The sequence below is a fragment of the Clostridium sp. UBA1056 genome (genome assembly GCA_002316385.1).
Taxonomy (GTDB): domain Bacteria; phylum Bacillota; class Clostridia; order Clostridiales; family Clostridiaceae; genus Clostridium_J.
Map to the genome: position 1 here is coordinate 49,313 of DCDL01000001.1, position 57,671 is coordinate 106,983.

63 protein-coding genes, 1 pseudogene and 1 other annotated feature (1 of these 65 cut by a window edge) are annotated in these 57,671 nt (G+C 29.3%); of the genes and pseudogenes, 12 read left to right on the forward strand and 52 right to left on the reverse strand.

From position 1 onward, the window contains the following. Positions 1 to 254: 254 nt before the first annotated feature. From B3W71_RS00250 to B3W71_RS00275, 6 genes are all read right to left on the reverse strand, one after another. Positions 255 to 629 (reverse strand): phosphotransferase, encoded by a 375-nt coding sequence (locus tag B3W71_RS00250; protein ID WP_346886932.1) that lies wholly within the window; start codon positions 627 to 629, stop codon positions 255 to 257. 254 nt (positions 630 to 883) lie between these two features. Continuing rightward, complete coding sequence (locus tag B3W71_RS00255) at positions 884 to 1,168, reverse strand: hypothetical protein (RefSeq protein WP_346886933.1); 285 nt, start codon at positions 1,166 to 1,168, stop codon at positions 884 to 886. Positions 1,169 to 1,178: 10 nt separating this feature from the next. Beyond that, entirely contained in the window at positions 1,179 to 1,721 is a 543-nt protein-coding gene (locus tag B3W71_RS00260; protein ID WP_346886934.1) for a GNAT family protein, read from the reverse strand. 239 nt (positions 1,722 to 1,960) lie between these two features. Beyond that, positions 1,961 to 2,164 carry a hypothetical protein gene (locus B3W71_RS00265; RefSeq protein WP_346886935.1) on the reverse strand — a complete coding sequence of 68 codons (204 nt, stop codon included), beginning with the start codon at positions 2,162 to 2,164 and terminating at the stop codon, positions 1,961 to 1,963. Between the two features lie 71 nt (positions 2,165 to 2,235). Next, positions 2,236 to 2,886, reverse strand: coding sequence for a hypothetical protein (locus B3W71_RS00270; protein ID WP_346886936.1), 651 nt, complete (start codon positions 2,884 to 2,886; stop codon positions 2,236 to 2,238). A 398-nt stretch (positions 2,887 to 3,284) separates the two neighbouring features. Next, on the reverse strand, positions 3,285 to 3,470 hold the full coding sequence (locus tag B3W71_RS00275) for a carboxymuconolactone decarboxylase (protein ID WP_346886937.1): 186 nt from the start codon (positions 3,468 to 3,470) through the stop codon (positions 3,285 to 3,287). Positions 3,471 to 4,001: 531 nt separating this feature from the next. Here B3W71_RS00275 and B3W71_RS00280 point away from each other — a divergent pair. Further along, positions 4,002 to 4,628 (forward strand): flavodoxin family protein, encoded by a 627-nt coding sequence (locus tag B3W71_RS00280; protein WP_346886938.1) that lies wholly within the window; start codon positions 4,002 to 4,004, stop codon positions 4,626 to 4,628. Between the two features lie 91 nt (positions 4,629 to 4,719). Here B3W71_RS00280 and galE read toward each other — a convergent pair whose 3' ends face one another. From galE to B3W71_RS00360, 16 genes are all read right to left on the reverse strand, one after another. Continuing rightward, positions 4,720 to 5,733: a UDP-glucose 4-epimerase GalE gene (gene galE / locus B3W71_RS00285; protein ID WP_346886939.1), complete on the reverse strand. Its 1,014-nt coding sequence runs from the start codon at positions 5,731 to 5,733 to the stop codon at positions 4,720 to 4,722. A gap of 132 nt (positions 5,734 to 5,865) precedes the next feature. Then, the gene (locus B3W71_RS00290) at positions 5,866 to 6,978 is read right to left on the reverse strand and encodes an ArsR/SmtB family transcription factor (protein ID WP_346886940.1); all 1,113 of its coding nucleotides are present in this window, start codon (positions 6,976 to 6,978) and stop codon (positions 5,866 to 5,868) included. A 155-nt stretch (positions 6,979 to 7,133) separates the two neighbouring features. Continuing rightward, positions 7,134 to 8,390 carry an MFS transporter gene (locus B3W71_RS00295; RefSeq protein WP_346886941.1) on the reverse strand — a complete coding sequence of 419 codons (1,257 nt, stop codon included), beginning with the start codon at positions 8,388 to 8,390 and terminating at the stop codon, positions 7,134 to 7,136. 221 nt (positions 8,391 to 8,611) lie between these two features. Then, the gene (locus tag B3W71_RS00300; RefSeq protein ID WP_346886942.1) at positions 8,612 to 10,393 is read right to left on the reverse strand and encodes a sensor domain-containing diguanylate cyclase/phosphohydrolase; all 1,782 of its coding nucleotides are present in this window, start codon (positions 10,391 to 10,393) and stop codon (positions 8,612 to 8,614) included. A 325-nt stretch (positions 10,394 to 10,718) separates the two neighbouring features. Then, entirely contained in the window at positions 10,719 to 11,054 is a 336-nt protein-coding gene (locus B3W71_RS00305; protein WP_346886943.1) for a hypothetical protein, read from the reverse strand. Between the two features lie 80 nt (positions 11,055 to 11,134). Beyond that, entirely contained in the window at positions 11,135 to 11,911 is a 777-nt protein-coding gene (locus B3W71_RS00310) for a PHP-associated domain-containing protein (protein WP_346886944.1), read from the reverse strand. 442 nt (positions 11,912 to 12,353) lie between these two features. Beyond that, on the reverse strand, positions 12,354 to 13,184 hold the full coding sequence (locus B3W71_RS00315) for an alpha/beta hydrolase (protein WP_346886945.1): 831 nt from the start codon (positions 13,182 to 13,184) through the stop codon (positions 12,354 to 12,356). Positions 13,185 to 13,216: 32 nt separating this feature from the next. Beyond that, positions 13,217 to 13,843 (reverse strand): HD domain-containing protein, encoded by a 627-nt coding sequence (locus B3W71_RS00320; protein ID WP_346886946.1) that lies wholly within the window; start codon positions 13,841 to 13,843, stop codon positions 13,217 to 13,219. A gap of 21 nt (positions 13,844 to 13,864) precedes the next feature. Next, positions 13,865 to 15,025: a MerR family transcriptional regulator gene (locus B3W71_RS00325; RefSeq protein ID WP_346886947.1), complete on the reverse strand. Its 1,161-nt coding sequence runs from the start codon at positions 15,023 to 15,025 to the stop codon at positions 13,865 to 13,867. Between the two features lie 118 nt (positions 15,026 to 15,143). Further along, positions 15,144 to 15,392 carry a 50S ribosomal protein L7/L12 gene (locus B3W71_RS00330; protein WP_346886948.1) on the reverse strand — a complete coding sequence of 83 codons (249 nt, stop codon included), beginning with the start codon at positions 15,390 to 15,392 and terminating at the stop codon, positions 15,144 to 15,146. 127 nt (positions 15,393 to 15,519) lie between these two features. Next, a complete protein-coding gene (locus B3W71_RS00335; protein WP_346886949.1) occupies positions 15,520 to 16,041 on the reverse strand; it encodes a GNAT family N-acetyltransferase in 522 nt (173 codons plus the stop codon). A 263-nt stretch (positions 16,042 to 16,304) separates the two neighbouring features. Continuing rightward, positions 16,305 to 17,105: an NAD-dependent epimerase/dehydratase family protein gene (locus B3W71_RS00340; RefSeq protein ID WP_346886950.1), complete on the reverse strand. Its 801-nt coding sequence runs from the start codon at positions 17,103 to 17,105 to the stop codon at positions 16,305 to 16,307. Between the two features lie 147 nt (positions 17,106 to 17,252). Next, positions 17,253 to 17,876, reverse strand: a complete 624-nt coding sequence (locus B3W71_RS00345) for a lactate utilization protein (protein WP_346887004.1) — start codon at positions 17,874 to 17,876, stop codon at positions 17,253 to 17,255. Positions 17,877 to 17,947: 71 nt separating this feature from the next. Then, positions 17,948 to 18,541, reverse strand: coding sequence for a histidine phosphatase family protein (locus tag B3W71_RS00350; RefSeq protein WP_346886951.1), 594 nt, complete (start codon positions 18,539 to 18,541; stop codon positions 17,948 to 17,950). A 919-nt stretch (positions 18,542 to 19,460) separates the two neighbouring features. Beyond that, a complete protein-coding gene (locus B3W71_RS00355) occupies positions 19,461 to 20,216 on the reverse strand; it encodes an alpha/beta hydrolase (RefSeq protein ID WP_346886952.1) in 756 nt (251 codons plus the stop codon). 81 nt (positions 20,217 to 20,297) lie between these two features. Beyond that, on the reverse strand, positions 20,298 to 21,110 hold the full coding sequence (locus tag B3W71_RS00360) for an alpha/beta hydrolase (RefSeq protein ID WP_346886953.1): 813 nt from the start codon (positions 21,108 to 21,110) through the stop codon (positions 20,298 to 20,300). Between the two features lie 526 nt (positions 21,111 to 21,636). Here B3W71_RS00360 and B3W71_RS00365 point away from each other — a divergent pair. Both B3W71_RS00365 and lepB read left to right on the forward strand, forming a co-directional pair. Next, entirely contained in the window at positions 21,637 to 22,233 is a 597-nt protein-coding gene (locus B3W71_RS00365; protein ID WP_346886954.1) for a GNAT family N-acetyltransferase, read from the forward strand. A 164-nt stretch (positions 22,234 to 22,397) separates the two neighbouring features. Beyond that, a complete protein-coding gene (gene lepB, locus B3W71_RS00370) occupies positions 22,398 to 22,913 on the forward strand; it encodes a signal peptidase I (protein WP_346886955.1) in 516 nt (171 codons plus the stop codon). Between the two features lie 183 nt (positions 22,914 to 23,096). Here lepB and B3W71_RS00375 read toward each other — a convergent pair whose 3' ends face one another. Next, entirely contained in the window at positions 23,097 to 23,615 is a 519-nt protein-coding gene (locus tag B3W71_RS00375) for a GNAT family N-acetyltransferase (protein ID WP_346886956.1), read from the reverse strand. 429 nt (positions 23,616 to 24,044) lie between these two features. On the opposite strand from B3W71_RS00375, the gene B3W71_RS00380 reads away from it, so the two are divergent. Then, a complete protein-coding gene (locus tag B3W71_RS00380) occupies positions 24,045 to 25,298 on the forward strand; it encodes an aminopeptidase P family protein (protein ID WP_346886957.1) in 1,254 nt (417 codons plus the stop codon). A gap of 137 nt (positions 25,299 to 25,435) precedes the next feature. Here B3W71_RS00380 and B3W71_RS00385 read toward each other — a convergent pair whose 3' ends face one another. Beyond that, complete coding sequence (locus tag B3W71_RS00385; protein WP_346886958.1) at positions 25,436 to 26,242, reverse strand: hypothetical protein; 807 nt, start codon at positions 26,240 to 26,242, stop codon at positions 25,436 to 25,438. Between the two features lie 479 nt (positions 26,243 to 26,721). On the opposite strand from B3W71_RS00385, the gene B3W71_RS00390 reads away from it, so the two are divergent. The 3 genes from B3W71_RS00390 (at position 26,722) to B3W71_RS00400 (ending at position 29,160) form a co-directional block, all read left to right on the forward strand. Beyond that, positions 26,722 to 27,720, forward strand: coding sequence for a phosphotransferase enzyme family protein (locus B3W71_RS00390; RefSeq protein WP_346886959.1), 999 nt, complete (start codon positions 26,722 to 26,724; stop codon positions 27,718 to 27,720). Positions 27,721 to 27,778: 58 nt separating this feature from the next. Next, entirely contained in the window at positions 27,779 to 28,069 is a 291-nt protein-coding gene (locus B3W71_RS00395; protein ID WP_346886960.1) for a hypothetical protein, read from the forward strand. Between the two features lie 155 nt (positions 28,070 to 28,224). Next, positions 28,225 to 28,484: a binding site (T-box leader), on the forward strand. 121 nt (positions 28,485 to 28,605) lie between these two features. After that, positions 28,606 to 29,160 (forward strand): tryptophan transporter, encoded by a 555-nt coding sequence (locus tag B3W71_RS00400; RefSeq protein WP_346886961.1) that lies wholly within the window; start codon positions 28,606 to 28,608, stop codon positions 29,158 to 29,160. A gap of 197 nt (positions 29,161 to 29,357) precedes the next feature. Here the strand turns inward: B3W71_RS00400 and B3W71_RS00405 are convergent, their stop codons facing one another. From B3W71_RS00405 to B3W71_RS00455, 11 genes and pseudogenes are all read right to left on the reverse strand, one after another. Then, positions 29,358 to 29,936, reverse strand: a complete 579-nt coding sequence (locus tag B3W71_RS00405) for a GNAT family protein (protein WP_346886962.1) — start codon at positions 29,934 to 29,936, stop codon at positions 29,358 to 29,360. A gap of 126 nt (positions 29,937 to 30,062) precedes the next feature. Further along, positions 30,063 to 30,671, reverse strand: a complete 609-nt coding sequence (locus tag B3W71_RS00410; RefSeq protein ID WP_346886963.1) for an HD domain-containing protein — start codon at positions 30,669 to 30,671, stop codon at positions 30,063 to 30,065. A 30-nt stretch (positions 30,672 to 30,701) separates the two neighbouring features. Then, on the reverse strand, positions 30,702 to 31,217 hold the full coding sequence (locus tag B3W71_RS00415; RefSeq protein ID WP_346886964.1) for an NAD(+) diphosphatase: 516 nt from the start codon (positions 31,215 to 31,217) through the stop codon (positions 30,702 to 30,704). 14 nt (positions 31,218 to 31,231) lie between these two features. Beyond that, entirely contained in the window at positions 31,232 to 31,714 is a 483-nt protein-coding gene (locus B3W71_RS00420) for an NUDIX hydrolase (RefSeq protein WP_346886965.1), read from the reverse strand. A gap of 60 nt (positions 31,715 to 31,774) precedes the next feature. Next, positions 31,775 to 32,983: a DNA glycosylase AlkZ-like family protein gene (locus B3W71_RS00425; protein ID WP_346886966.1), complete on the reverse strand. Its 1,209-nt coding sequence runs from the start codon at positions 32,981 to 32,983 to the stop codon at positions 31,775 to 31,777. A 49-nt stretch (positions 32,984 to 33,032) separates the two neighbouring features. Next, positions 33,033 to 33,578 (reverse strand): 2'-5' RNA ligase family protein, encoded by a 546-nt coding sequence (locus B3W71_RS00430; protein WP_346886967.1) that lies wholly within the window; start codon positions 33,576 to 33,578, stop codon positions 33,033 to 33,035. A gap of 170 nt (positions 33,579 to 33,748) precedes the next feature. After that, positions 33,749 to 34,258, reverse strand: a complete 510-nt coding sequence (locus B3W71_RS00435; RefSeq protein WP_346886968.1) for an NUDIX domain-containing protein — start codon at positions 34,256 to 34,258, stop codon at positions 33,749 to 33,751. 33 nt (positions 34,259 to 34,291) lie between these two features. After that, positions 34,292 to 34,744: pseudogene (locus B3W71_RS00440) on the reverse strand (Csac_0668 family 2Fe-2S cluster-binding (seleno)protein); the annotation flags it as partial. Between the two features lie 548 nt (positions 34,745 to 35,292). Further along, positions 35,293 to 36,120 (reverse strand): GNAT family N-acetyltransferase, encoded by an 828-nt coding sequence (locus B3W71_RS00445; protein ID WP_346886970.1) that lies wholly within the window; start codon positions 36,118 to 36,120, stop codon positions 35,293 to 35,295. A 319-nt stretch (positions 36,121 to 36,439) separates the two neighbouring features. Continuing rightward, positions 36,440 to 36,850: a VOC family protein gene (locus B3W71_RS00450; RefSeq protein ID WP_346886971.1), complete on the reverse strand. Its 411-nt coding sequence runs from the start codon at positions 36,848 to 36,850 to the stop codon at positions 36,440 to 36,442. Further along, complete coding sequence (locus B3W71_RS00455) at positions 36,847 to 37,518, reverse strand: Type 1 glutamine amidotransferase-like domain-containing protein (RefSeq protein ID WP_346886972.1); 672 nt, start codon at positions 37,516 to 37,518, stop codon at positions 36,847 to 36,849. Before B3W71_RS00455 ends, B3W71_RS00450 begins: the two co-directional genes overlap by 4 nt. 272 nt (positions 37,519 to 37,790) lie before the next feature. Here B3W71_RS00455 and B3W71_RS00460 point away from each other — a divergent pair, with 272 nt between their 5' ends. The 5 genes from B3W71_RS00460 to B3W71_RS00480 all read left to right on the forward strand — a co-directional run bounded on the left by B3W71_RS00460 (position 37,791) and on the right by B3W71_RS00480 (position 45,657). Next, entirely contained in the window at positions 37,791 to 38,474 is a 684-nt protein-coding gene (locus tag B3W71_RS00460; RefSeq protein WP_346886973.1) for a response regulator transcription factor, read from the forward strand. Further along, entirely contained in the window at positions 38,474 to 39,610 is a 1,137-nt protein-coding gene (locus B3W71_RS00465) for a HAMP domain-containing sensor histidine kinase (protein ID WP_346886974.1), read from the forward strand. The genes B3W71_RS00460 and B3W71_RS00465 overlap by 1 nt, the downstream gene beginning before the upstream one ends. A gap of 155 nt (positions 39,611 to 39,765) precedes the next feature. Next, entirely contained in the window at positions 39,766 to 41,709 is a 1,944-nt protein-coding gene (locus B3W71_RS00470; protein WP_346886975.1) for an ABC transporter ATP-binding protein, read from the forward strand. Further along, entirely contained in the window at positions 41,709 to 43,505 is a 1,797-nt protein-coding gene (locus B3W71_RS00475; protein ID WP_346886976.1) for an ATP-binding cassette domain-containing protein, read from the forward strand. The genes B3W71_RS00470 and B3W71_RS00475 overlap by 1 nt, the downstream gene beginning before the upstream one ends. Before the next feature lie 274 nt (positions 43,506 to 43,779). Next, positions 43,780 to 45,657 carry a S8 family peptidase gene (locus tag B3W71_RS00480; RefSeq protein ID WP_346886977.1) on the forward strand — a complete coding sequence of 626 codons (1,878 nt, stop codon included), beginning with the start codon at positions 43,780 to 43,782 and terminating at the stop codon, positions 45,655 to 45,657. 272 nt (positions 45,658 to 45,929) lie between these two features. Here B3W71_RS00480 and B3W71_RS00485 read toward each other — a convergent pair whose 3' ends face one another. From B3W71_RS00485 to B3W71_RS00565, 17 genes are all read right to left on the reverse strand, one after another. Beyond that, positions 45,930 to 46,460 carry a GNAT family N-acetyltransferase gene (locus B3W71_RS00485; RefSeq protein WP_346886978.1) on the reverse strand — a complete coding sequence of 177 codons (531 nt, stop codon included), beginning with the start codon at positions 46,458 to 46,460 and terminating at the stop codon, positions 45,930 to 45,932. A gap of 312 nt (positions 46,461 to 46,772) precedes the next feature. Continuing rightward, the gene (locus B3W71_RS00490) at positions 46,773 to 47,699 is read right to left on the reverse strand and encodes a DUF2935 domain-containing protein (protein WP_346886979.1); all 927 of its coding nucleotides are present in this window, start codon (positions 47,697 to 47,699) and stop codon (positions 46,773 to 46,775) included. Positions 47,700 to 47,924: 225 nt separating this feature from the next. Continuing rightward, entirely contained in the window at positions 47,925 to 48,455 is a 531-nt protein-coding gene (locus tag B3W71_RS00495; protein ID WP_346886980.1) for a GNAT family N-acetyltransferase, read from the reverse strand. Positions 48,456 to 48,681: 226 nt separating this feature from the next. Continuing rightward, positions 48,682 to 49,503, reverse strand: a complete 822-nt coding sequence (locus B3W71_RS00500) for a GNAT family N-acetyltransferase (RefSeq protein ID WP_346886981.1) — start codon at positions 49,501 to 49,503, stop codon at positions 48,682 to 48,684. Between the two features lie 261 nt (positions 49,504 to 49,764). Then, positions 49,765 to 49,944 carry a DUF1737 domain-containing protein gene (locus B3W71_RS00505; protein WP_346886982.1) on the reverse strand — a complete coding sequence of 60 codons (180 nt, stop codon included), beginning with the start codon at positions 49,942 to 49,944 and terminating at the stop codon, positions 49,765 to 49,767. A gap of 99 nt (positions 49,945 to 50,043) precedes the next feature. Next, entirely contained in the window at positions 50,044 to 50,229 is a 186-nt protein-coding gene (locus tag B3W71_RS00510; protein WP_346886983.1) for a hypothetical protein, read from the reverse strand. Positions 50,230 to 50,365: 136 nt separating this feature from the next. Beyond that, positions 50,366 to 51,214 (reverse strand): Nif3-like dinuclear metal center hexameric protein, encoded by an 849-nt coding sequence (locus B3W71_RS00515; protein ID WP_346886984.1) that lies wholly within the window; start codon positions 51,212 to 51,214, stop codon positions 50,366 to 50,368. Positions 51,215 to 51,314: 100 nt separating this feature from the next. Beyond that, positions 51,315 to 51,701: a GNAT family protein gene (locus B3W71_RS00520; RefSeq protein ID WP_346887005.1), complete on the reverse strand. Its 387-nt coding sequence runs from the start codon at positions 51,699 to 51,701 to the stop codon at positions 51,315 to 51,317. Further along, positions 51,659 to 51,787, reverse strand: coding sequence for a hypothetical protein (locus tag B3W71_RS00525; protein ID WP_346886985.1), 129 nt, complete (start codon positions 51,785 to 51,787; stop codon positions 51,659 to 51,661). The genes B3W71_RS00520 and B3W71_RS00525 overlap by 43 nt, the downstream gene beginning before the upstream one ends. Before the next feature lie 301 nt (positions 51,788 to 52,088). Beyond that, on the reverse strand, positions 52,089 to 52,604 hold the full coding sequence (locus tag B3W71_RS00530; RefSeq protein WP_346886986.1) for a VanZ family protein: 516 nt from the start codon (positions 52,602 to 52,604) through the stop codon (positions 52,089 to 52,091). A gap of 63 nt (positions 52,605 to 52,667) precedes the next feature. Beyond that, positions 52,668 to 53,132: a VOC family protein gene (locus tag B3W71_RS00535; RefSeq protein ID WP_346886987.1), complete on the reverse strand. Its 465-nt coding sequence runs from the start codon at positions 53,130 to 53,132 to the stop codon at positions 52,668 to 52,670. 260 nt (positions 53,133 to 53,392) lie between these two features. Further along, complete coding sequence (locus B3W71_RS00540; RefSeq protein ID WP_346886988.1) at positions 53,393 to 54,013, reverse strand: VanZ family protein; 621 nt, start codon at positions 54,011 to 54,013, stop codon at positions 53,393 to 53,395. Between the two features lie 346 nt (positions 54,014 to 54,359). Beyond that, on the reverse strand, positions 54,360 to 54,533 hold the full coding sequence (locus tag B3W71_RS00545; RefSeq protein ID WP_346886989.1) for a hypothetical protein: 174 nt from the start codon (positions 54,531 to 54,533) through the stop codon (positions 54,360 to 54,362). Positions 54,534 to 55,351: 818 nt separating this feature from the next. Further along, complete coding sequence (locus tag B3W71_RS00550; protein ID WP_346886990.1) at positions 55,352 to 55,855, reverse strand: hypothetical protein; 504 nt, start codon at positions 55,853 to 55,855, stop codon at positions 55,352 to 55,354. A gap of 344 nt (positions 55,856 to 56,199) precedes the next feature. Then, positions 56,200 to 57,021, reverse strand: coding sequence for a MerR family transcriptional regulator (locus B3W71_RS00555; RefSeq protein WP_346886991.1), 822 nt, complete (start codon positions 57,019 to 57,021; stop codon positions 56,200 to 56,202). A gap of 246 nt (positions 57,022 to 57,267) precedes the next feature. Continuing rightward, positions 57,268 to 57,600 (reverse strand): PadR family transcriptional regulator, encoded by a 333-nt coding sequence (locus tag B3W71_RS00560; protein WP_346886992.1) that lies wholly within the window; start codon positions 57,598 to 57,600, stop codon positions 57,268 to 57,270. A 12-nt stretch (positions 57,601 to 57,612) separates the two neighbouring features. Next, a protein-coding gene (locus tag B3W71_RS00565) for a hypothetical protein (RefSeq protein WP_346886993.1) crosses the window boundary here: on the reverse strand, positions 57,613 to 57,671 show its final stretch. It continues 619 nt past the right edge of the window; the window shows 59 of its 678 coding nt (coding positions 620-678); its start codon lies beyond the right edge, outside the window; it ends in the stop codon at positions 57,613 to 57,615.

Here is a 57,671-nt window from a genome sequence, read left to right on the forward strand (position 1 = left end):
TTGTTGTGTTGTAGATTTTATCTTGAATAAATGCTTTAGTAAATCAATATTCCGAAACTGCTGAGCGTCAATAATATAAGTGCTTATTTAATATTTATTTAGATTAGCTTATTTTGTGAAGCCTCTTTTTATAATAGTTGTGTAATCTAAATATGTTGGTAGCGTCGTAATACATAATGTGAGCTTAAGATATTCAGAAAGAAATCCAATCGTTACTTTGATATGGCCCTTATTTGTACTATACTTATATGCTTTTAACTATCTAAAATATTGTGATTATACCATTTTGGCTCTTCCAATGTAAAAAAATTAAAATCATCATATATCATATTTTTTCTTTCTATCATGCCTTCAACTTCTTTCTTTGAATATGGTTCTGCCCATAATACAGAATATAAACTTGTATAAGCTAGATATAACTTAACTCTCTTCCAAAAATCCTCTGGTATTTCCCCATTGAAATATCCTTGAATTTGTCCAATAGCAAATTCTCTACTATCTTCTCTTGTAAATACACACATAGGTATAAACTCCCTATAAATGTCCTCATAGTCAAATCGATTAAAATCAATAATAAATATATTTTCTTCATTAATTATCATATTTCCCAGGTGATAATCCCCATGCATAGAGCAACCTTAGCAGAATCAATTAAGTATAGGTTGTCCATTATATACTTAATTGATTTTTCATCCTTTTTCTCATAATACTTAGAGTTTTTATATCTATGAATTCTATCAACTATTTTCTTTTTTTCTTTAATATTAAAGTCCAGATTTTTATCTATTGGAATTTCATGAATCTTTCTTAATGTGTTACCTGCTTCTACTCCAAGCCTAAACTGTTGATCTTTAGTATAACATCTAATTATTTCTGAAGCATCTTAGCCTTCTATACATGTATATAGCTGAAATACCTTATCATCATATATTTTAAGGTCTAAAAAATTGGGTGTATTGTTACATACCTGTCCAATTAAAGATACTATGTTAGCCTCTTTCTTCTTTGCTTCTACCTTTGAAATATGAGAAATTCTGAGTAGTAGCTTTTTATTATTACTAGTATAAATAATATATTTTTCATCTGCTGACCATCCCTTTTTAATCTTCTCTATACTTTTAAATGTATCAGCATATTTTAGATTCTTAATCTGATTTAATATATCCATACTATCACCTTTAATTATTTTCTTTTATCCATTTAGACTTTAAAATTGACATTTCATATAGACTCCAATACCTATCATTAGCCTTTCTTGCATCCTTTAGTAACTTTTCTATTGCAAAACCAACCTTCTCATAACATCTAACTGCACCCTTATTAAAATCAAAAGCTCCAAGAGTTATTTTTTCAAATCCTTTATCTTCAAATCCAATTCTTAAGATTTCCTTTAATGCCAAAGCACCTATACCCTTGCCTCTTTCCGTATCTTCTCCAATTAAAAATCTACATACCCTAGCAATCTTATTTACTCTATCTATTTCACGAAGCTCCACTGTTCCTACAACTTCTTCTGTACTAATGGAAACTATCTTGTATATGTAAGTATCTACTACATCTTTACTTTCTTCCTCTAAAAAATACTTTTCAACCTGAGAAAGGGTTAATGGATATTCATATAAAGGTCCAGCCCATTGTAACAGATCATCAGCAGATTTATTACGATTCCACTCTACAATTTTATTTAAGTCTTCTTTTTTAATTAACTCTAATCTTATCATTTTTGTATCCCCTATTTTTTCTAATTGATGTTTATTAAAATCTCCTTCAATGGATAGCTTTCAATTTCATCCTATTTAAGTCATACAATAATATCTGTACATCTACTCCATTACATATAATTTATTAATTATTATTTTTTTTCATACTTTGTTTCAAAGTCTCTAAATCTTATATAGGCAAGCAATAGCCCTAGTAATGGGCTATCACTTTCATGAACAACTATTCTATACTGAGCTACCTAAAGAAATTTGGTTATTAAAACTATAATTCCTATAATCAGAATTATATAACCTAATGCATTAAAATTATTTTTATATGATGGATCTGTTTTAGCTTTTGTAACTATTTTTGTACCATTCCTTGCAGATAATTGCCCTGGTTGATTCAATAATACAATGCTAAAAGCTATAATTAGAAGACCTCCAACTAACTTACCATCCATTTATAAACCTCCCATAACTTTCCTAAACACAGCAACATTTTAAAATGTTATATATTAAAAAAGTTCCATATTTAAAATACACATTCCACCTCTTTTATATCTGTGTCTACGATTCTAGTTCTAGTGTCTGATTTTGCTATAAATATTTCTTCTCCATTACTATCTATACAATAGGAAATAGGAATAGATATACCACAATTTCTGTATGAACCATCTGCATGACTTGTTCCAATTACAATGGTTTTATATGTTTTAGCAATATTTTTTGCCTCTGTTATCCACTGTTCAAATTGTTCATCACTAAACATTCCTACACCAATAGGATGAGCAACAAGCTCCATTTGATCAGTAACTTTTTTTAAATCTCTAGCCCCTTTTAAAATTTCCATACATAGCACATATCCAATATTTATTTTATTATGTCTAACTACTAAAGGAGAATATAATTCCTCACTTTCATCTGGTGGAGTTTTAGCTCTTTCTAATATTTTTTCTCCATAATTATTTATTATCACAGCTCTATCCTTATTGTCTAATCTATAAGATGTGATAATCATCACATTATATTCCCTAGCAAGATTGCAAGCATGTTTCAAACTCTCTTTGCTTGATAAATATCCTTCAGGATATAGTACAATATCAACTTCTCTGTTTAATCTTATCTCATTACTAATCTGTTTAACTCCATTTTCATGAAATGGCTGTCCTATTAATATTTTCATACTCACTCCTCCATTACCTATCACTCATGATAATTTTGTATTAATTTAATTGTTAAAGTTTATTTTTATACTATTTTAAATCCTTTATAGATTTAATTACATGATACTTACTTTTGACCTCTTCACTATTGTATCTATCAATTAGAGTTAGAATCATTCCAAACTCTTCCGCAGCAACAAGATTTGATTCACTATCATCTATAAAAATTACTTCCTCTGGCTTTACTCCTAGCTTGCTCTAACTCAATATCCCTAAATTGAAAACTTGGCTCATTTAGGATTTTAAAAAATTAGGTGTAATAAACCATTATCCTGTACTAGATACATTTAGAGTTCTTCCAAAATCAAATAAAATATCCTTAACATTGTTTATATTCATTATTAATTTCCTCCAAATTTTAGACTACATCTGTACCTTTATCTTCTAACTTCTTTAAAATATCATCTAATTTTTTATCCATTTCTTTATCTCTCCTAAGAAAGCTTTTCCAACATTGTATCCCCTTATATAAAGCTATTATAATTGTCGGATATATAATAATATTAACAATACTAGATATTGTTATTGCATAATCAAACTTCATATATAATCTCCTATTAATTTCCATATCTTATTAGTTGCATTACCCTATATCCATCACTAGTCATACTACTTTATTGTGCTATGTCATTTTTCTCTTTTATTATTTTTTCAAGATTATCTATTCTCAAGTTAATTTCCTTAAAATGTAATAACATTCTTTCTTCATGCTGTTTTATTTTGTCTGGAATATAAACTATAATATTAAAGACTATCCATATACTTATTATAATTAGTATGTATTCTATTTTTCTCACCCTCACTTAAAATATTTTACATTATAGGTTTATTATAACTTATTATTAACTATATCCCTATAGCTTTTACGTAATTTTACTCTTTCAAATCTTAAAAAGATTAATTCTAAAATTTGTCATCTTCAGTTAAAATGAAGTATATACTTTAAAATGAATGGTGATATAATTTATTTATTGCTAAGTATCATTTAATTAATTTTGTGATAATCTCTATGTGAAAACTTTGAGATTATCACTTATAAAACTAATTTTTTATTGTATTAAAGGGGGATTTCAAAATGAAGGTACTATTAATAAATGGTAGTCCTAATGAAAAAGGATGCACTTATACTGCTTTACATGAAATAGCTAAGGAGCTTGAAAAAGAGAATATAGAAGCAGAAATATTTCATGTAGGAAAAGATCCAATTAGAGGATGTATGGGATGCGGCCATTGCTATAGAAGTGGTAGTTGCAAGTGTATTTTTAATGATGATACTGTTAATATTGCTTTAGAAAAAGCTAAGGATATGGATGGATTTATCTTCGGTTCTCCAGTTCACTATGCTAGTGCTTCTGGTATGCTTACATCATTTTTAGATAGATTCTTCTATGCAGGAAATGGTTTTGAATATAAACCTGGAGCTGCTATAGTGAGCTGCCGTAGAGGTGGTGCAACAGCTGCCTTCGACCAATTAAATAAATATTTTACTATTACCAATATGCCAATAGTTTCTTCTCAATATTGGAATATGGTTCATGGTAATACTCCTGAGGAAGTTGTACAAGATTTAGAAGGAATGCAGATAATGAGAACTCTAGGTAAAAATATGGCTTGGCTACTTAAATCCATAGAAGCAGGCAAAAAATCTGGAATATCCTTGCCTGCAAAAGAAGAAAGAGCAAGAACTAATTTTATAAGATAGAATAAAATCAAAAGTGCTTTTGCAAAATATATTACTAATCTTATATAAGATATTTTGCTAAGCACTTTTAATTTATATTATAAAGTTTACTTTATTCTTCATATCCCTTTGGATTTTGGCTTTGCCATCTCCAAGAATCTTCACACATTTCTTTTATGCCCTTTTCAGCCTTCCACCCTAATTCCTCATTTGCCTTGCTTGGATCTGAATAACAAGTGGCAATATCTCCAGGTCTTCTAGCTGTAATTTTGTAAGGAATTTCTCTTCCACTAGCTTCTGAGAATGCCTTAACTATATCAAGGACACTATAGCCTTTTCCTGTTCCTAGGTTATAAGTTACAAGGCCAGAATCAGTTTTTAACTTTTCTAAGGCTTTTAAATGACCTTTAGCTAAATCTACTACATGAATGTAATCTCTAACTCCTGTACCATCTGGAGTATTATAGTCATCTCCAAATACACTAAGCTCTTTAAGCTCTCCTATAGCGACCTTTGTTATAAACGGCATTAGGTTGTTTGGAATGCCACATGGGTCTTCTCCAATGGTTCCACTTTCATGGGCACCTACTGGATTAAAGTAACGAAGTAGTGCTATATTCCATGAATTGTCAGCACTATATAAATCTCTCAAAATTTCTTCTAACATTAGTTTAGTTCTACCATATGGATTTGTTGCAGAAAGTGGAGCCTCCTCAGTGATTGGAATAATTTTTGCATCTCCATATACCGTAGCTGAAGAACTAAATACAAAGTTCTTAACTCCGTATTTTCTCATAAGTTCTAAAAGTACAAAGGTACTAGTTAAATTATTATGATAGTATTCTAATGGCTTGGCTACAGATTCACCTACAGCCTTAAATCCTGCAAAATGAATTACTGAATCTATGCTATTTTCACTAAATACCTTGTCCATATCTTCCTTGTTTAAAACATCATATTTATAGAATTTAGGTTCTATTCCTGTGATATCTTCAATTCTATCCTTAACTAACTCTTTACTATTACTTAGGTTGTCTACAATAATAACCTCATACCCCTTTTTAAATAGCTCTACAGTAGTATGACTACCAATGTAACCCATTCCTCCAGTTACTAAAACTGCCATGTAATACACTCCATTCTTAATTTATTTATGTCTTACTCTAATTTATATTCGTTTATAATCTAATAATTCTTAATACACTACCTTGCATACAATTATATCTCAAATTGTAAAATTATAAAAGAAAAAGAGCTATTAGTCTAGCTCTATTTTTAGAATATTCAGGAATTCATCTATTTTAGCCCTATCAGCACTATAGAAAACTTTATTATCTATCTTTTCCATATACACTAACTTAGCTAAAATCAAGGCATTCATATGATATGAAACCGTAGCTGTAGTAAGTGATAATCTATTGGCAATCTCTTGACCAAACATAGGTTTTTCCTTTAGCATTTTGATAATGTTAAATTTACTTTTGTCACTTAAACATTTTAACCTATTGTTTAAAAGCTCTATTTCAATATCCTTTCCTCTTGAAAGTTTTAATAATTCATAGAACTTCCATCCAAAGTACATGTATTCTACTTTATCTTTGTTAAATATAAACTTTCTATTAGACATAATAGATATACTATTATATCTAACTATACTAATATATACATGAATATTCCTTTCCCAACTTTCAAGATCTTTAATTCCTGTTATTTCAGATATAAAATTTTTATTCTCATTTATTAATGCTTTTAACTCATCAATAGATTTTAACAAATCCTTTTCCATAACTTTGAAAGCGTCTTTAAATATGTCTATAGATTCTAAAATCATATCTATTAATTCAATCAAATATTTTTTAGGATCCTGGGCTATAACTGTAATCCACCACTTATCTTCATCTGTTAAAGCACACTTATTTATTAGATAAGGCATGAATTCTTTATCTGCATCCATTTCTTCTAGCTCACAATCTTCAGCATAATTTGCTTCACTTAAAATATCCTTTTTAGTAAGTTCAATAAGATAATGTTCTTCTAAAGAAAGTATTCTTTTTCTACCTTCAATAAGATCTGAAATAGGCATATTATTAATAAACATAGCAGCAATACAAGGTGATTCTTCATTTTCACTAGTAATATCTTTAAAAAATACTTTTAACCTATCCATGGATATCTTATTTTTACTTTTAAATCTATCAATGAACTTAAAGTAATTCTTGAAGTTTTTATTTATATATTTATCTACATCTACACCGTTTTCCTTTAAGCCATCTCTCAAAGATTTTACTAATTTCTCTTCATTTACTATAAAATAAAGAGTATTTTTTACTTCTTCTACTATATTAATATTGTCTTCTATTATATATTTCATATGCTGTCTATTACTCCTTGCTTAAACTTTTCTATGGTACTTTCGTAAAACTTTTTATATATTAAGATTATTTAAATCTTTTCTAGATCCTTATATGAAAATCCTTTTTCACTGGTTTAAATAAATAATTTTTAATGACTAAATTAAAATTATTTTTAAATTTCCTGCATGCTTTTATTATAACGTTGACATAGGAATAATACCACCATGCCTATCCCAAATATTAAGAATAGTTGAGCTGTGCTTAGGAATACACAAAGACTTCCTACTACTAATGATCCTACTGGTGTTGCTGCCATACATAATGAATTAAGTATTCCTGCTGCCCTTCCCAAATATTGTTGCTCTGTCTTTTGCATAAAAGTTATATTTACTATCATCATAAATATACTAGCAGATGCACCAAATAAAAAGGCTACTAAAATGATAGCACCATAAAGGACTAAATCAATACCTATCATAGGTACAAATGCTAGAGATAAATATGCAGTTCCTAGGATTACCCCTGAAATTATAAATAAATTAATTCCTTTAAACTTTTCTGCTATTTTAGGGTATATAGCACCACCAATTAGCATCCCTGTAGTTAAACTAAAACTAATCATTGCAACTACTTCAGGACCCTTTAACAACTCCTCATTTACATATGCAACTTCTAAAGTGTTAAAAGGTATTAGAAATAAATTAATTAATGCGGCAAATATAGTTATTGACATTAAAATTTTTCTATTCTTTAAATAGATAAATCCATCCTTTAAATCTCCAAAGTACCTCTTAATATTTAACTGTTGCTTCTTTAGAATCTCTTCTTTATATCTAACGATAGCCATAAATATTCCGCAGAGATAAAAGCTAACTGCATTAACAATCATCCCACCCCCAATTCCAATAATTGCTATAATTCCAGCTGCTACAGCAAGGCCTACTAGTTCCACAATTCTAGATAGAGTAGATTGTACAGCTCTTGCATATGCAAACTTCTCTTTTTCAATAATTAATGGATAGGCTGCAACTGCTGCTGGTCCTTCAAAAGACTCAAAGGTAGAATTCATAAAGGTAAATATAAATAAATGATATGGCTTAAGTATACCAAATATAAACATTAATGCTGTGATAGTTACTACGATGGCTCTTCCAAAATTACAAATCACAACTACATTTTTCTTCTTTTTATAGTCTACAAACACACCAGCAATAGGTTGAAATAGTATTGTTGGAATAGCATTAACTCCAAAAAGTAAGGCCATTAATGCAGTACTGCCTGTAATTTCATATACCATCCACCCATAAGCAATGGTATCGATAGAATCCCCAAATCTTGAAATCAGATTTCCAATGATAAATAAACAAAAATTTTTATCCGTAAGTATGTCTTTATATCCTATTTTTTTCTTTTCTAAAGCTAAATCCATGACTACACCTCTCTTACATAATTTATATATTCTTAAATTATTTTCCTAATACTAGTCTATTCATTAATTAGATTATTGTCAATACTAATTAGATAATCATCTAATTAATTTTAATTTTTATTTAAAACAAAAAAGATTAAGAAGTATTAAATCAACTTCTACTAAAGTGTTTAATACTTCTTAATCTTTTACTTATAATACTATGTTAATTTTATTTATTGTTAACTTATTTCTCCCTTATGCTGTTCTTCCTTATTATTTAAATATTGTATAAATAAATCTACAAGTATTGGATCAAATTGTGTCCCAGAGCATCTCTTTAATTCTTTAATAGCATCCTCCTTACTCATAGCCTTTTTATATACTCTATCATGGGTCATAACATCATAGGAATCAGCAATAGTAATAATTCTTGCCATTAGCGGAATTTCTTCTCCTGCAATACCTAATGGATATCCACTACCGTCCCACTTTTCATGGTGGGTTAAAACACATTTGGCTACATTGATTATTTCATTAGAAGCATTGATGATTCTAAAGCCCTTCTCCGCATGAGTTTTCATTATCTCAAATTCATTTGCTGTCAGCGGCCCTGGCTTTAAAAGTATATCTTCTTCAATAGCAATTTTCCCAATGTCATGAAGTCTAGCTATTAGCATTAGCTCATCCATTTGAGAACTCTTAAATCCATATCTCTTTCCTATTTCCAATGCATAAGACTCCACTCTTTCAGTATGCTCCTCAGTCTCCATATTCTTAGCTTCCAAACTCTTTTTTAAGGAGTTCATCATGGAGCTTCTAACACTATTATGCTCTAAAAGCTTTTGTCTATATACTCTATCCTCTACTTCTTTAATACACTTATAAACATCTTCTTCAACTGAGTATTTAGCCATACTTCCAAGAGCAATACTAAGTTCAATGTATCTATATTCATCCTTCTTACATTCGCTTCTTATTGTTTCTACCATTCTTTCACAACAACAGTCATTACAGTTAGGTAGGAGTATCATAAATTCATCTCCACCCCATCTAAAGACAAACCCTTTATCATCACAAGCTTTATTAAGTACACTAGCTATACTTTTCAGTAGCTTATCTCCCTCTAGATGTCCAAAAGAATCATTAACTAACTTTAACCCATTTACATCTCCCATAATTATACCTAAAGGAAGATGCTCTTCTTTATTTAATTCCTTTATCTTCTCTTCAAAATAAGTTCTATTATATGTTCCTGTTAAAGTATCATTATAACTTAAATATCTAAGTCTCTCCTCTAACTTCTTTTGATTAGTTATATTTCTAGCTAGTCCAACAATTCCCCATACTTCACCTTTCTCATTTATTACAGGTGCTTTAAAGCTTTCTTCTATAACTCTATTGCCATTGTCATCTAAAGTTACCCCTTCAATATATTTTTCTTCTTTGCTATCCATTATTTCTTTATCTATTTTAATAAAATTCTCTGCAATTTCTTTATCTGGATAAATCTCTAAATCAGTTTTTCCAATTACATTTTCTACTCCAAATCGTTTGTAATAATCATTAAAATTTTTGTTGCAACCAATAAATCTTGAATTCTTATCCTTATAAAATATTACTTCTGGTAATGAGTCTATGATAGTTTTAAGAATATTTTTTTGGTTTTCTAGTTGAAGTTCTCTTCTTTTTTTTTCTTCAACATTTACAATAACTCCACCTATAGCAGCAGTTCCACCATTTTCGTCCTTAATCGGAAATATATGTACTTCTTCTGATTTATTTCTAGTAAACTCTTCATAGATACATACTTCTAATTTATCTAAACAATCTTTTACTCTTTTATTACATACACTTGCAACTTTATCTGGAAATATTTCTTCACAGGTCTTACCTTTTACTTCTTCGAGGTTTACATTATAATTTTTTTCACAAGCCTTATTAATAAATATAATCTTTTTATCTCTATCTACAATCCATGCAGACCATGGCATACTCTGTAAGTACAATTCAGCTAACTCCATCTTTTTCCCCCACAATTCATAATCACTTTATTTTATCACCTTTATTTATATAATAGCTACCTTTTTCTTACTATATTATGTATTTTACCTTAATTCTCTCCCCTATATGTAATATTTAACTTATATATTGTATAACATAAACTCCTTAATTTCTTAATATTTCTTTATTTATAACTATAATATTATTCTATACTTTATATTTTTATGTAATTATTTAGTATTTGTAAATTTAAAAATATTAAATGGACTACATGAATAATTCTTAAGTCTTAATTGTTAAAACTTATCATCCTTCACATAGTCCTATATATTGAATTAGCTTAAATCATAATCTTCTGCCTCTTCTTATTAATTCTCTTTGTAGCCTAAGTTCAAACCTAGAATCATTAGCTATATAATAGCTTAAAATATCACTTATAGTTTCTCCATCTAATCCGTTAATTCCACCTCTTCTATCTATTTCATCCTCTATTATATCTAGAATGCTTTCTTCCATAATTTCATTTATTAATTCCTCTCTATCTCTTCTTTCTTCCTTCAGTCTTTCTCTTCTCTCTTCCTCTTGATAAGCTTTTACCCTTTCTTCTCTTGTCATATACTTATTAATTCGTTCTTTTCTTTTTTTCTTATTTCCACTAAAAAGCCATCCCTTATTGCTCATATATCTGCCTCCATAAAGTTTATATGATGTATTTAATATTCTACATTCAAAACTAGATTTTAAATGATGCAAAAATTATTCTATATAGTAAATTCCATATCTTTATCATAATCTGTTCTAGCAATTAAATATCTCTTTAAAATTTTAGAACTATATACTCTAAAATCTAAGGAAGGTTGCACCTTTATAGAATAGTTTGCACTAACTATGGCACCTCTGAGTTCTTCTACGGTATGGCATGAGCTATTCAGTTCAGTATATATTCCTCCCAATTGTAATGGTGTGTGGCTGTCACTACCTGTAATTACATTTATCCCTATTCTACTAGATAATTCAAGCAACTCTCTTTTTGCTTCTTCACCTTTTTTAAAGATATCTTTGGCATTTAAATCTAGGGCATCTAATCTCTTTAATAGTTCTTCCGGATGATTACATAATTTATGGCCACTTCTAAAGGGATGTGCACCTATTTTTAAACATCCATACTCATCAGCTAAGTCTAATAAACCCTTAAATTCTATTAAATTTTCTCTATCCATATGAGGCTTTAACTTTTCATGAATTTCTAATATAGCTTCTCTGTTTCCTACTAAAACAACATGTCCCTTATCCTTTATACTTACTTCCATAGCTGGAAAAATAGAAACTTCTTTGACTAAATACCTATCTCCTTCATATTTATAATTCTCCTGAAGATATTTATATATCTCTTTGAAATTTATAGCATTAAAATGTTCACACATAACTATTCCATGTAAATTACTTACCCTTGCATATTCAATTTCTTCAATAAAAAATCTCTCATTAAAATCTTTTCTCTTACTCAGCAGTCCATGGACATGAAAGTCTATGTTCATACTAATTTCTCCTTACAAAATTACTCATAAAATCTCCATAATATAGAGATAAATTCTATCTCTTATTATTATATAGAAATTTAACTAGTAAGTTACCAATTGCTAACTACTTCTTCTAATTCTTCTGTACTCCTTCTAGTATCTTCGCTTATCTTTTCATAGTTACCTTTTACTTTAACCATCTAAACTCATGGGCAACATTATCTAATAACGAAGAAGCTATGGCATTATTTAATAAATACGTGAATAATTCTATTTTATAAGAAATAAACTAATCATAAAAAGCACCTTCTTAGGAGTTAAGAAGTTGCTTTTCTACATATCCATTCTAATTATTAAAATTTCTGATAATCATACCTTGTGATTTAGTCATATGGAGACTTTTATAGAAATCTACCCATTTTTCATCACAAAGTAAATCAATCATATATAAATGTTCTATTTAATTCTTCACAAATTCCTCTATAACTGATTTAGCTTCCTCTTGATTTTCCATATATAGCATATGCTTTCCCGAAAGAACCTTAGTCTTCATATTAGGAAATCTAAAATTTTCATGATGATTTGGTCCCACTGCATAATCTTCATCTCCAGCTATTACAAGGACTGGAACAGTTATTTCTTTAGTAATATCAAAATAACTATTAAAGTACTCTTTATTATTGAAGGCTTGATTTGACATAGTTCCATTGAAACTATCTATTGTGTTACTTACTTCTCCTAATTTTATAAAGTTGTTATATTCTCTATATTGAAGCTTATAAAATATTTGTTTTTCAAGAAGTATAGTAACTATCTGCTGCCACCTTTTCATATCTGATTTATCATCTACAGACTTTAACTCTTCATCTGATAATAATTTTTCTCCATAATATATTTGCTCTTTAAAAGATTCTCCTATGCTAAGACTAGAATTTAATAAGATAAGTTTGTCCACAAATTTTTCATACTTGTGAACATAATTTGTAGCAATGATGCCTCCAAAAGAATGTGCCATTACTATCCATTTTGATATTCCTAATTTTATTCTGATTTCTTCCATATCCTCTACCAATCTGCTAATAGAATAATCAGTTTCTTCATCACCTTCTGATCTAGCACTTCCTCTTTGGTCAAAGTATACAATGCTCATAAAATCTTCTAAAGTATTTCCACCTAACACTTCGAAATCAAGGCTTCCTTCTCCTGGTCCCCCATGAACAAATATACATGGAACCCCATGTCCCGACTGCTTTATATATAAATTAACCTTATCATTCATCTCTAGATACATTTCATATTCCCCCATTAATTATTTACCCTAAACTATATCTCAAAGGTATTTTCCACTACTCCAGGCAATATGCTATAAATTGATTTCCCAATCTTATCTTCAAAATACTTTTGAATACCTAAGGTTGATTGCCACCTTGGCACTGAATATTCATTTACTCCACCTCTTAAAGCCATATCCACGATTCTTTTCTCCATTAAACAGAATCCACTTGGCAGGGATATATAATCACATAGTTTTATTAATTTATCATAATCTGTATCCTCTTCTTTTGATAAATATTCTATTACAAAGTCATGCTCTTCCTCAGTTCCATTCCAATTACCTACAGTTACTACTTGATTGTTGTATTTGAAAGCTGTATGACTTAAGCAAATCCTTCCTACTGCTTCATATCCCTTACTAACTATATATTTATATCCATCTAGACCATGCCTCATTCCATATCTGCCTTCTCTTCTACCTATGTCATGTAATAGACCGAATACATATGCTAGTTCTGGATTTAAATCACAAGTTTCCTGTGCAATTAATCTTGCTCCTTCAGCTACATATCTTGAATGCTGTACCCATGGACCTGGATTAAGCATTTCTGCTTCTCTTAAAATTAATTCAGCCTCTTCTATAGTCGGTACTCCTTCTTTATTGTAATTTCTCATATTACATACTTCCCTTCAGTTTTATTTTCTTGCTTCTAAAATACCAGCCTTTGTAGTTATTGAAATATTCCTATTTTTCTCAATATAATTCTCTATATGCTTTTCCAATTTACTTCTCTTATCTCCTACAAGAATAGAACTTCCTTTTATTGTAGATGCCTTATATGAAACCACTGGTTCAGCAGTATCTACTATGATCTTACCTTCTAAAGTCTTAACATTAACATTACTAAAATACTTTTTAAGCAAAGTTTGTCCTTTTTCTAAATCAAATCTTTCACACATACCATTATCATGTAGTTCAAGTTTAGAATCAAAATTTTTCATAAGCGCATTTAACTCAGTCATAGCTTCACAGGAGTTAGTTGTTACATAAAATATTCCACCTTTAACAAGTACTCTTTTTATTTCTGCTATAGCCTTTTCTATATCTGGTATAAGATATAGCATGTGCCTTGCAATAACTACATCGAAGCTTTCATCTTTATATGGAATGTCTTGTGCATCAATCTCTTCATATAAAAAATTATGCTCTATACTATTTAATCTATTTTTAGTACTAAGTAACATTCCCTTTGACAAATCTGATAAAGTAATTTTCCAATTGTCATTTATATTGCTATTATTCTTATACCATAAGTCGCCTGTTCCACAGCCTAATTCCAATATTCTTGCATTTTTAGGAAACTTCATTTGATTAAAACACCAATTAGTCCAATCAGTTTTATTGATATTATAACTATGCAGTTTTCCTCTCAAATTTAAAATTTCATCCGTTTCATATTGATCTCTTACCCTATTTTCCATATTAGTTATCTTGATGATATCAATGAGTTTATCAACTTCTAAAAATCCACTTTTATTTATTTGACTTTCCGCCTTATTAAAAACAGTCATAACTGATTCAATATGTCTTTTCTTTTCCTCTAATGATTCTTTTTGAATTGCAATCATATCCTCTAGGTTTTCTCTCTTATTATATAAAACCTGATTTATTTCTTTTAGTGACAGGCCAATAAACTTCAAAGTAGTAATTTGTTGAAGTTTTAAAAAATCATTCTCACAATAAATTCTATATCCAGATTCAGTTTTTTGTTTTGGTTTCAATAGGCCTATCTTATCATAATGAAGTAATGTCTTTACAGTTACTCCTGCTCTTTCAGCAAACTCACTTATTTTCAAGATACTACCTCCCTTTGGAGTTATTATAAACTCAGCCCTTAAGGTAGAGTCAATATTAATTCATGATTAAATTCTTATATTATAATCTCTCACTTAATCTATCAACATACTCTTTAGCTTATTTTAAACCAAGACCAGTAGCTATTCTGTATCTTTTAACAGCTCTAACTTTCTTTCCTTGTGAAATAAGCTCTCTTAATTCTTCATCTATATTTTCTGCTTCTGGATTTTGTACTCCTATATGTTTCTCAATTCTATATAAGCTTGCATTAATGCGTGCAATATCTTTCTGTAGTTGACTAACAATGGAAAATACAATCCCTAACATTGCACACCCCACAATTATCCATATTGTTTTATCATCCATATATTTTTTCTCCTTAATGTTTAATAATTATTTTTTTAGTTAGTTTATATATTAGTTTTTATCTTTGCATAGTCTTTGAATAAAAATTTATCTATCAAATTTAATCTTTAAAAAATCTTATTTTATACTATTTATTTTTCTCTATAGCATACACATAGTGAGGCATCTCAATATTATAATAGTGCTTTACAAATTCCCCTTCCTTGGTCATACCTACTCTCTTAGCAACCTGTTGCGATGAATAGTTGTTGTCTCTAATTATACTTATAACTCTATCTCTATCAAGATAATTAAAGGCATAATTTCTGCAAGCTATTGCAGCTTCCGTGGCATATCCTCTATGCCAATACTTTTTCTTAAGTAAATATCCTATTTCTAGTTCTTCTTTACCTTCTACACATTGAATTGTAAGACCTGCCTGTCCCACAAAACACTGAGTTTCCTTATCTATAACTGCCCAAAGTCCAAATCCAAATTGTTTATATCTATGGAACTGCTTGTTTAACCACTCTTCAACCTCATCATTATAAAACCCATGCTCATAAGCATACATAGTTTCAGTATCCTGTAAAATTTCACAAAGATCTTTATAATCTTCTTCAGTCATTTCTCTTAAATAAATTCTTTTAGTTTCTAAAATCTTTTTCATATATTTTCTCCTACATGTTACTAATATATATAGATGATAATAACTTTATTGTATTATATGTTGTATCAGCATCCTGTTTAATTCATCATATACAACATCTATTCGAATACGTTTGGCATTCTTATATTTAAATATTTTCTCTATCTTAAGAACTCAAAAACAATATAAGCTATGAGGCCCACAAATCCATGCTAAAAAGTATCCAAATATTTATAAAATTCTTGGAGAACATACCTAATGCAAGTGTCTAATTAGTTTCTTCATTAATTTTCAATATCCCTTATTACAGTATTAATAATAGTTTTTCTTTTATCTCCACTTATATTATGATATATATCTTCTTCCTTATAATCAGGTACTATAAAACTGCTATTAATATTCATTAGCTTAGCTAAGTGTATATTAAAATCATAATGACTTACTGGTTTCTCTCCAGCTATATTCACTATCCCAGTAAAATCACTATATGCAAGTTCAATTATGGCATTAGCTAGATCTTCTACATTAACAAAGCTAGCATACATGTTTGCTGTTCTTGAATATATTTCACATCTTTGGTAGATTTCAAGTAATTCCTTCATTCTAGAATCCATTTCACCATCATAGTCATAACCATATATACTCCCTGGTCTTACAATTACATAATTAGAATGATTTTTAACTATTTCTTCACCTTCAATTTTACCGTTAACATACTTTGAAAAATATTCATCAGGCATACGTTTATGAGGAATTACATCTTCAGTTTGATTCTTTCCTTTTCCAATTGTAGTAGAAACATAAATTAACCTTACATCTTTAGAAATACTACTAACTATCTCATTTATACCTACTTGTGATAAATATATTTCATTTTCTACATCATAAATGCTACAAATAGTTATATCTGGTTTAAATGAAAGCAACTTCTTTATGTCTAATTTATTCAATACATTGATTTGTGAAAGCTCCTGATTACCTGAGCTATAGCAAGTTCCATAAATATCATCATTGCTTGATTCCTTAAGTTTCTTATATATTGTATTTCCTAAATATCCGCTTGCACCTATAATTAATATCTTCATAATTATATTCCTTCCTTAAAATACATAGTAAATACCTTTTATTTATTACACATCTGATTTGTTTTTAGCTTTCTTTTGAAAGAAATGGTTTTCAAAGTTTTGTTAACATTATTTTATATATATCATTTGCTTTATATTTAACAAGTCTTAAAACCCACATTCTTCATCTACTATAAATAACTTCATTCTATTTTTATCTACTTGTCCTTCAATTATTGAAATAACGTTACAAACTCTTTCCTTTGATATACAATCTACACATTTATTTAGAGATACACATGGTGGATTATAGCCAGCCCTCTTTGCATTTAAAGGACATGCTACGTTCTTAACTCTTTCTATTCCTTCTTCAACATTTTCTACAATCTTATTTTTACCTACAACTACAATAACATTATCTGGACCAAAGGTAATTGCTGCTACTCTATTCCCACTATGATCTACATTAATAATTCTTCCATCAAGGGTTACAGCATTGGAGCCAGTAATATACCAATCGGTTATAAGAGCCTTCTTTTTCAATAGCTTACACTCCTCCTTAGTTTTTGCTAGCTCCTTATCATACACTATATTTCCTCTATCCATCAGTGATTCTACTATATTCATTTTTTGAATAGTAGCTGAATGACCAATTCCAATGGTACATTCTTTATCTACAATTTTTAATATATGATTCTTAACTTCACTTAAATCTTCAAAATATTCAACCTCTATATTTCTCATCCTAAAATTTTCTTTTAACTTATTAACAATATTTATATCTATGATTATACCTCCATAATAATTTTATATAGAAAATACCGTATATTCCTTAATGAATAGTACGGTATGTATACAATTAATTACTCACCATATTTTATACATTTAATTTTATCATCATTGATTTCTAACAAAGCATACTCTGCATTTTTTAATAACTTCTTATAACAATAAGCAAAACTTAAATTATCACATATAAAAGGAGCCATACATTGAATTAACCCTCCATGACTAACTAAAACTATATTTTCATCAGCTTTCATCTTTAAGGACTCAATGAGTTGTAAAAATCTTTCCTTAATTTCATTGTAACTTTCACCATCTTCAAATTTTACATCCCACTTTTTATCTATAAGCCATTGATCTACAATTTCTTGCTCCTTCTCAAATGTACTCTCATCACCTGTTTCCTCTAATATTCCTACATCAAATTCCCTTAAAGCTCCAGTTATTTCAAAATCTAAATTCCACTTATCAGCTATTATTCTTGCTGTTTCCTTTGCTCTCAGTAATGGACTAGAATAAATCTTATGGATTTCAATATCTTTAAATTCTAACAATAATCTATCTACTTGTTCAATTCCCTTTTCTGTTAGTCCATACTTTTCTCCTCTGTTGTATAAAATGTTTAACATGTTCGCTTCGCTTTCTCCATGTCTAACTAACCATACTTTCATATTTCCTCCATATAAATGCACTTATTAAACTCTCGTACTCCATTACATCAATAAGCGTTATTATAAATTATTATATATGCTGATTTGCTTCAACTAGTTCCATTTCTAAGTAATTATCAATAATTTCTCTTAAGATATTAATAATACTTTAAAGAATTTTACTAATATCTTGCAAACTCAAAATCTAATTCTTCAATGCTATATCTCATTTTGTCTCAAATAAGTTTTATTTAAAATTTACTTATTCATACACTTTAATATCCTTCTTTAGTTAATTATATTTATAGTACTATCCTCTTGATATTTTTCACGTATTTTTAAAATAACTTTTTCATTTGCTAACTTATCATAGCTACTATAAAATTTAAACAAACTCTCCCCCTATCATCATATACTTTGTTATTTCATTATACAAAATAATTAGCTTTTCTACAAATATTTTCTATTTTTGTATATAATAATTATTTCAAAAGTTTTATACATATTTTTCAGCATAACTTCATTTATATTTTTACTTTCCTTAATTCTCGTTTTGACTACATAACTTAGAATATAAATATTTTACTTAGTTACCTCCACTAATAGTCACTCTATGATCATCATATTTTAAGATATTCTTACTTCACTCTGCCCATTGTAATACCCAATTTTCCATAAATAAAGCAACTTCTTAAATAGTTTCATAGGCAAAAAGTTAACTATTTAACTTTTTAACTTTTCTCCTATAAAAATATATAAAATTTAAACTCTTTAAAATTTTACATATTTCTATTAAATCATAGTAATTTTCCTAAGCTATATACTTTTTGACATAGTGAATAAAATATAATATAAAATACCGCATATTCTTCTTTGAATAATACGGCATTCTACATGTAGTTATATGAGTGTTTTTTATTTTATTGTTAAGATAAGGTATCTATATTAAGTATTTAGTAAACCAATTATTAACTAAATCAATTAAAATCTCATACTCTTCTAGAAAGCTATGACTAGCACCATCAATAACCTCTAATTTAGAGTTATTAGAAAGTAACTTCATTGCCCTTCTAGATCTTTCACAAAGAAGCCTCTCCTCTTCATCGCTATTCCCATGAATTATTAAAATTGGACAGGTAATATCCTTTAGAAGCTCCTTTTGATTAATTGACCCGAAATCAGTTAACATTTGCTTATCAATTATAACTTTTTCTCTTAATCCATCATCTACAGTTTCTGTTATATGTCCTTTTTCATTTAATTCTTCCATTTGCCCTTCTGTAAAAATTTCATTCCAATTATAATACATTGAATCGGTCAACGCTCCTGATAAAACCATTGTTACAATTTCAGATGTAAAACATCTTAGACATACTAATGTACCAAGACTATGTCCATATAAAGCAATTTTTTTATATCCTTTTGATTTCATGAATGTGATTGCAGATTTTAAGTCGTCTACCTCATTTTCAACTTTCAAATTTTCATCTTCACTTTCTCCACAGCCACTAAAATCAAAAGTAAAAGCATTAATACCAGACCTATTCAATACTCTAATCAGTCTTTCAAACCTTCCTTTTGAATATCTATTAGATAGAAATCCATGGCACATAATAATTATAGAATCACCTTCTGATGTATATAGGTTTCCAGCTAATGTTAAATTTTTAGAATTATTAAATGTTAATCTTTTCATATAAATCTCCTTTAATTAAGTATATCATCTTAACTCTTTAGTATTTATAATTTTCATTGCACATCACTATAATATAAGCTTCTATTCCTCAACAAACTTCATTATTTCTTCATTAAATTTTTCTTTCTGATCATAAAATGATCCATGACCACTATATTTGAATGGTACAAGTTTTGAATTTCTAATACACTGATTTTGAATTTCACCTAATTCAAACAGTACAACCTTATCATGAATACCATGAATAATTAATGTTGGAACATTTATTGTTTCTAGATCAGAAAACAGTACTTCATCTATCCAAGTATTTGCAATAGCTGCTGTGGACCATCCCGCTGCTTGTAATCCAAGATTAAAGAACCACTGAGAAAATGGTTCAGATATATATTGGAAGAAAAATGTATCTCCAAAATCTCTCAGCATTTTGGGACGATCAGTATATGTCCCTTCAATAATTTTGATAACATCTTCTCTATCCAATCCATAAGGAAAGTTTTCGCGCTTAATAAGACTAGGTGCTGCTGCAGATATAAGAACCAATTTCGATACCCCATATCCTTTATGACGAGCCATATATCTAATAGCTATAGCTCCTCCTGTTGAATGTCCTGTCAGTGTGAAATCTCTAAGATTTAGAGCTTCTACTACGCATCTAACATCATCTGATAAGCGGTCATAGTCATATCCATTATAAGGCTTATCAGAATCCCCAAAGCCTCTAGTATCTATTCCTATACATCTATACCCATACTTTGGAAGTTGGTCAAACTGATATTCAAATAAATTATGACTACCAGGCCAACCATGTAAAAATAGAATTGTTCTTTTTCCTTCTGGATTAAGATCCTCTACATAAATTTTCACATTCGGTTCAACTTTAATATAATATCCCACCTATTACCTCCATCAATGAAATAAGTATATTGACAGATTATTCACCAGGCAATATTTTGTGAGTATTTTTATGATGATTGTCCAATATATTATCAACTTTTCAATAAATCATCATTATCCAATTTGAATTATATGCGATTATTAACTAGTAACTGTATTATAAAATTCTTTTAACTCCCTTTTAAATATATTCTTTAATTAGTTCCATTAATTATAAAAATGTATTTAAAATTAAATATGGATATTACACTGTGGTAAATAATGGTATAATGAATTTATAGATTATTAAATCTGATTAATGTAAACATTAAATAACAATTAATAAAATTATAAAAGCACAGTTATATATCAAATGAATTATTCTAACAAAGAAAGGAGTTAATACTATTATGGAAAGCATTAAATCAATTATTTTAGAACCTCCTAGATAACATGTATTCTTTAATATTAAGATTCCAAGAGGTCCTCCTTATATAATTTCATAAATCTATTTAATAACTCTATTAAATTTTAGGAGGACAATACAATGAAAGAAGTAGAAAAGCTCATATTAAATAAAGAAAGTGAAAATCATACCATTTTATGTATGGCTGATGGAATTTCAATTCGTAAGATGGGGGATACATCTTTTGACTATTCCTTAATGGCGAAATGGTTAAGTGACCCTGAAGTTCTTTTTTATTATGAGGGTAGAGATAATGCTTTTAGCATAGATAGAATAAAAGAAAAATACTCTCCAAGAATTTTAGGAGAAGAAGCTGTTACTCCTTGTATTATTGAACTTAATGATAAACCTATTGGCTATGTTCAATATTATTATGAAAATGAAAAGAAGGAACTTGGAGCTAAAAACTATGAAACTCCCTATGGAATTGATGTCTTTATAGGAGAAACAATTTATCAAAATCAAGGAATGGGAACAAAAGCCTTAAAGCTTTTAATTAAATACTTATTTGAAGTAAAAAATGCTGATGTTATTCTCATAGACCCTCAAACCTGGAATAATCGTGCCATTAAATGTTATGAGAAATGCGGATTCAAGGCTATTAAAATCCTTGAAAAAAGAGAACTTCATGAAGGTGAATATAGAGATAATTTAATAATGCATCTAGTTAGAAATTAATACATGTACTTACTATTTAATTAAAAATCTTATATAAAAGGATGTGTTTTTTTGAAAAATTATTCTTTTCTGGATTTAGGTAAATATTTATTAATTACTATTCCCGCATCCTATTTGTTAGGAGTAATAATTATGTTTATAATTCAATGTTGGAGGTTTTTTATATGAAAGAATGGTTACAAAGAGAATCTATTTCTAAACCAGTATTTTCGCTAATGATTATTTTAATCTCCATTACATTTGTTTTACATGGAGGAATTTTAATTTTAAAAATGGGAATATACTCCGGAATTGGCGTGGGAGATTCTATGATGAAAACTTTATCAAATGAATCCAAACTACTTTTTATAAAATCTGATTTCAAAGAAATTAAACGAGGAGATTTGGTTACTTTTCCCATCAATCGTAATGGAGAAAGTCTCCAAGCTCTTAAACGAGTTGTAGCACTTCCTAATGAGACTATAAAGATTAAAGAAAGTAATGTATATATTAATGGAGAACTTTTAGATGAACCCTATGCATATTATATTCAACCAAGTAAAGATGATTTGAATCTCACAGTGCCAGATGATGGATACTTCGTCATGGGTGATAATAGAATTGTTAGCTTAGACTCTCGCATATTAGGATCAATTTCAAAGACTTCAATAGATTCTGTAGTATTAAAATTTAAGAAATAGCTCCTAAATAATTGTTATACATTAAAAATAGGAATAGATATACTCCTAACAATATATCTATTCCTACAATATTAAACCTCATTCAATTTTATTTTGTAAATTCATTGCTTTTCTTATGGGGCTTTCGCAAAATATATTACTAACCTTATATAAAATATTGAAGATGCACTTTAATTTTACTTCTTAATTTTCTTCTAAAAACTTAGCCATTAGTAGCGTGTTTATATATTCACCTTTCATTTTTATGTTTTTATTCTTTCTTCCCTCTTCTATAAATCCAAATTTTTTATAAAGTGCTATGGCTGGTATATTCTCTTCAAATACCTCTAATTCAATTTTCTCAACTTGATTTTCTTTGCACCACTTTATAACCTCTTCCATTAACAAAGTCCCTATTTTTAGACCGCTATACTCCTTTAAAATTGTTATTCCAAATTCTGCAACATGGCTTATTCTCTTAGTCTTACTCTTTTGTAATGTGGTAGATCCTACTATTTTCCCCTCTACCTCTGCTACTAAAAATAAAGATGTCTTTTTAATATATTCTGCCTCATCTTCAGCTGTTAAATCAAATTCCTCTGGCTCTTTAGGAAAGAAACTTACCTCACCCATTACCTGTTTCACTAACATTACAATCTCATCTGCATCTTCCACAGTGGCATTTCTAATTATAAGTTTATTGTCATTTTTTATTTTAAGCATATTTATAACACCTTTCTATAACCGTTAAATTTTTAATAAACCTAACCATTTTATTTACCTTTCTACTGAACCTATACCTTCAACTTTCCTTAAATATTCAATCATCTTTTCATCATCCTCATTACAGTAAGAGTATCCAAAATAATTTACTACATCAATAACTAAGATTCTAATTTATTTAAGGATATATTTTTATAAGATTTAACTAAAATTCTAAACGAGTTATTATATTATTACTTATAATCAATATTTTACCACATATATCTAGATTAAGAGTAGAATAATTTTTTATATTTTCATACATGTAATCATTTACTCTAAGCCATAAATAAGGTAATATTATTATATACTATACTTACTTTTTTTAATAAATCTTATATAAATTGGACTTATCTAATCATCTATTATTTAATGAAAGGATTGGTGGATATGAATAAAGACTTTTTCAAAAAAAATAGGCTTAAGTTATTAATGGAGTTAGCCAATGGATCTATATTAATAATGTTTGCAGGAAAAGCACCAAAGAAATCAAACGACTACAATTATAGGTTCACACCAAACAGAAACTTCTATTATTTATGTGGAATTGATGAGGAATACATAAATCTTGTAGTTATTAAAGACAAGAGTGGGAATATAGATGAAAGAATTTATATTAGACAGCATGATGAGAAAAGATCTAAGTGGATAGGAAAAAGCATTAGTGTAGACGAGGCTAAAAAAATATCAGGGATAGATGATATTAGATATATAGATGACTTTAATAGTGACTTAAATAGTCTAATTTCAACTAAAAATTTAACACATATATATTTAGATCTAGAGAAAGATTCCTATGAAGATAACTTAACTCCTACAGGCCACTTTGCAAAGGATTTAAAAGAAAGATACTCTCAAGTTTCTGTGCATAATGTATATCCTAAATTATGCATTTTAAGAATGTGTAAAGAAAAAGAGGAAATAAAAGAAATTAAAGTTGCTATAGAAAAGACAAGATTAGGAATAGAGGCTATGATGAAAAGTGCTAGGCCTAGTATTATGGAATATCAACTTGAATCTTACTTTGACTTCGAACTAAAAAATAATGGTGTGAAAGATTTTTCATTCCCAAGCATAATTGCAAGCGGACAAAATGGAACAGTTCTTCATTATGAGGATAATAATTGTGAAATTGAAGATAACTCTTTAGTTTTATGTGATGTTGGTGCTGCATGGAATTATTATCATGGAGATATAACAAGAACTTTCCCTATTAATGGTAAATTTACTGAGAAACAAAAACAAATATACAACGTAGTTTTAAATGCTGAGCTTGAAACCATAAAAGCACTTGGACCTGGACATACATTTATATCTATAAATGAAGTTACGAAAAAAGCCTTAGCAGAGGGTCTAATTGAGCTTGGTATAATGAAGGATGAAAGTGAATTATCTAATTATTATTACCATCAAGTAAGTCATCATCTAGGATTAGACACCCATGATGTAGAAGATTACGATGCCCCATTTGAAGAAGGCATGGTACTTACAGTAGAACCTGGATTATATTTATCGGAGGAAGGCATCGGCATAAGAATAGAAGATGATGTAATTATAACTAAAGATGGTTGTAAGGTCTTATCTGATGGAATTATAAAAACTATTGAAGATATTGAAGAATTCATGAAAAATGCTAAGAAGTAAATAAACTTCATATAATTATTTAAACTTTTTAAAATAGAAGTAGTGGATTTATATAATATAAGGAGAGTAAATAGATTTGTGTAACCACAAATTTATTTCTCTCCTTTTTCTTAATATATAATTCCTTATTTTAGTTTTTATTTGATAATTAAATCTCCAAATAGAAAATTAAAGGTTTCATTTGATATACTTGTAAACTTTCTAGGTGTAGAATATTCGCTTTCTAAATTAAGACTTTTCCATGTAGCAGTCCAAATTAGATATTTATCTAATGGTAACATATCCTTTACCTTCAGATGACACCCATCTCGAACTAATAAACCATCCTTAGCTATTTTTTCAATATCAAAGTATAATCTTACACCAGTTCTATATTCCTTATCTTCGTCCATGATAATTTTATTGCTCTCCTTAGATAATATAACAATCTCACTTGAAACATTACAATTTGAAAGCATAATATAATCCCTATAATCCTCTGGATCTCTAAGAAGTTCACCAATTGGCTGTTTTGTATAATTACTTTCTTCTTTTTTTAGCCTATTCCAAGATTTTAAGCATCCATCCTTTTTTATTTTCTCCCACCCTTCCCTTGTAGTACTATGTATCATAACCTTAGGTTCATTTTCTCTTAATAATGCTTCATTATAATGATGATTTTCATAAGCTTCCTTTGCTTTAATTAAGTCTTCTTCATCTACTGATAAAATCATATTCTTACAGTAGCTATTTTCATATTCTATAAAATCCATGAGGTTCAATTCCCACTGAGTATGCTTTTTACTAACCTTTAAAGAATAAACAGATGAATTTCCCTTACCATTCACAATTTCATAATTTTCAGAATTAGTCAAACAAAATACAATCCAATCACCATTGTATCTTTCTTCTGTGAATGGATTAATATGTTTTGGCTCAAACCCTGGCTCTGTTATATATATCAAAAGCTTTCCCCCATTCTTTTCTTTAGATAATTGCTACTAATTATTATACTTATTTTTATAATATATTATATCATATTTTCTAAATACTCATTATTAAATTTTTATTTAATAACGTACTGAGTTTAATAACTATAATCTATTTACTTTACATCTTCCTGATAGTATTATTCATTCAATTCAACTTTTTCTCCATTGGTTTCAGTTACATTTACTAGTGTAATCTAAGATTATAAGTAAATTTAATGTAGAAACTTTATTGAAACATATATATTTAAAAACTTATTAGATTTATATAACTAAGTGCAAAGATACTAATCAAGTATTTATTCAATATACCTATTATCTATTTCTTAAAAAGGCGTATACCAATCTAATGAATTGTAGTAAAATATTTCTAACGAGTTCATGCCGTATTTACTTTTCTAATTGGTAAATTTCATGCTATAAGCTACAATTATTAAAATGAGGAAGTGATGAATTTGGATAAAAAAATAAAGGAATTACTTAGTAAACAAATTTTAAAAGAATTAGCAATAAGATTTGGAATAGATGTGTCTACGCTAAATTTAATTGGATTTTCTCAGAACTATGTTTATGAATATAAACGACAAGAGAAATCTTATATCTTAAGGATAACCCATAGCTCACATCGAAGTGAGAATCTTATAAAAGGAGAATTAGATTGGATTTCATATTTAACTAATAATGAAATATCAGCTTCAAAACCTATTCATTCCCTATCTGGTAAGTTGACAGAAACATTACATATAGAAGATTCATATTTTACAGCTACTTCTTTTGAAAAAGCAACGGGACAAAAAATTGGATATCCTGAATGCATTAGCAATAAGGACTTATTTGAGGAATGTGGTAAACTAACAGGAAAAATACATTATTTATCTAAAAAATATGAGCCTTCATTAAAAGAAATTAAGCGTCATGAATGGTCTCATAATTATTATTTACAAAACATAAAGAAATATATACCTAATGGCCAATATAAAATTTTTAAAAGTTATGAAACTATAGTAAATAAAATAAATCAACTCAACAAAGATTCGGATTCCTTTGGAATTATTCATGGAGATATTAATGTTGGCAACTTTTTATTAGATATTAACGGTATTAATATTTTTGATTTTGATGAGTGTCAATATAGCTGGTTTGTAGAAGACATCGCTATTCAATTATTCTATATTATTTATGTATTTTTAGATGATAGCATAGATCAAAGAGAAGATGAAAGTTATATTTTTATGAAAAGTTTTATGAAAGGTTATCTTAAAGAAAATCATATAAATGAATATTGGCTAAAACAAATTCCTCTCTTTCTCCAGCTAAGAGAACTTATTGTTTATATAGGAATGTGCCGTGAGTCAGATTTTTCTAACATGAATCAATGGATGAAAGATTATATTTCTCAAAGTAAATCTAGAATAGAACAAGGAATTCCTATAGTAAGTGGAGCATATTTATAAAAATCTATTAATTACTATTTTAAACTATACAAGAACTTTAAATTAGGAGGGTACTATCATGGATCTACTTGGAACATTCTCATATGTATGTTTAGGATTTCTCATTGTGAATTTATTATATCTACTTCTTTCAAAATTAAAAGGAAAAGGCACCAATTCTACTATCGTTTTAATAAACTCTCTCTTTCTAGTAATTATATCAAATCTAAGTATATGGCAATCTGGTATATATGTTGACGAATATAACCTAAGTGGTGACAGTATAGCCTTTTATATCAATCTTTTAAATATAATTATTTTTATTATTATTGCCATTATTTCTTCTAAGAAAAATGTAAGTAAACATTAAAGGATATGCTTGAAATGTCCTTTTTTATCGCTATTCACATTATGACATATACTTAAAATTCAAATACAGAACCTTTATTTATTGTAAATTTATAATATATAGAAAAATCATTTACATTTTATTCACTATTTTATATAATGTAATTAATTAATTAAAATAATCCGTTGAAGAGGAAGAGTAACTAAATTAAGCTTCATTACAGAGAGTTAGCAGTGGTGAGAGTCTAACAAGAAAAAATTTAGCCAATGGGCCTTTGAGGAGTAAATCAAAATCTTTTTAGAAAGTAGTGTTTACCGTGGGCTGCACGTTATAGCAGATAGGGTATGTTAGTACCTGAAAGAGTGATGAAATTAGGTATAACTTTATACTTATATTTCATAAATTAGGTGGTATCGCGGTTAACTTCGTCCTATTTATTTAGGATGAAGTTTTTTTTATTTTAGGAGGTGATGATGATGTTATGAAATTATACAGCAGAAGCTGATATAGAAAGTGAGTGGATAAAACTTATAAGAATTTTTAGGAGGAATTTAATTATGAATGAAAAATCTAAAACAAAAAAATTAGTTATTAATGCCATGTTACTAGCTATCGGTGCTGTATTGCATCAAATTACACCTGCCTTAGGTCTACCAATGGAACCAGATATGGCATTAGCTATGTTATTTACAGTAATGATCTTAAATAAAGGTGACTATAAAACCTGTTTAATATCAGGTATTATAACAGGTATTTTCACAGCAATGACAACAAAATTTCCTGGTGGACAATTACCTAATATAATAGATAAATTTATAACTATAAATCTAGCCTATATAGCTATGATGTGTATTTTGAAGGTTAAAGCCATAGGTAAACTTAGTGAGAGGAAGCAAAATAATATCTTAGTCTATACAATACTACCTGTAGGCACCCTAATAAGTGGTACGTCTTTTTTGCTATCCGCTAAATTATTAGTTGGTCTTCCAGCACTCTTTACAGTATTATTCACAGGAGTTGTACTTCCTGCTACAGTTATTAATTTAATAACTGGCATTTTTCTATTTAAAATTGTATTGATATCTTTAAATAGAGTTTCTTATTCTAACTAAATATAATTATTTACAATGACATAAGTAATAACTCCTGGTTATAAAATAATGAAAAGAGGCTTTCGCAAAATATTTTGCGAAAGCCTCTTTCTCATTCTTATTATATACATAGCTCATATAAAACTATGAATGAACTTCTCCATGCAAATATAAAATATTTTAAAGTTTAAATAATTAGCAATTCTACCATTCTATAATCATTTTCCATCTTTCATAAGTTTTAAATAATCTTCTTTTGTTAATCCAAATAGAATCTCATCATAATATCGTCCATTTGTATAGATATTTTGCCTGCAAACCCCCTCCTGCTCACAACCAAGTTTTCTGTGCATATCAGCAGAACCTATATTTCCTTCTATAATACTTGCACAATATTTATTTAATCGTCTCTCCATAAAAGCATATTTAAGAAGTATATTCATTGCAGCTGTTCCATAACCCTTACCACTATAATCCCTATCGATTAATGTAGCGATTTCAAAGGTCCCGTTTTTTTCGTCTATGCTATTTAAATTCATTCTACCAACATGGATTCCATCTAATGTCTCTATGGCAAAATAAATTCTACCATTACCACTGGATAAGTTTGCAATTCTTTCAGAATATGTTTTTGATTCTAGAATTGTTGCTGGTAGATGAACCTCACAATCTGCTAATCTTACTGCTGAAGTATCGAAATTATTATAATAATCCCATTCCCAATCATCAGCACTCCAAGCTCTTAACCTTACTAATTCATTCTGCCAAAAATAATCATCATATAGTATTTCCCTCATAATAATACTCCCCCAAATCCACTAATTACATATTATTTATGTTATTTTCACATTTACACAACATTAATCAATTCTCGAAATTTTATTACCATTTACAATCTAAATAGTTACTCACCTTACTACAGATTATTTAAAAGTATTTTCTTTAACATTTGGAAGAACTTCGTAAATTGAGCATCCGATTTTCTCTTCAAAATACTCTTTTATTTCAAGTGTTTTCTTCCATCTTGAAATAGTATATTCTTGTACACCATACCTACAAGCAACGTCCACAAATCTTTTCTCAAGTAAGCAAAATCCTGTTGGTAAAGCTAGAGCATCACATAATTGCACTAATAAATCATAATCATCATAAACAGCGGAATTAATAATAGCTTCAGTCATTTCATACTCTTCCTTTGTAGTGTCCCATTTACCTATTGATGATTTAATATCTTGTATCATAAATGAATGAGTTACACAAATTCTAGCTACTTCATCATAACCTAATTCCATACAATATTTATATCCAGCAATCATATGGCGTTCTGCAACCACTCCGACTCGTCTACCTATATCATGCAATAGTCCTAAAATATAAGCTTTCTCTTCATCTAAATCCGGACAATGCGATGCTATATTTTTGCAAGCTAAAGCTACGAATTCCGAATGCTGTTTCCATTGTCCAGGATTTAGTCTTTCAGCTTCTTCAAGAATTTTTATAGCTGTATTTTTATCAGGATACTTTTTACACATTGTAGTGCTCCTTTCCTTAATAACCACAGATCAATCTATATTAACTTGTCCATTTAATAATTTCATTGAATTATCAAAATGAATACCAGACATATTGTTGACTCTTGCAATATATTTATTAACTTCATCAATCCCACACCACATAATATCATCAACTTCATTAGAGTTATTGAACGGTTTTGCCTTAACAAAAGCAATGAATCCAGCCATTATTAATTCCTTAGGTTTAAAGTAGTAACTTTCTACATACTTCATTTTTTCAACTTGCTGACCTGTTTCTTCTAAAACTTTTCTTATTACTGTTTCCTCCAATGTTTCACCATTGCTAACATAACCAGAAACTACTCCCCAATGAGTTTTAGAAATATAATTTTGCTTCAATAGCAATATTTGATTATTTTCGTTAATAACCAGAACTTCAACACAGCTTGCAGGTCCATCAAAATATGGTCTATCACAATCTATGCAATATCTTATTAATCCTTCATCTCCAATACTTTTTTCATCTAGCTTTTTACCACATATAGGACAACAAATAAATTTCATAAAAGAATCCTCCCCTATATCTTTCTACTAAGTTGCAAATTAAATTCTGGATTTGTTACATATGCTAAATATTGAATAGTGCCGTCAAAATCTAAATAGGCTTGAAATCTTTTACGAATTGATGAGGCTGTAATCATATCCAGAACTTTATCCTTTTTTACCCAACTTGATTCTGAATTCTCATCTGAAATACACAAATCACCATCTACAAATGTACAAATAAAATCCATCATTACCTTTGTAGGTACTGTCTTAACTCCGTTATATCCTTCATGCGTTGCTGTATTTGAAGAAATAGCAAAAAGTTTTTTTACTGTAACATTAATTCCACTTTCCTCTTTTATTTCTCTTACAACTGCATCAATAACATTTTCTCCAACCTCAACTTGACCACCAGGAAAAACCCAGCCTCCATGATGGGTTTTAACTAATAAAATCTCTTCTTTATCATTTTCGACTACTCCTGCTCCTGTAACAATATGTGTTGGCATAATCATATATATCACTCCTTATTCAATTATCTAGGTATTTATGCCAGATTTAAACAGTACAATATTTTATCTTTTTATTTTTCTCCATGAGCTTTCCTCTAATCCGCTTGCTTTTAAATACTTACAGAATCTTTCAAAGCATTCCATCATAGCAGCTATAGCCTCTTCTGTTACCTGATAGTTCTCTTCCCACCACCAGTTTTTTATTATCAATGGTTCATTTCCTCGATGCATTTCAGGTTCAAATCTTGCCACCAGTTGATCTCCGTATAAAACAGGCAATACGTAATATCCATACTGCCTCTTTGAAACAGGTTTATATACTTCCCAACTATATTCAAAATCAAAAATATCTTTAACTAACTTTCTGTCCCAAAGAAGATTATCAAGGGGAGCTAGAAAACTTGCTTTTTTATCAATATTAATTTTAATACTTTCTAGCATTGGAATATCTTCAGATCTGATATAGAAAGTTTCATTTAATCCATCTACTTTTACAAAAGCTATTTCTCCTTCTTCAAGAAGTTCATTTAATATCTTCTTTCTAAGGGTTTTATCGGATACAAAATTGCCAAGCCATCCTCCCCCATTTCTCTCCCAATAGATTCCTATACTTCCTACTCTTCTTTTAAAATACCACTTATAAAAATCATTATCATCATTAAATGGTTCTTTCATTTCTAGTATCTCTGTAGGTAGTAGATTTTCTACCAAGTCATAGACCTTCTGAGTATTCTTCTTTTCTTTAACGCCTAAAATTCCGCTATTCCACATATAACCCATAGTAGCACTAGAAAGTTTACCATGGCCCCAAACTCCACTTTCTACGCGTCCAAACTCTAGCTTTGAAGGTAAGGTAGCACCATTTTTCTCTATATATTCTTTTGCTGCATTAACATAGTTGATTGCTTCAATTGAATTCCTATAATTCAATACTCTCTCAATCTCTTCTTTTCTCCTTAATCTCACTCTTTCAAAATAAGGCCAATCATTAACAGAATAGATAGCCATCATTTTATCCCAACCATCTATAAGTTCTCTTTTATCATAAAGAAGGTTTTCTAGCATCATAGGATCATAATTTTCAATTCTTGATTGAAGTATAAGATCTGCATTTCTTCCTACCATATTTAAAGGATCATATTGTATGCATCCTACTCTACTTATAAATTCCTTAATTCCTTTCTCTCCACTAAATGGCTTTGGCCAATTTAACCCTTGATATACTACCAAGAATTTTCTTAGTTCTTCCTTGGTCATATTAATTTCTTGCATATTCTCTTTTCCTCACTAAAACATTATTTAAATAAGAAAGTTATAATTTTCAAACAAAGCATAACTTATGAACTTCTAGCTCTTTTACAGGCATAGCAATCTCAACAAAACCAATTTCCTCATATCTGCTATTTTCAAAAACCTTATAATTTTCAATAACATATCTTGTAGCCTCTACTAATGCAGATTCTTCATCCTCACTTCCTAGCATAATCGCACAATGTGGCACCCACTGTCCAGCAGTGTAATATTCCCATCCATTAAGGTCACAGAAATCAAAAGCTTTGTGCACCCTTTTATGTAAATTTATTAATTCATCACATACCACTGGTGCAAGATATACAGTTCTTGTATTATTAAACACTCCTATACTAGATAGTAGAGCTGGAAAAGTTCTTGTATCCTTAACAATTTCTTTTAATATCTTGTCACATTTTTCAATATCTATATCATTAAAGATAGCTATTGTAATGTGGGGGCGAGTCCTCCACTCTAAATATTTTTTACTTATTCCTGCATTTGCAATTCCTTGCGCCAATTTAAGTATCTCTTCTTCTGTATTCTTATCAAAATATAATTCTACTGCATATCTCATACTTCTCTCCTTCTTATAGAAATATATCTTATTGAAAGTTTCATATTATTCAGATAATAATCCCGCTGAACCTCTATAATAAAATAGCTATATAACTATTTTATATACAACATGTTAAAATTTTAAATAGTTACATAGCTTCATATTTTAATATTAAAAGTTTTCTATTTTTATTTACTAGTTTGAATAACGCTTCTAACATATTCTTTCATGATTATTCGATACTCTTCTGGTCTATAATCCATGCCATCTATAAGCTTAATCATTTCATCAGCTGAAATATATTTAACCCCTTCTAATTCCGACTTTTGTATTGTTAAATCTAAAATATTAGTATCTTTACATAGTACAAAAATATCAATGAAATGATTATATTTTTCCCACAAAACTCTTTTTATAAAAGCTATATCATCTATTTTTATACCTAGTTCTTCATCTATCTCTCTAATAATAGCTTCTTTGCTTGTTTCTCCAGCCATAACATGTCCCATATGAATATCCCATCCACCAGGCAAAAATTGTTTTGTTTTCGCTCTTTTCTGAATTAAGAATTCTCCCTTTGAGTTATGTATATATGCATGTGCTCCTAAATCATATTGTCCCTCTAAAAGCTCTTCATCTTTTGGTGCTATTTTACCACTTTTACTTCCATCTCTATTTAAAATATCAAAATACTCCATATATGTTTTTCTCCTCAAACAATACTATTACCTTTAATCCCCTCCTTTTATCTTTAAAGCCTTATTAATAGTTTCTTTTATAACAGGGCTACAACATTTACCTACAGGATTGTTAGTTTCACATTTTCCATTTTTCATTGCCCCTGTAAGTCTTATAATATCTTTAATATCTTCTGCTCCATCTACAATCACAGCGTTGATAACTTGCTCTTCTGTTACTTTGTTGCAATAGCATATGTATTTAGGATTAGCATCTTTCTTATACCAGATAGGCATTTTAATGTGCTGCCTTTTCAATATTATATTTTTATTTTCATTAAAATAAACAACGTCACAATCTTTATTAAGACAAATATGATAATCTTCTTCATATAAATCATTTATAATATCATCTTTAACAAAGTGTTTAACAGTAATATACTTAACTTGTTGCGTATTTCCATTACATATAGGACATAGAGTAACCTTCTCCACTGAACTAGTGGCCTTTCCATTGTTTGATCAGCAATTAGCTTTAGCATTTATATTTTGCATTATATCTACCTCCGAATTTTATACTTATAGTAAAAAATTATATTGTTTAATTTTATATATTATAGCATATCTTCAAGTATATAACTATGAACTACTCTGGTTATCCTTGGTTATTTCGTCTATAATACAACTAAACTTTAAAGTAAAAATACCGCATATTCACTTTGAATAATACGGCATTTTAATGTACTTTATAAATATTATATTAGTTTTATAATATGACTAAGGCTTATCCCATCCATCTTTTGTAAGTTCCAAATAGGTATCTTCATCTTCAAGATAGGTTGGTCTTGGCTTACTTACAAACCCTAGCTTTTCATATAAGGTCCATGCCTTTTTATTTGCAGGACTTGGTTCATCATAAACACAATTTACTTTTCCACCTGGAAAACCTACAAAAACATAACTTCTCCATTATTCCAAAGGCTCTTTATATCTTCTAAGTCACTCTCTGTTGTCTCTTTAATTGTAACTTTTCCTGTATACATAAATTTCCCACTTTATCCATACGTATGCTCTGCAAAACAGGCAATTTCAACAAAATTATTTCTTTCGTATAACTTTTTAGCACCAATATTAGATTTTGCAACTCGTAGTCTTATGTTCTTAATAGATTTCTCCATACTCATATTTCTAACGCAATTTGATAATATATAGCTTCCATATCCTCTATTTTGAAATACTGGTTTAACAACAATATCTGTTATATAATTATCTTCGAAGATATATGCACCCACTAATTCATCCTTTAGCCAGAATGAACATACTTGACCATCTTTATTTAAATCAATGAGATTTTCATTAAATCTATTTTTATTTATATCATAACTGTTTATTTGCCACCCATTATCTACATATAATTGATAATATGAACTATCAAATAGATCAACAAATTCTTTCAGCATAGAATTTTCAAACCCTCTAATAGTTAAATTATAATCATTTAATTCAGGTAGCTCTTCTCCAATAAATTCAAGATGATATCCTTCCATATCAGTTTTAAAACCTAATTTTTTTACTAAATCAATTATCTTTAGATTATTTCCATATACGTTAAAGCATATTTCCTTTGAGTTTAATTTTGAAATATATTCGTTAGTTTTACTATTTATTACTTCTAAAACTTCCTCTATACTATCCTCATTAAGAAAAGAAGCATAAAAAATGCAGCAATCATCGCTATTAACCACTATAAATGCTCCCTTATTTGCCTCTGTTACCATTGAATATAATATCTCAACTTGATTATTATTAAAGGCTTTATTTACATAATCTTTTGCATGGGGCGATATATTTTCTATAAAACTTAATATTTCTTTAATTTCCATTCTCCGATCCTTTCATGGTATTTATAATAGGTATTATCATTTTTCTTATCTCATTTAGTTTTATATGATTAAAAATACTTGCATTATAAAATTAATTTATCTTTCATTATACCTCTTGAATATTAGCTATCTTATTGAGAATTTCAAGTGTAAATCTCCTAAAATCCCCATCAACATAGCAACTATTTAAAATTTAAAAAAGTTAAATATTTGAATAGTTCTCTTTATAACATTTTAAAATGTTTCTTATGTGAATGCGTATATATTTATTTAATGAGGCTTTGTATCTTGGTAGAGTATTTATTATCTACGTAAAACCTTAAATCTTATTTTTATTTTTTAAATGATCGTAAAACCCTTGCTTGTCCGTCCATTGAATCAAATCAATTTCAAATCCATCCGGATCTTTTATATAGAATTGCTTTGAAAATTGTTTAACTATAACTTCCTGATTTTGTTCAACATATCCCTTTAATTTCAAGGTCTCTAACAATTCATCTACATTTTCAACGTAATAGCCTGCATGTCTAAAATTTTGATTTTTTTCTATTGTAAAGTTATCTTTTTCAGAAATAAATAACTTATGCCCTTCGCCTTTAAGAATTGCATATCTTTTTCCATTTGTCTTTGTACCTTTATCAATACATTCATAGTCAAGAATATCTCTATAGAAAACTATAAATTTATCAACGTTCGAAACATATCTATTTAAATGGTCTATGCTTCTCATTCCTTCACTCCTTTAAACATCTGTGTATCTCCTAGTAATTTAACTTCGTTATTATCAATAATTATTCCTCCAGTATCTTTAATTGCATATACTGTATCTATTTTTTTATTTAACACTTTATTTATATAGTGTTTTTGTATCTCTGTTTCTTCATAATGGACTTCAATATCAAAATTTTTAATTAAGTTTAATCCTTTATTATATGAGAATGTATCGTAATCTTTGTCAGGAGTAATATGATACTCTAATATCTGAATCATTGCTCCAGCACTACTTCCTATGATAATTCCTTTAAAATTTTCAATTTCATTTACTAAATGAAACTCCTCTAATCGATCCATCATTTTATCAGGTAATCCTCCAGTGAAAAATATTATGTCACTATTTCTTACTTTTTCTTTTGCTTCTTCCTTTGTATCTTTAAAATAATTTATCCAACTTATATTTTCTTCTTTAATTCCATAGCTTAAAAATGGTAGAACAATACTTTTGTAATATGCTCCATCTTCTCTATTATATGCACATTGCCATTCCGTATGGTTACTTATCTTTTCACCAAAAGAAAATGGTATTATTAAAACTTTATCATTATAATTTATATATTTTTTCACTTCATCTTTCACCCATTTTTCATGAAAATTATATAAACTAAATAACATATTAACCATTAATAACTCCCCCTATTAATTTCATATCTTATAAATACTATACATTATATAAATAAACTTTGCTTTCAAGTTTAAATACCTCTATTTAACAATTATAACTCTACATCTAGTATAAATGTAATAAAATCTATATAATACTTATAAATCCCAAAACGTTTAACTATAAACATTGAAAATTTATTTTGTTTTCTATACAATGAGAATAATATCAACCCAACAATCTTAACAGAGATTTAACACCAAACAAAATATAATGAAAAGCGGTGATGATTATGAGAATTCTTGTTGTTGAAGATGAGCTTGATTTGCAGGAAGCGATTGCAGAGGGACTTCGTTTAGATGGATATGCAATTGATACCTGTGATAACGGTGAAGATGCCTATGAGCTTGCTTTCATTGAAAACTATGATTTAGTTATACTTGATTTAAACCTGCCTAAAATGGACGGGATTGAGGTTTTGGAAAAGATACGGGAAGAAAAACCTGATTTAAAGGTGCTTATCCTAAGTGCAAGAAGCAGTGTAAGCGACAAAGTTAAGGGATTGGATATGGGCGCAAATGATTATTTGGCAAAGCCCTTTGACTTTGCTGAGTTGGAGGCAAGAATCAGGAATTTGCTGCGGCGTCAATTTGTTCAGCAAAACAGTCTTCTAACTTGTGGTAGCATCAAAATTGATTTATCAAAGCGTATTGCTTTTGCTGAAAACATTGAATTGTCTCTTACTAAAAAGGAATTTTCACTTCTTGAATACTTTCTGCTTAATTCAGAACGAGTTATCAGCCAGGAGGAATTGATGGAGCACGTTTGGGATAATAGCATTGACTGCTTTAGCGGTGCCGTTCGTGTTCATATTGCTACACTAAGAAAAAAACTAAAAGCCGTTTTAAGCTATGACCCAATATGTACAAAAATTGGCGATGGTTATTCTATTTCATCAAATGGTGGTGATTTTTAATGTCCAAAAAACTACCCATAAGGCTGCGACTTACAGCAATGATAGTAGCATTGCTAACGGTTTGCTGCGTTGGACTAACTCTAATACTCAATCTTTCTGCCAACAAAATGGTAGCGGCATTAATGGTACCTGCACAGGATATAACTCAAGGCGGTAGTATGTACGAAAGCATACAGCCTCCGTCGGATGCAGCGTCTATGGGTGCACCTGATGACTCTCAAAAAGCAAGGATGGATTTCAGACTTGAAAGCATTTTGTATATGCTTTCAGTTATTATGGGCGGCGGAGTTTTGACATACTATTTATCAGGAAAAGCATTAAAGCCCATTGATACACTAAACGGTCAAATCAAAAACAGAACGGTACATAATTTGTCCGAAGCAATGGACGTTCCGCCAACCAATGACGAAATATCCGAACTAACTGAGTCGTTTAATGAAATGACGGATAAACTGAATCATGCGTTTATGATGCAGCAGCGTTTCTCTGCAAATGCAGCACATGAACTAAGAACTCCGCTGACGGTGCTTAAAACAAAAGTTGATGTTTTTAAAAAGAAAAACACACATTCCAACGAGGAATATGATGCATTGATTGCAACCTTTGAAAAGCAAATAAATCGCCTGTCCGAGCTTGTTCATAACCTGTTAGATATGACAAATATGACGGATGAATTTGAAAACGAAAGAGTTTGTATCAAAGATGTTTTGGATGATATTGTCACAGAGCTTTCAAGCATTGCCGCTGAAAAGGATATAACGCTCACTTTAGATTGCAACAACAGCGTTGTTATGGGAAACACCGATTTGCTGCACCGTGCATTCTATAATCTGATTGAAAACGGGATAAAATACAACATGAATGGTGGCAATGTATCAGTTACTGCTTCTTCGAATAAATTGCATACCGTAATAAAAATTTCTGATACAGGTATCGGTATACCTAATGAGATGAAAAAAAATATCTTTGAGCCCTTTTATCGAGTGGATAAATCCCGTTCACGTAAGATTGGCGGTGCGGGATTAGGTCTTGCTATCGTGGAAAGTATCATAAAAAAGCATAACGGAAAAATTGAAGTTACTGATAATAAAACTGGCGGCACTTACTTCAAAATCACATTAGATAAATTGGTATAAAAGAAGAAAAAAGACTTTGAATTTGGGCGATTAACGCCGGTTCAAAGTCTTTTTTATATGAAAGACTTCCTCTTAACATGGATTTAACATCATATATAGTACAATGACGACATCATAGAAAGCAAATTGTTGCTTTACAAAAAGGAGTAAAAATGATGTTTAATATTAAAAATGTTTCAAAGAAGTATAATGGCGAATTTGCATTGAACAATGTGTCGCTTACAATCGGAAAAGGGTTAAACTTTATCGTGGGTGCTTCGGGCAGCGGAAAAACAACCTTGCTTAAAATCATCAGTGGTATGGAACAGCACTTTGATGGAAATGTGTTCTATTGTGGCAAGGATATAAAAGCCTTAACAAGCAATGAAAAAAGTTATTTTTACAATAACGTTTTTGGATTTGTGTGGCAGGACTTTAATCTTCTTGAGGATTTAACCGTACTGGAAAATATCCTGTTACCCGGATATCTTAAAGCAAACCAAAATATAAAAACCGCTGAAAAAGTATTAAAGGATCTTAAACTTTTGGACATTGCTCAAAATCAGGTTAAATATCTTTCTGGAGGACAAAAACAGCGCGTAGCCATTGCTAGGGAATTGATGAAAAATCCTCAGGTAATCATCGCTGACGAGCCTACCAGCGCATTGGACGAAAAAACATCAAAAGAAGCAATGGATATCTTGAGAGCAATTTCTAAAAGCAAAACTGTAATTGTTGTTACACATGATACTTCTTTGATAAACAAAAATGATAATGTTTTTGAGCTTGATAAAGGTGAGCTTATCACTCCTGCTGATAGTTCGGTTACAAAAATTCCGGAGTTTAAAATGCAAAACCCATATACATTATCATTTGGTAATGCAGTTACTGTTGCCAAGACAAGTATCAAGCGAAACTTTGGCAGATTTGCGGTATCTGTACTTACGATTATGATTGCGGCAGTGTTATTATTGACAACATTCAGCGGATCAATAAACAGCAGTGGTCAAGCTGCATTTAACAAGCTGTTTGATACCTACGGGGAAAGCATTTTAGACATCAGCATTGTGAACAGCTTTACCAGTGCAGGCGGAACGGACGATAATAAAAACGATAGCCCCAACGCAGATGTATCACAGGATATAGGAGGCCTGTATGAAAAATACGTAGCTGATGAAAGAGTAGAGTTTACTGCGTTTTTGCAGGCATTTGAAAATATAAAAGTTAATTTAGATGGTAAAACATATAAGATTGACAGCACAGGCAGCGTCCCTACTATAAATAAGCTTATATCCGGCAGAATGCCAAAAGGCGCAGATAATGAAGTGGTTGTACCCGAAAGCTTTTTGAAAAAAACAGGTCTAAGTAATGACGATATTATCGGCAAAGAAATTGAGTTTTCTTCCTCAATGTACAATTTGGATACAGGCAGTCCAGTACTTAATGATGCTAAAATTAAGGCAAAAATTGTAGGTGTGGCAGATACAACAGTGATTTATGAATATAACGGTGAAATGATGGAATACTCCGTTGACGATTCTTTCTTTTTCAGCAAAGCGGCTCTTGATGATATGAGAAGTCAGGCAAGCTTTCAGGAAGATAAAATCAACTTTCTTATTCGTGCAAAAACTCCGGCAGATATGATAGCGCTGAAAGATGAATTAAACAAAAGCGGTATCGTTCCCATTGGCAGATTTGAGCTTGTTGAAGATATAGTAAGACTTAATTCCCAGACAACTGGGCAATCAGGCTCTGCAAGTATAATTATTGGGTTGTTGTCTTTTGTTATGGTTATTGCCATATTCCTTATCATCGGCGTTATGAGAAAGCGAGAATACGCAATCTATAAGATCAGCGGATTCGGCAACGGTCATTTAAGTCTGATTAATCTTGCTCAAACTCTTACTCAAGCTATTACCGCAATTGTGTTACTGCTCATCACTTCACCACTGATCAATTTAGCCACAAAAGCCTTATTCGGTGCTAATATTTTAAGTGCTAATATGCTGTTTACAGGAGCAGCATTAGGAGTAGGTTTAGCTATTGTTGCTTATAGTATAACCTCGATAGTGTATATGAAAACAAACATCATATCGGCTTTAAAAACAGGTGACAGATAATGATACAAGTTGAAAATCTTATAAAAAAATACGGTGACACAGTTATCTTTAATAATGCAAGCTATACCTTCCCTGACAGAGGCATAGTTTGCTTGCTTGGAGCATCCGGCTGCGGTAAAAGTACACTTCTGAATATGCTTGCTGGCTTTGACAGTGATTACAGCGGTAATATTACTGTCGGCGGTGTGCAGCTAAACGGATTAAGCGATGATAAATTATGTGCTTACCGTAGGGATTGCATTGGTTTTGTCTTTCAAAATTATCATTTGCTAACTGGATATACAGTGCTCGAAAATATCCTTTTGCCTTGTGAGTTAAGCAATGAAGAAAAACATACCAATCTTCAAAACGCAAAGAGTTTTCTTAAAACAGTTAAACTCTCTGGAAAAGAAAATGAGAAGATTGAAAATTTATCCGGCGGTCAGAAGCAACGTGTTGCCATTGCAAGAGCCCTGATGGGTAATCCCGATATAATTCTTGCAGACGAACCTACAGGTGCCCTTGACCGTAGCAATTCGACTGAAATAATGACCTTGTTAAAAGAAATCGCAAAGGACAAATTAGTGGTTGTTATTACTCACGATCAGAAAATCTGCGATTTTGCAGATGAGATTATTTCTATTGAAAATGGTATAATCGCCTACAAGAGTGCTACTGTTCAAAAAGATGAATCTAGCAATAAAACAATCATTCTCAAGCCATCAGCTAAAGTGTCTGCGTTTAAGAGAGGTGCAAAAAACTTTAGGGTGCACCTGAAGCGATATGTCGCTGTCAGCTTGGCGATTTCGATTAGTGTTCTATGTTTTGTGTTATCACTATCTTCTGGAAACATTATGGAGCAATCTATTGCGGATTTTAAAGCAAAGAATACAGCGTTTAACAACGGATATGTAAAGTCGGAGAGTGGTACTGATGTGTTTGACTTGCTCAAGGCTGATGAACGTGTCGAAAATGTTTATCTGCAGTATAAAATCAATGACATTACTTTAGACTTTAAAGGCAAAAATGAAACGATGGCGGAAAAGTACCCTATGCCAAAAGCTACAGAAAGCATGTCATACGGAACAATGCCCAAGACGGGCCAAAACGAGATTGCACTTTCACCCAGCCTTGCGAAAAAGTTTATGAGCAATATCAGCGATTTGGTCGGCAAAGAGATAACTCTTATTTTTGATGATAAGGAATACGAACTGACGGTAAGCGGTATCTTTAATGCGGGATATGACGACTTTTTCATAAGTTCTGATGTTGAACAGAAGTTATATCAGAATATCAAAAATGATGAATATTATTCCGTCAACTATGATGTGAAGAATTTTGAAGATATTGTTCCTGTCAGCCAAATGCTGAATTACAAAAATATTGCCAGCAAGAATGCGTCAAAAGAAGTAGGTGCATTACAAAGCACGTTTCAAAGTCTTAGCCGGCTGTTTCTAATCATTTCTGTTTTAATTTTGACAATTGGATTATTTATAAGTGTTATACTACTTGTCAAACTACAAAATTCAAGATACAAAGAATTGGGGTTGTTATCTGCACTGGGATTCAACAGAAGCACGATACAAAAAATGATTATCAGTGAGAATGTTATTTTATCAACAATGGCAGGTATTTTTAACGCTGTATTAATTGGCTGTACATATGTGATTGGGTTGAGTTTTAATTTGCCAATCAATATTTTAGGGCTACAAGTAGGCATTTCAATTTTATCCACAATTATCTTAATAGTATTTATAATCTTATTTGCAAGTCATAAGCTTATTCACACAGAACCTGCTGTTGCACTAAGAAAATAAGGCGCAAAACGGTCAAAGATAGTCCTATATATACACAATCTCAGCAATTATTTTGGCAATCATCCTCTCGATAGTTTTTGTTTTTGCACGAATTTATCCTTTCCGCAATTGGAAAATTGCTGATTTTGTGATAGTTCTATATTTTAAAAATCTATTATCAATAAAATGTTTGTAATAAGCTATGTAATCAGGATAATCTCTGCAACTTGTAACTACTTTAACACTATAGAATAATATATATAGATAAATAAGTTTTGGAGATGTAGGTTTATTAATGGATATCTTAAATACATCTAGAGAAATTAATAACTGTAGAGACGCTTACCTTAGCGAAGATTATATCACTCTATATGTTCAGTATGACAAAAATCTGATTGATGAACTTAAAGATATAAATTACGCATGTGCTTATCAGATAAATCCTTTAATCTACATAGTTTCTGTACATACTGATCACTATGTAGATTTTCTTAATAGATTCAGAAATATATTAGAAATAGATGTTAGCTATCCTTATACATTAACAGCTATCCAACCAGTAAATGCTGCTAACATAACTAAATTTCATGGAGAAGGTTTTTTAAATCTTACAGGAGAAAATACCATAGCTACAATTATAGATACAGGTATAGATTACTTAAATCCTCAGTTTCAAAATGATGATGGAACTACAAGGATTGCTGCTATATGGGATCAAACTATTCAAAGTAATCCTACTACTAATAATGCCCCGTTTTTCGGAACTGTATATACTCGTGAAGATATTAATAAGGCTATTCTAGCATCTTCAGAAGGCCGTAATCCCTATGATATCGTTCCTTCACGTGACGAAGTTGGCCATGGTACAAATATGGCTGGTCTAGTTGGTGCAAAGGGATTAAATGGAGTGATTGGTGGTGCTCCTAAGTGTGAATTTTTAATTATAAAGCTAAAGGAAGCCAAAACAAGTAATCTTAGATTAGTTGGAATTAATAATAGAAAAAATCTACTTATTTATGAAGGTCTTGATATTTATCTTGCAGTACAGTTTGCAACTCAATTCAATTTAACTTCAAGGACTCCTATGAGTGTTTTATTACCCCTTGGAACAAATTGGGGTGGTCATGAAGGCCTTTCTTCCATAGAACAAGATATTGACTTCTTTTCTTCTAGACGAGGCCTTGCTTTTGTAACTAATACAGGGAATCAGGGTGCTAGTCTAATACATGTCGATGGCAGATTTTTAGAAAGTAAAACTTTACAAGTTGTAGAGTTTATTGTTGGTGAAAATGAAGATAATTTAGTCCTTATGTTGTGGATAAAAAGACCTGACAAGATATCTATATCTATAATTTCTCCTAGCGGTGAAATTGTAGAACCTTCTCCCTCTATTCCTCTACATCAATTTGAGGTAGCTAATCTCGTTCTTGAAAATAGCATAATAAGTATTTTATTTACTCCTGCTGAGTTTGCAACTGGTAATGAATCCATATATATAACTATTAGAAATCCTAAACCTGGTCTCTGGCAATTAAGGCTTAGGGGAGATTATATTGTTCATGGTGTTTATAATATGTGGCTACCACAGAGGCCTCTTATACAGCCAACTACTAGAGTTATAAATCCTAGTCCATATACCACATTACAAGCACCTGCAAATGCTCGTAATGCAGTGACTACATCATTCTACGATCAAAATAATAATACTATAGCTGTGGAATCTGGTCGTGGATTTACTGCTGATAATAGAATTAAACCTAATTTAACTACTGGTGGTATCAATGCATTAACTACTGGATTAAATAATGAAAACATTGTACTCTCTGGCGGTTCCGTAGCTGGAGCCGTATTATGTAGTGCCACTTTACTTTTATTACAATGGGGCATTGTACTAGGAAATGATCCTAACATGCATGGACCTACTATTATTTCTTATCTCACAAGGGGTACTAGCAAAAGAGCTGGAGACATATATCCAAATCCTCAATGGGGTTATGGCATGTTAAATCTTCAAGGTTCCTTTGAAAATCTTAGGTCTTCACCTCTACTTAGATCTTCTAGTAATTTCAATAGTCACGAAGAAAACCATCTTCCTTATAAATGTTATATTCAAGTACCTAAAGAATTATATCAAAGAATAGATGACATCACGAATAATGAGAATAGAGTCTAAAATTAATTAATATTGCATTAACCGTTCATATTTTAATTGGATTCAGTCTCCAGTTATATATTACTATAAAAGAAATAGGCTAGTAAGAATTTTATTTTCTACTAGCCTAAGATTTCATATCTATTGACTTAAGTATACTTTAAGAAGGTCTTTCAAGAAATCATTTTCTCTAGGTGTTGATATTATATTAAATCCATGCTCAGAACTTATATTAACTTTTCTTCTGAAATAAATCTTATTGGTCAAAATTCATATAAGCTGATGCTTTCAATTTATTTAATATGATACACATTTAGCTCTAATATATCTCCACCATTAGTCTCTACTTGGTTGAACCCAACTTCTACTCCCCCAAGAGATTTAACTAACTGAATACTATTAGGATTACGACGGTCTGCCTCATAAATAAAGTAATCTAACTCCATGTGTTTACGACAAAAGTTAATTAGACCAGTAAGGGATTCATATCCATAACCATTACGTTGGGCACTCTTTCGTATCCATAAACCTACTTCAGGTGTTTTAGTATATAGCATACGAATCTCTATACTTCCAATAAAATTATGTTCTTTATCTAGAATACAACATACTAAATTTGTTCCATACTCTTTAAATTCTGTAAAATTAGAAATAAATTTTTTTGTACTATCTAGAGTTTTAAAAGGCTCCGGATATTGATACTTTGCTATTTCATCATCAAATTCAGTAAAATAGTCATATGCAAATTCTTCGGAAATAGGGACAAGAAGTAATCTACTTGTTTCTATCTTAAATCCTGCTTTATTAATAATATCCCTTATCATACTTAACTCCTTTATATCTGAAGAATACAAATAATCTTAATGAAATTATACCACATATATCCAACACTATATTACTGGGTTTACAAAAATACTATCTTATCTCAAAATTTGCTAGATAATTTCTTATATATTCCTATTGTGAATCAAAAATACCATAAAATTCATTTCTGAATAATACGGTATTTAAATAAATTATTTGTTTTTATAACTGAGTCGTTAGATAATTGCATTGCTTTTAAAATATATATTATTAAATAATTTATGAAATAGTAACTTTAAATTAAAAGTATAGTTTCTATTATTACTTAAATTTTACATACTCTTTTTAAATATTTTCAGTAAGCGCAAATAGTGATTAGCCTCACGTAAAGTATGATCTCCCAACAAAGGTATTATTATGGATTTGATCTTACATTCTAATATTCCTTGTGTACCTTGCGCTTTGAATTTCCTGATTCCCATAGTTGCCTCAAGGCTTTCGTCTGTAACTTCAGGAATTGCCATTGACTTGTCCATGGCCTTCTTTGATTCCATTAGTAACTCATCAAATTCATTTGCAAAATTATTTGCTGTCTTTATAAGTTCCTCTTCAGTTGGATCAAGTAATCCTCGAATAAACTTTGCATGCTCAGCCATAATTCTATTCCAGAAAGTTTCTTGCTCATAAGCTTCTCGTTCCAAGTTTATTTCTTCACGATTTTGTAATCTTTGTATCATTTCAAAATAAAAATTTGCTTCTCTTAAAATATGATCTATAAGTAAAGGATAATTAACTGTGAATACTCTGCACTCTAAAACATCTGATAACAATTTCGTTTTAAACCGTGCTAAAGCTCTAACTAATTCCATTCCAATCTCGTTAATTCTATGCACTCTCTGTTCTAGCCTTTGATCATATTTCATCGGCGGAGCTCCCATCAATCCTTTCTCAGCCTCAGTCAAACTGGTAGGAATAGCTACTCCTGTATAATATGCTGATGCCATTTCAGCATTTAATGTATATGGTGTTACAACCTCACCAGACTTTAATACACTAGGGCTAACAACGCCGTTTGAAAGTGATATAACATCGCATAAAAATTTGTCAAACTCCATTCTAAATCTGTCTGCTTGCTCCATAAGTTTTGAGTTCTTTGGTGTAAAACCTATTTGCAAAAAAAATGAATGCTCCTTCATAATCCTAGCAAAAAAAAGATGTAACTCCAATGATTGTCGTATAAATTCAGTATTAGATAGCATAGCTTACCTCTCTTAATATAAAATAACTGTTGCTATCATTATATTAAATGTATATATGAAATGTTACTACCTATTACCTAATTTTTAGTATTTATAAATCCTAAAATAATAAAATTATCTTAAAAATTGTTTATTCATAATTTTCTGTTTTCTTTAAACGTATCTCTTTAATTTCAAGGCTTATAATAATCCATCTATATTCTCATATTAAAATATATTAGATAATTACTTATTCCATTCAGATTTCAATATAGCATATTCATATGTGTCAAGCCACATAGGTTGTCCATCACTATCAACTTTAAAATAAACATTTTGTAGTAGCAAACCTTCACGCCTCATTTTTAAACGTTCAAGGAGCTTCCAAGAAAGAGTATTCTCTGGACTACACATAGCAACGATACGTCTTGCCCCTAAATCTGAAAATGCATAGTCAAGCAATCTCCTTGAACCTTCTGTAGCATAACCTTTTCCTTGATACTTTCTATTAAAAACATATCCTAATTCCCAAGTATCAAAATCTCCTTCTGCTAAATATAGATTCCCAATCAGCTTTCCACTTTCTTTTAAGCAAACTGCATAAAATAATTCATTATTTGCTCTGTTAATTGCTTCTTCCTTAGCTTCATTTTCAGAGTAAATATGGTAAGGTTCAAATTTAACCACTTCTTCGTCACATAAATATTCATATAAATCTTGCCAATCGTCCTCATTAAATTTTCTAATTACTAATCTATCTGAAACTATATTCTCCATTTTATATTCCTTTCTATTCTATAGGAGATACATACCTCCTCTAATTTTAACTACTTTACAAACTTCTACTTTCATGCAAATTCCTCCTTTCCTAAAATTTAATTCACATACATCTTATACCATGTAATTCTTATTTAAATATATTATATGATTCATGAATTAATCAAGTTTTACTTCTTATTATATATTTGGACACTAAGTTTCAATATTTCTGATATACTAAAATCTAAAGAAACATCCCAATTGAAGATTCTATCTCTTCATGAAACTTATATCCTACACTATTATAAACTGATAATGCTCTTTTGTTTGCACTCCATACTTCCAATCTTGATTCTTTAATATTTAAATTTTTTAAACCTTCAAAGGCTCTTATAATTAAACTTTTACCAATACCTTGTTTTCTCCATTCCTTTGAAACAAACAAATCATCTATCCAACCATATTTATTATTTAATTCATCTTCCTTCACGATAATAACTATATTACCTATAATTTCATCTTTATGTTTAGCTGCTATACTGAACCACTGATTTTCACTTCTTAATTTTTTTAAATCCTCAGGAGAATAACCCCATACAAATACCTTATTTTGTTTTTCAACTAACTGCTTTATCTCATCTTCATCGATAAATTCAAGGCTTACAAAATCTATACCATTAATATCTTGAATTTGGAAACTCTCCTCAGTTATTTCTTTTTTTATTATGTGCATTCCTTCATCATGGTTGAAACCTTCTTTAGAAGAATAATATGCTATATTCTCTTTATTATCTGAAAAACAACAATGATAAACTCTTACATCAACATCCTTATTCTCTTCTTTTATAGCTCGTGAGCGCTTCATTATTTCATCAAACATCTGATCTTTTAGCTCAATTTTATTTTCAACATCTTTCACATTAATATCAATATAAATATTTAATCTAGGTTTTTCATGTATATCAGAAGGTCTAAAAGGAGAAATTACAGCTTCTCCTACTAAATTATTATCTTTATCATAAGCCTCTAAAATATCTTTTCTTTCACTATTTTTAATTGTATACATCGTAGTGTCCCCCACTTTCCATCTCTATTTTTCATGCTATAAATTAGTTTTAAGAAAATTATACCATATTATACTAAATATTCATCTATTAATTTAATACTTTTACTAACTATATTTCTAATACTCCATTACTTAATCTTAAAAAATCCTATTCTCATGTTAAAATTTATTAGATAACTCTTTATGCAGTTAAATTCAAAATTAAAACTACCATAAAATTCATTGCTGAATAATACGGTAGTTTAGTTAATTATTTAATATTTATTTCGCTTCATTATCATCAATAATTACTGCTTGTGCCACAATCACATCTTGCCCATTAAAGGTACATGATGGAGATCCATATAATTTATAACCTTCATCAAGCAGTTTAGAAATTCTCTGACAAAAACTTGCATCATCTTTTCCAGTAATTAATCGGTATCTAAGTTTCGTTTCCATATAAATACTCCCTATTAATAATCAATATTTTTATTTATATATATCTTCCTGTTACAGAATTTTTATTGGATCTTATATCATCTGAAGTACCCACAGCAATTACCTTTCCTCCATTAATCCTCCTTCTGGTCCAAGGTCAATTATCCAGTCGGAAGCCTTTATAACTTGCTGATTATGCTCTACTACAATTACTGTACTTCCTGAATCTATCATTCTGTTTAAAAGTAGTGGTTTGGATAGCATACATTCTATGTAAAAGGCCTCCAGATATCTTTTCAGGTACATCTACTATTTCACCAAGCTGTAAAACACTACATAGCTTTTCAAATTGCAGATTATAATGTATATCACTAATTCTTTATACTCCCTATATTCATGTACTCCTCATGCGCCATTATAAACTGTCAAATAATCTATAGATTTACATATCTTCATACACTGGCTTTCCTTCAATGAAGGTAGAAGTAATACCAAGCTTTTCAAAGTAATCACACATCCTTTGACATGCAAATTTTTCAGTAGAATAGTGGGTACCTCCTAAAACATTAATACAATTTTTTTGTTCAAGCTCATGAACTTCTAAATAACTTTCATTGTTTACTGATATGCCTGTGATAAGAACATTAACATTGTTTTCAAGCATTTCATAAACAGTATCTTTATTATTACCACCACCTGCTACGATAGCTACTTTTCCATTCCCTATATGGTTATCTCCGTATAGATAAAGCTCCGTATCATGCCCTAATACTTCTGAAAACTTACTATGTAATTCTTCCACGGTTTTACACTTGGTTTTTCCAATTACACCACTTAAAGATCCACAATACTCCTTAAAAGGTTTTTCAATTTCTATATCTAACGCATCTGCCAAAGTCTTACTTGTTGAATATTCACTAAAGTTATCAAGAGGTACATGTAAATTATATATAGATATTCTATTTTGTTTAAACTTTTCTAATAAGGCTTTATTCATCTGATAGAAGGGCTTTGCTCTTCTAATATCCCAAATAGATGGATGGTGTAAAAATAACATAGTATCTGTTACTCCATTATCAATAATTTGCTGCATAATTTCTTCCGTTGGAAATACAGCAGTGTAGACTTTATTAATCTCATCTGCAAAATCACATACTAACCCCATGCTTCTTACTTTAAAATTTATTGAAAGATAATTCTCCACTTCACCCATGAATCTTGCCCAATCATCACTTAATCCATTGAAGATAAAATCTCTTTCTAAATGATTATATAGTTCAATAGCTCTCATAAAATCTCCCCTCCTGCTCCAATATAATTATATTTCATTTGTTTTATTTATTCATAAATATCTATTAAATCATCATCAGTTCTTAAATATAAAGACTAACTTATAGTGCTCTTTCCACTTTTATGAATTCCATTTCTCCCTTAACAGTTTTCCCCATAAACTCATCAGTAACTTTAAAATCTAGACTTTTATAAAGTCTGATAGCTCGTTCATTAAATTTAAGGACAGAAAGCTCTATATCTTTTAAATTATACTTATTCTTAGCAAACTCCAAAAAAGCTTCTAAAAATTCTTTTCCCATACCCTTGCTAGTTAAATTAGGTCTCATTTGAATTGAAAAACTAACTTTATCATTAAGATAAAGAGCGCAATTTCCTACTAATTGATTTTTCTCATCATAAATTACATATGCATTATCATCTGTAGGAAAACTTTTGATATAATTTATCTTACCCTCTGATAGATCATTATCAAAAAATGAGTAAATACCTTCCCTTCATACTTCCATGTAAGTATATCTTCAACATCCTTCTCTGATACTCTTCTAAATTCATATTTTTTAATTTTATCCATCCCCAAAACTCCCCTTAATAGAACCTAAATTTCTTTACTTTTTTGTTCTTTTAAAATGATCAAAACCTAAATTTTGATTATAATACATATCATAACACGTATTTAATTATATATAATAATTATACACCTATATACTCGTTCGAAATAAACTTCCGCATATGGCTATTATTTATTTCAATTATAAATAAAAATACCGTAAAATTCGTTTGAATACTACGGTAGAATAAACTGTTTAATTATATAATTCTCTAGAAATTATAATAAGATCGATGAATGAATTACTATAAATTATGCTCATAACCTAATTGTACATAAATATTCCTATTAATATAATTACAACTGGTATCATAACTACCATACTACAGATAGTGATGAATGTCTTTACTTTGTTATCGTCTTTGAAAATCTTCTTAATTGCCATATATATAACTATACCAATAACTCCTCCAATAGTATTAGTAATAATATCTGTTATATCACTAGCACCTATTCCAAATACATATTGACTAACTTCAAAGATTAAACTTATTATGATTATTTTATAAATACTTTTAGATACTTTCGAATTTTTACCAGACATATTTATATAAATTCCCAATGGAATAAATAAAATTATATTGCCAAAGATGTCTAATCTATTATAATTTCCATTAAAAATATCATAAAATGGAATTAAATTAAGAGTTCTGGAACAATACCTATTGCTACTAAGTAATTCCAGTGGAGATACATATTTAAAAACAATGTTCCATAGTATAAATATAATATAGAATAAAAATCCCAAAATAAAGAGAATATTGATTATTTTTTTCTTCACGCTAAAATCACCTCAATTAAAATAATAACAATTTATTCTTAAAATAATTATATTAATAATCTATTATAAGCATGATTTCACATAATCCAATGGTACATCCATTCTAATAGCAGTTTCCTCAATTGATAAGCCACTATCTAAAAATCTTCTGACAACCTTAATCATATTTTCTCCAACTTCAATAATGTGCCTGTCAGGATCATAAAATCGAACAACGCGCTGTCCCCAAGAATGCTCTATCATAGAATGTACATAATTAATGTCTCTCATGTTATTCAATCTTTTAATAAAGCTATCAAAATCATCTTCTTCAAAATATAGCTCTGATTCATTTCCCCCAAAAACAATTTCACTGTCTTCTTTATGAATAAAAGTAGACCAAGAGTCTTTTGTTTGTGATGCAATGCCTCCTGTTAAAGTTATATTTGCTCCAAAATCTTCAATAACTTTTAAACCAAGCACTTCATAGTAAAATAACTTTGATTTTTCTATATTAGAAACAACTATCAACGGATTTAAAAATTTCATCTTACCCCTCCTTATTGAAATTATAAATATATTCACATTCCTTATCTTATAACAATTATATAGCATTTTATCTATTTATTGTATTTATTTTTCAATACCATGCTATCAAATTTTTAAAGGACAATTTATCTAATAATGGAGGTCTGTTCTATCATCTTGTTTATTTCTTAATACAATTTAATTATAAAATAAAAATACTGCATATTCATTTTGAATAGCACAGTATCTTAAGAAATAAATTCTATAGTTAAACATTAATACTAAAGTCCAAATATAGTTTTATATATTATCTTATCAATAAATGGTGCTATAAAGAAATTTAACAGAATTATTATACTAATAAAAATTTCAGCATTATATTTAATAAATAAATTATCACTGGTGCTATTTTTAAATTTAAATTTTGAAGTAAGTTTTTTAAATAATAAAGAATAAATTATATAACCAATAGCAGCTCCTAATGTATTCATTATTAAATCATCAATATCTGCAGCTCTAATGTTTAATAATTGAAGTATTTCAATTATCAATGATAATCCAAAACCAGTTAATACAGTGTTAAAAAAACTCTCAAACTTTTTCCAAAGACTTGGCAGCAATACTCCCAATGGAATAAAAAGAATTGTATTTGTAATTAATCCAAACATATTTTCCATTTGCCACTTAAATGGTATTAAACTAATAGTCATATCTCTCTGGGAACCTATATCTAGTATGTTACCAGGCCCAGTAATACTAAGCACAGCCCATAAATAATAAGTAAATATATACACCCCTACAATAAATAGCTTTGAAACTTGTATTTCATTTTTTCTTAGATATTTTACTATGAAAATATTGTACAATATGATTCCTATTGTTATTAAAAACAATAATCCCACTACAAAGACCCCCTCTCAAAAATATATTTTATCTTCTTAAATATATTTTACATATAATTGTTTAAGAGACTCTTAAGCATTTCTTACGATATTCTTAAAATGTATATCATTCCAATTTATTACAGTCTGTTTCCTAATTATAATGATTATATATTAATTGTAATAAAGCTCTTTCAGCCTTTCCAATATCTAAAATCTTCAAATAAAAATACCGTATATTCATTTCTGAATAATACAGTATCTTAAGAAATTATTTTGTTTTAGAGTTATTATACTATATATGAAGAATGTACCTAGAAAACCTAATTCTTATATATTATCTTAATGTCAATTAATTCATATACCTTTATACTTCTGTTTTTCTACGTATACATTGTTCTCTATCAATGCAATAATCACAGTCTTCTCTGTTGCACTTCTCTATACACATCATATCTCCTTTTTCATTCTTAGATTTAAATTTAAATATAAGCATAAATATGACATATATCAATAGCATTATCAAAATAATTGCTATCATTGCTTATTCCTCCTTTATTTAATTCCATAAAATCACCATATATCTATTTCCTAATAATATGATGTTAAAACATCTTCTCATAAAAGTATTTCTATATCTCTATAAAAATTTTACAAAACTTCTTATCCTATCCTGAGAAAAGTAGATATATATCCTGATTTAAAAGATTAATTTTATTATTAGAATTAATTTCCCATGATTCATTTTCTGTGTAAAAGTGAAGAGTATTTTTACATTCCTCCTATAATCAATGTAAAAACTATTGAAATTACTATTGAAAAATTTAATGTCTTTCTAGCTTTTACTATGCTTTATATTCTCCACATTTAATATTTTAGCTGTTAACATTATAAATTTCTATGTTAAAAAACACCAACTAGATCATCTTCATTTGCTCTATCCAATATTTGTTTTATCTTGTCTAAGTTTTCTTTAGTATTAAATGTTATTAGAAACTGTCCAATAATTATTGATACCTCCATTTTAACTCTCCAATGTTTCTTATTTTATTTTCAAAATTTAATTAAAAAAATCTACACCTAATTTTACTATATATTGCCAATTATTTAAAATTATATCATGTTATTCCAAATGTATATATTTGTTATTCTATAATTTAGATAATTATTTTTTCTAGTATCTTATTATTAAATTTTAAGGAATATTGTTCTCATCTAAAATCTATTATCTAATTCTTCATATCGTTTATTACAACATAAAAATACTGTAAAATTCATTTCTGAATAATACAGTATTTTAGTCAGTACTTCATACAATTAAATCTAATTTTAACCTTGCTTTTTGAATATGTAACACCCTTATTTCCCAACAAATGTAGCCATTCCATTATCACCACTATAAGGAGGAGCTCCTTTAACAGTTACATAACAAATTATTAGTTTATATTCTTCACCTTTAGGAATATCTTGATTAAAAGTTAGAATAAATGTTTTTGCTGAACCATCTTTGGATTTAATTTTTACCAACTCATCGGTAAGAGAATTACTTTCATTCACCTTATCATTTTTACCAAGGGTAGCTATATGCTTTGGCTTAGCATTCTTCATGTCTTGAATCCAGTAATTAGTTGCCTTTGTCCCTAGATTCATATCCACATCCCTATCATAGTTTATTTGAATTTCATTAGGTGAAATTTGCTCAATCTTTACTAGCTTTGGAATAGGGAACTCTTCATTCTTAACAGTGCTTAAAGAAGTGATAGAAACACCAATAACAGGTTCAGCACTTACATCAACGCACCAAAAAGACTGTAATGTCATTAAAGTACATACAATTAAAAAACAACTTAAATATTTCTTCATGATTACCTCCACGTATAATATAGTTAATAAATATCGTTGCAGAGTTATCTTTCCCTATATTCATTAGATATATTAATCTAAAATAACTTATTTAACATCTTATTATTTAGTTTTAAAAAAATATTATTTTTATAACACTCTAATATAAACTTTTTAGCTAAATATTGTAGTTAAAGATATAATTCATATTCCTGCTGTCTTCTATTCCTATAAAAATATCTATACATTCTAAATAAATCGAATAGAAATACCGCATACTCATCTTAAGAATAATGCGGTATTTTAAATTTTATATTTATTTTATATAGGGTTAATGAATCTATTCTTATCAATAGTTAATTAGACTAATTTATCGGAAATTGTAATTCTGTTACATATTCATCAGGATTCTCTGTTGCCCATTCACCTTTATGATATATCTCACGAATGGGTCCACAGATTGAATATTTATTTTCAGAAATCCATTCATACATAGTTTCATAGGTTTTTCCAATGGTAGTAAATGAACCATTATGAACTATGCAAGCCATCTTTTCAACTACAGGTAGTTCATATACTTTAACACTATCACTCTCTGAAATTAATTTTGTTATGGGCTCCACAACCTCCATATCCTGTATTGAAGTGTTATCTTCATGATAAAGTGTCATACATGGAATTGTACGTTTTCCCTTTTCTTTATCAATATGCGCATTAACTTTAGTCCATAAACTTTCGCAAAATTCATCGTAAGTCTGTTTACCACTTTTTACAAAAGAGTTTCGAAGTGATGCAACTAATATTTTTTCTACTTTTTTAATAGAAATTTCGTTCATAGCAGGTATGCCTCCATTCTTTATTAAAAATATATTTGTATGAAGACGTTGGAGCCTACTTGTTTCTAGTTCCAGTGCCTTTTCAAGTAATCCTGCTTTAACTTCCAAAATTTTTATAAGGGACTCATTACTAGAATTACTTTTAAAGAAATCATTAATTTCAATAAGTGAAAATCCAGCATCCTTTAAAGCAATTATTTTATTAATGGTTATAAGTTGATTTGCATCATAATATCTATAACCTGTAAATTTATCCACATGTATAGGCTTTAAAAGTCCTATATTATCATAATGATATAGTGTGTTAATTGAAAGTCCACTCATACGTGAAAATTCACCAATCTTAAACATAATTTCACCTCAACAAATAAGCTCTACAAGTGCGCACCTTGTCTCTAAATATATTATAAAGTCTTCGGTAACCCAAGAGTCAATAAGAGAAATCCCTTTAGGCTACCATCTAATATAGAGAATTTTATCTAGAAAAATATATAAATATTTAAATATGGAACTTTTTAAAATTTAAAAAAGTTAACATTTTCCCTATGAAGCTATTTAAAAAGATAACATTTTAAATAGTTGCTGTATTCATAGGATTTAAACTATATTCCCTCTAATTATATCATTAATGTTTTTGCTCATATACTCCCAAGTGCCTATAAAATCCTTTAATTCTTCACGGCCTTTATCTGTTAAACGGTAATACTTTCTAGCTGGTCCTAGAGTTGACTCCTTCATAGTTGAGGATATGAAACCATTCTTCTGTAGACGTGTATATAATGGATATAGAGTTCCTTCTGAAATGTCAGTAAATCCATTTTCTTTTAGGATTCTAGCGATATCATATCCATAAACCTCTTCTTTTAAGTCTATAATTCTAAGAACACAGCCCTCCAAACTCCCTTTTAATAACTGTGATTTATTATTCATGGTCTCCTCCTTCTACTGATTTCTATTTTCAACGAAATGCTGTATGAAACAAATAATTATAAGTATCCCCA

Bases quoted from the DNA above. Each gene is read 5' to 3' on its own strand.
- B3W71_RS00350 (WP_346886951.1), bottom strand. From the start codon at position 18,541: ATGAAAGTATGGTTAGTTAGACATGGAGAAAGCGAAGCGAACATGTTA.
- B3W71_RS00555 (WP_346886991.1), bottom strand. From the start codon at position 57,021: ATGTTTAAGATTGGTGAATTTTCACGTATGAGTGGACTTTCAATTAAC.
- B3W71_RS00335 (WP_346886949.1), bottom strand. From the start codon at position 16,041: ATGAAAAAGATTTTAGAAACTAAAAGAATTTATTTAAGAGAAATGACT.
- B3W71_RS00450 (WP_346886971.1), bottom strand. From the start codon at position 36,850: ATGAGAAGCATAGACCATTTAAATAGATATGTTTCGAACGTTGATAAA.
- B3W71_RS00435 (WP_346886968.1), bottom strand. From the start codon at position 34,258: ATGGAGTATTTTGATATTTTAAATAGAGATGGAAGTAAAAGTGGTAAA.
- B3W71_RS00515 (WP_346886984.1), bottom strand. From the start codon at position 51,214: ATGAGAGCTATTGAACTATATAATCATTTAGAAAGAGATTTTATCTTC.
- B3W71_RS00410 (WP_346886963.1), bottom strand. From the start codon at position 30,671: ATGTGTAAAAAGTATCCTGATAAAAATACAGCTATAAAAATTCTTGAA.
- B3W71_RS00395 (WP_346886960.1), top strand. From the start codon at position 27,779: ATGGATCTACTTGGAACATTCTCATATGTATGTTTAGGATTTCTCATT.
- B3W71_RS00490 (WP_346886979.1), bottom strand. From the start codon at position 47,699: ATGCTATCTAATACTGAATTTATACGACAATCATTGGAGTTACATCTT.
- B3W71_RS00275 (WP_346886937.1), bottom strand. From the start codon at position 3,470: ATGAAGTTTGATTATGCAATAACAATATCTAGTATTGTTAATATTATT.
- B3W71_RS00430 (WP_346886967.1), bottom strand. From the start codon at position 33,578: ATGAGATATGCAGTAGAATTATATTTTGATAAGAATACAGAAGAAGAG.
- B3W71_RS00280 (WP_346886938.1), top strand. From the start codon at position 4,002: ATGAAGGTACTATTAATAAATGGTAGTCCTAATGAAAAAGGATGCACT.
- B3W71_RS00305 (WP_346886943.1), bottom strand. From the start codon at position 11,054: ATGAGCAATAAGGGATGGCTTTTTAGTGGAAATAAGAAAAAAAGAAAA.
- B3W71_RS00365 (WP_346886954.1), top strand. From the start codon at position 21,637: ATGAAAGAAGTAGAAAAGCTCATATTAAATAAAGAAAGTGAAAATCAT.
- B3W71_RS00315 (WP_346886945.1), bottom strand. From the start codon at position 13,184: ATGTATCTAGAGATGAATGATAAGGTTAATTTATATATAAAGCAGTCG.
- B3W71_RS00300 (WP_346886942.1), bottom strand. From the start codon at position 10,393: ATGGAGTTAGCTGAATTGTACTTACAGAGTATGCCATGGTCTGCATGG.
- B3W71_RS00495 (WP_346886980.1), bottom strand. From the start codon at position 48,455: ATGGAGAATATAGTTTCAGATAGATTAGTAATTAGAAAATTTAATGAG.
- B3W71_RS00260 (WP_346886934.1), bottom strand. From the start codon at position 1,721: ATGATAAGATTAGAGTTAATTAAAAAAGAAGACTTAAATAAAATTGTA.
- B3W71_RS00510 (WP_346886983.1), bottom strand. From the start codon at position 50,229: ATGTACCTGAAAAGATATCTGGAGGCCTTTTACATAGAATGTATGCTA.
- B3W71_RS00425 (WP_346886966.1), bottom strand. From the start codon at position 32,983: ATGCAAGAAATTAATATGACCAAGGAAGAACTAAGAAAATTCTTGGTA.
- B3W71_RS00380 (WP_346886957.1), top strand. From the start codon at position 24,045: ATGAATAAAGACTTTTTCAAAAAAAATAGGCTTAAGTTATTAATGGAG.
- B3W71_RS00340 (WP_346886950.1), bottom strand. From the start codon at position 17,105: ATGAAGATATTAATTATAGGTGCAAGCGGATATTTAGGAAATACAATA.
- lepB (WP_346886955.1), top strand. From the start codon at position 22,398: ATGAAAGAATGGTTACAAAGAGAATCTATTTCTAAACCAGTATTTTCG.
- B3W71_RS00415 (WP_346886964.1), bottom strand. From the start codon at position 31,217: ATGAAATTTATTTGTTGTCCTATATGTGGTAAAAAGCTAGATGAAAAA.
- B3W71_RS00250 (WP_346886932.1), bottom strand. From the start codon at position 629: ATGCATGGGGATTATCACCTGGGAAATATGATAATTAATGAAGAAAAT.
- B3W71_RS00270 (WP_346886936.1), bottom strand. From the start codon at position 2,886: ATGAAAATATTAATAGGACAGCCATTTCATGAAAATGGAGTTAAACAG.
- B3W71_RS00330 (WP_346886948.1), bottom strand. From the start codon at position 15,392: ATGGATGATAAAACAATATGGATAATTGTGGGGTGTGCAATGTTAGGG.
- B3W71_RS00475 (WP_346886976.1), top strand. From the start codon at position 41,709: ATGATACAAGTTGAAAATCTTATAAAAAAATACGGTGACACAGTTATC.
- galE (WP_346886939.1), bottom strand. From the start codon at position 5,733: ATGGCAGTTTTAGTAACTGGAGGAATGGGTTACATTGGTAGTCATACT.
- B3W71_RS00290 (WP_346886940.1), bottom strand. From the start codon at position 6,978: ATGAAATATATAATAGAAGACAATATTAATATAGTAGAAGAAGTAAAA.
- B3W71_RS00525 (WP_346886985.1), bottom strand. From the start codon at position 51,787: ATGGATAAAATTAAAAAATATGAATTTAGAAGAGTATCAGAGAAGGAT.
- B3W71_RS00405 (WP_346886962.1), bottom strand. From the start codon at position 29,936: ATGAGGGAAATACTATATGATGATTATTTTTGGCAGAATGAATTAGTA.
- B3W71_RS00485 (WP_346886978.1), bottom strand. From the start codon at position 46,460: ATGATAAGGGATATTATTAATAAAGCAGGATTTAAGATAGAAACAAGT.
- B3W71_RS00310 (WP_346886944.1), bottom strand. From the start codon at position 11,911: ATGAACATAGACTTTCATGTCCATGGACTGCTGAGTAAGAGAAAAGAT.
- B3W71_RS00470 (WP_346886975.1), top strand. From the start codon at position 39,766: ATGTTTAATATTAAAAATGTTTCAAAGAAGTATAATGGCGAATTTGCA.
- B3W71_RS00550 (WP_346886990.1), bottom strand. From the start codon at position 55,855: ATGAAGAAATATTTAAGTTGTTTTTTAATTGTATGTACTTTAATGACA.
- B3W71_RS00465 (WP_346886974.1), top strand. From the start codon at position 38,474: ATGTCCAAAAAACTACCCATAAGGCTGCGACTTACAGCAATGATAGTA.
- B3W71_RS00255 (WP_346886933.1), bottom strand. From the start codon at position 1,168: ATGGATATATTAAATCAGATTAAGAATCTAAAATATGCTGATACATTT.
- B3W71_RS00320 (WP_346886946.1), bottom strand. From the start codon at position 13,843: ATGAGAAATTACAATAAAGAAGGAGTACCGACTATAGAAGAGGCTGAA.
- B3W71_RS00355 (WP_346886952.1), bottom strand. From the start codon at position 20,216: ATGAAAAGATTAACATTTAATAATTCTAAAAATTTAACATTAGCTGGA.
- B3W71_RS00560 (WP_346886992.1), bottom strand. From the start codon at position 57,600: ATGAATAATAAATCACAGTTATTAAAAGGGAGTTTGGAGGGCTGTGTT.
- B3W71_RS00545 (WP_346886989.1), bottom strand. From the start codon at position 54,533: ATGATAGCAATTATTTTGATAATGCTATTGATATATGTCATATTTATG.
- B3W71_RS00460 (WP_346886973.1), top strand. From the start codon at position 37,791: ATGAGAATTCTTGTTGTTGAAGATGAGCTTGATTTGCAGGAAGCGATT.
- B3W71_RS00535 (WP_346886987.1), bottom strand. From the start codon at position 53,132: ATGAAATTTTTAAATCCGTTGATAGTTGTTTCTAATATAGAAAAATCA.
- B3W71_RS00400 (WP_346886961.1), top strand. From the start codon at position 28,606: ATGAATGAAAAATCTAAAACAAAAAAATTAGTTATTAATGCCATGTTA.
- B3W71_RS00265 (WP_346886935.1), bottom strand. From the start codon at position 2,164: ATGGATGGTAAGTTAGTTGGAGGTCTTCTAATTATAGCTTTTAGCATT.
- B3W71_RS00420 (WP_346886965.1), bottom strand. From the start codon at position 31,714: ATGATTATGCCAACACATATTGTTACAGGAGCAGGAGTAGTCGAAAAT.
- B3W71_RS00445 (WP_346886970.1), bottom strand. From the start codon at position 36,120: ATGGAAATTAAAGAAATATTAAGTTTTATAGAAAATATATCGCCCCAT.
- B3W71_RS00500 (WP_346886981.1), bottom strand. From the start codon at position 49,503: ATGTATACAATTAAAAATAGTGAAAGAAAAGATATTTTAGAGGCTTAT.
- B3W71_RS00455 (WP_346886972.1), bottom strand. From the start codon at position 37,518: ATGGTTAATATGTTATTTAGTTTATATAATTTTCATGAAAAATGGGTG.
- B3W71_RS00505 (WP_346886982.1), bottom strand. From the start codon at position 49,944: ATGGAAACGAAACTTAGATACCGATTAATTACTGGAAAAGATGATGCA.
- B3W71_RS00375 (WP_346886956.1), bottom strand. From the start codon at position 23,615: ATGCTTAAAATAAAAAATGACAATAAACTTATAATTAGAAATGCCACT.
- B3W71_RS00480 (WP_346886977.1), top strand. From the start codon at position 43,780: ATGGATATCTTAAATACATCTAGAGAAATTAATAACTGTAGAGACGCT.
- B3W71_RS00295 (WP_346886941.1), bottom strand. From the start codon at position 8,390: ATGGATTTAGCTTTAGAAAAGAAAAAAATAGGATATAAAGACATACTT.